Consider the following 47,674-nt stretch of genomic DNA (forward strand, 5'->3'; position numbering starts at 1 on the left):
ATGATGATGTTCGTCAGGTCGAACTGCGAGAGTCCCCGTTGCAATCCCATCGCAGCGGGAGAGGCCGTGACGGATATAATGGTTCCGCGCCGACGATCGACGCTTCGCTCTCTGAGTAACGTTCAAAGAAAGGCCGAACCCGTGTTCGGATGCGCCGACCGGGACTCGAACCCGGGTTTAGGCGTTGGCAACGCCTAGTGATAACCACTACACTATCGGCGCACGCCCGTGCTTTCGCACTGTGTGCCTTACAACATGAGTTTTTCAGGCTAATAAGCCTATCGAAGCGCGGCCCGGATCGGGCGGTGCCGCCCCTGCAGGTTCGCATGAACGGGCGGTGGTTCCGGGCTGCCGGTTGCCCTGCGGAGCCCCAATTGTGCCGTCCCGCGCACCTACCGGTCTCCGTGGTCGAGCGCCTTTCCGATGTTGCGGTTTGTGAGGATCCAGAGCCCCGGCGTCAGGACCAGGATGAAGACGGCCATGGCGTAGGCGACGAACTCGGCGGAGAAGAGCAGGAAGTTGAAGATGCCGTGAAGCGCCATCCCGAGGAGAAGTCCCTGGAGGATGATCGCCGGTCGCCGTTCAGCGGTCGTGAACTTTGCCCTGCCGAGGGCGTAGCCCCACACGGCGGCAAAGAGCGCGTGCCCGGGAACCGAGAAGATCGCGCGGACGGCTATCGTGCCGAGGGCGAGCGCCGGCGATGTCAGGTATGCCGTAAAGACATAGAGGACGTTCTCGAGCGTTGCGAGCCCGAGGGCGGCAGCGGCGGCGTAGACGATGCCGTCCATCGGCTCATTGAACTCGGGGTGTGGGTAGGCGAACCGGCGCACGACCCAGAACTTGCCGTACTCCTCGACGATGGGCGCGATGACGGCGCCCATGATCAGCGGGGATACGATGAAGAGGCCGAAGAGTCCCTCGACGAAAGCGATGGGGAACGTGACGAGGACGCCGAGGAAGAAGATCTTCACGATCAGCGCCGCCGGTTCGGGCTCGTATTTGTCCCTGCGGTAGAAGTACCACGCCCAGAACACCCCCGGCGCCAGCGCCAGAGCAAGGATTACCAGCGGTTCGACGACCATTGCTTGATCGGGTTTCATGGTTTACGAGAGGAAGAGTCTTTCCGTCACGATGACGCGGAGTGGTGCCTCCTTGCGAGGGGGCCACCACCGTATCGGGCATCATCGCGGATAGATCGTCCCACCTCTCGCATCCGGTCTGTCACCTGTGCCCGGCGACTATCCAGCCTGCCGGGCCCCGTTCAAAAAAAGAGGTTATTCGGGGAGGAGATGGTATCCCGGGGCGAGCCCTTCGAGGACCAGCAGCCCATAGTACCGGAAGAACGTGACGAACGGCACCGCGATCAGGAGCGCGACCGGGACGGCGATGATGAGGTAGGGGATGAGGAGCGCGAGGAGCAGCACGATGTTCGCCTGAAGTGCGGCGAGGAGGACGATCCCGATGAGCACGAACGGTATCGCGATGATCAGCATCGCGAGGATGACCAGGACTGCCTGGACGATCCCGGCGACGAGGCCGAGCACGAACCTGGTGACGATGTAGACGACGGTCTGCCAGACGTTCTCTGAGATCATCCCGAAAAGCCGGCGCCATCCCTCGATGACCCCGCAGTCCTCGTGGATCATGATCGGGACGACGAAGTCGTGGGTCAGGAGGAAGATGATGCCGAAGAGGAGGGCTGTGACCAGGACGAACGGGATGAACAGGAGGATGAATGCAACACCAACACCAGCACCACCGCCACTCGACCCCCCGAGCCCTACGAGCATGAGGATGAACGCTATCATAGCAAATACCAGGATCAGCGTGAGGCCGGCCTGGAAGAGGAAGAGCCGGAGACCTTTTCCGAGCCGTTCTCCAAAGAAGGGCCTGATATGGATATCACCCGTCCGGAGCATGTCGACGAAGACGAACTGCATCACCGTGCCGACGATCCACCAGACGAGAGCGATCGCAAGAACGATGAGGATGAGGGCCACGACGATCGTCGCGATCCCGGGGAGGGACTCCACGACGCCGGGCGAGAGGTCGCCTTCGTTGAAGTCGTATCCGGAGGTGTTCGGGAAACTCACGCCCCCTCCCACGAAGAGCGCAATCAGGGCCAGACGGAGCCAGACGCCCCACCTGATCGGCCAGAGCAGGCTTTTGGTGCGCTGAAAGGCACCGTCCAGTCTGTTGAATGCATACATATCTTCAGCCATATCAATCAGATAGATGAACTCCGTCTCATTAATACCTTGTTTTGGCAGGCGAATCCCGGTGATCCGGCCGCGCGTCGTATGCTCGCGGGTATCTGAGGGAACCTGTTTTTCAACACCTTAATCTAGTCCGTTCACCACACTATAGAACGAATGATCCCTCTCATGCTTGACCTGACGGGCCGGAGGGTGCTCATATTCGGCGGAGGCGACGTTGGTGCCCGGAAGGCTGCGCATTTCTCGCATGAGGCAGAGGTGACGGTCTTCAGCCGTTCGTTCTCGCCGAACCTCGATGGTCTCACGATACGGCGGCAGGAGGGCGATCTCTCGGCGCTCTCGGATGAGGCACTCCGGGATCTCCTTTCGGGCGCGTTCCTCGCGGTGGCCGCAACGCCCGACCCGGAACTCAACGACCGTATCGGAAGATTGTGCGCTGAGGCCGGCGTCCTCTTCAACAACGCCGCAGGTGTTCCCGGGGACGTCATCATCCCGTCGGTCGTCAGGGGCAACCGCTTCCTCGTCGCGGTCAGCACCTATGGGAGGAGCCCCGCCGTCTCACGGTACCTCCGCATGAGGCTTGAAGCGGATTACGCAGACCTTGACCGGATGATCAAACTGCAGGAAGAGATCCGTCCGATGCTCCGGGAGACCGAACCGGTGCAGGCAGAGCGGTCCCGCATCCTCTGGGCGATCCTCTCCGACGGCGAGATCCGGGTAGCGCTCACCGCCGACTACGCCCGGGCACGTGCAATGGCCATCGAGAGGTACCTGCATGCCTGAGCCGCTCGCCATCCCCCTCGCGCTCGCGGGCGTCAGCCACCACACCGCGGATATCGCCACGCTCGAGGCGTTCCGGTTCCCCGACGAAGCGGCGTTCCTCCGCGAGGCACGGGAGCGGTTCCGGGGCGCGCTCCTCCTCCAGACCTGCAACCGTGTCGAGGTCCTGGTGCAGGGCGACGCGCGGAGCCTTGAAGCGTTCCTTCGGGAGATAGGCAGGCATGGGTTTACGGTCATCGAGGGAGAGGCCGTGCCCCGCCACCTCCTGGAACTGGCCGCGGGCATCGACTCCCTGATCGTCGGCGAGGACCAGATCCTCGGCCAGCTCAAGCGGGCGCTCGAGACCGCAGAAGAAGCGGGGGCCGCGAGCAGCGTCGTCTCCCTCTGCGTCAACAAGGCGGTGCACGTGGGGGTCAGGGTCCGGCGCCAGACGCAGATCAACCGGGGCGCGGTCTCTGTCGGTTCTGCGGCAGTGACGCTTGCAGAGAACCTCCTCGGCACCCTGCACGACCGGCACATCTTGGTCGTCGGGAGCGGGGAGATGGGGATCCTGGTGACGCAGGCACTCGCCGCGAAAGGCCTCACGGCCATCTACGTCGCGAACAGGACCTACGAGCATGCAGTGATGCTTGCAGATAAGATCGGGGGGCGGGCGGTCAACTTCAAGGACCTCTACCGCTACATCGCGCTCTCAGATGTCGTCATCTCCTGCACCGCTGCGCCGCACCCGGTCATCCGGGAGGAGGATATCCGGACGGTGATGGAGGAGCGGCTCTGGCCGCTCGATCCGCACCCCCGCCACCTGATCCTCATCGACATCGCCCAGCCCCGCGACGTCGAGGAGGAGGTGCGATCGATCGAAGGCGTGCATCTCTTCACCATCGACGACCTCAGGCATGTCAACGACGCGGCCATGGACTCGCGGAGGGGCGAGGCCGACCGCGCACGGGGGATCATCGACGAGGAAACAGACCATTTCGTCCGGCTCCTCCGCCGGACGGCGGCCGACGAGACGCTCGCTCTCCTCTACACCTGGGCTGAGTCGATCCGGGCGCGTGAGCGCGACCGGGCGCTCGCCCGCCTGGGGGGGACGGATGGCCGCACGAGGGAGGTCGTCGACGATCTGACGCGGGCGCTCACGAAGAAACTCCTCGCGGATGCGACCGCGTCCATCCGGGCGTGTGCGGAGTGCGGCGATATGACGAGAGCAGAGGCCCTGATCAGGGCGATTACCCGGGGAGAACCATGTTTCCAGACCGAAGAATGAGACGGATGCGGCGGCGGATCGTCCAGCCGCTCCTCCGCGAGACAGAACTTCGAAAGACCGACCTCATCGCGCCGGTCTTCGTGGATGAATCGATCAGCGCACCGCTTCCGATAGCCTCGATGCCGGGGCAGTTCCGCCACCTGGTGGACGGTGTCGCCGACTACTGCGAGCGTCTCTCCGACGCCGGCGTCCGTGCGGTCCTCCTCTTCGGGGTCCCGGCCACAAAGGACGGCGAGGCGACCGAATCCTATGCGGCGGACGGCGTCGTCCAGCGGGCGGTTCAGAAGATCAAGGAGCGATTGCCGCAGATGGTGGTCGTGACCGACGTCTGCGCCTGTGAGTACACCGACCACGGCCACTGCGGGATCGTCGGAGAGACCGCCGACGGTCTCGACCTCTTGAACGACCCCTCGCTCGAACTGATGGCGCAGATAGCCGTCTCCCATGCAGAGAGCGGCGCCGACATCGTTGCGCCGTCATGCATGCTCGACGGGATGGTGCGGGCGATCCGGCAGGCTCTCGACGCCGCCGGATACCAGGACGTTCTGATCATGTCCTACTCCTCGAAGTTCGCGAGCGCCCTCTACGGACCGTTCCGCGACGCGGCGGACTCGGGATTCTCGTTCGGGGACCGGACGACCTACCAGATCTGCCCGGGCAACGCCCGCGAGGCGGTGATGGAGTCGGAACTCGATGCGGCCGAAGGGGCGGATATCCTGATGGTCAAACCGGCCGGGATCTACCTCGACATCCTCGCGGCCGTCGCGGCGCTCGGCCTGCCGGTCGCGGCCTACCAGGTCAGCGGCGAGTACGCGATGATCAAGGCCGCCGCAGAACGCGGATGGCTCGACGAGCGGGCGGTCGCCATCGAGAGCCTCACCGCCATCAAACGGGCCGGGGCCGACCTGATCATCACCTACTTTGCAGAAGACGCGGCGAGGTGGCTCGATGAAGAGCAGTGACCTCTTCGCTCGCGCGAAAGCCCTGATGCCGGGCGGTGTCAGCAGCCCGGTGCGGGCGATCAAGCCCTACCCGTTCTACGTTGAGCGTGCCGCGGGTTCGCACCTTACGACCGTCGACGGCGCAGACCTGATCGACTGCTGCCTCGGCTACGGCCCCCTCATCCTCGGCCACGCGCACCCGGACGTCCGTGAGGCGATCGAGCGCCAGCTCGAGAAGGGCTGGCTCTACGGGACGCCGACGCCGCTCGAACTCGACCTTGCGGGGATGATCACCGGCGACCACCCCGGGGTCGATATGGTGCGGTTCGTCTCGTCGGGCTCCGAGGCGACGATGGCCGCGATCCGGCTCGCCCGCGGCTACACGGGTAAGCAGGACATCGTCAAGGTCGAGGGCGGGTTCCACGGCGCCCACGACGCGGTCCTGGTCAAGGCCGGGTCCGGGGCGACGACCCTCGGGGTTCCCGACTCCGCGGGCGTCCTCGCGGATCTGGTTGCGCACACCCGACAGGTCCCCTACAACGACCCGGAGGCGCTGGAAACCCTCCTCGCCGAGAACGACGACGTCGCCGCGTTCATCCTCGAACCGATCATGGGAAACATCGGCCCCATCCTCCCCGATGACGGCTACCTCGCCGATGTCCGGGAGATCACCGCCGCCCATGACGTTCTCCTCATCCTCGACGAGGTGATCACCGGCTACCGGGTCGGGATCGGCGGTGCGGAAGTGCTCTACGGGATAAAGCCTGATCTCGCCACGTTCGGCAAGATCATCGGCGGCGGTCTCCCTATCGGGGCGTTCGGGGGCCGGCGCGAGATCATGGAACTTGTCGCCCCCGCAGGCCCGGTCTACCAGGCCGGAACCTTCAGCGGCAACCCGGCGAGCCTCGCGGCGGGGTACGCGGCGCTTCGCTACCTCCACGAGCACCCGGAGGTCTACCGGCGGCTCGACGAGGCCACGCGGGCGATCGGGGAGGTCGCCGCGGATGCGGGCAGGGGGACGTTCGTCAGGATGGGCTCGCTCTTCAAACACTTCTTCCGCAGCGAGCCGCCGCGGGACTACCGCGAGGTCAAGGAGTGCGACACGGAGGCGTTCTCGCGGTTCTGGAAGGCGATGCTTGAAGCCGGAGTCTTCCTCCCGCCGTCGCAGTTCGAGACGAACTTCCTCTCCGCCGCACACACGGAATCGGATATCAACCAGATAACAGACGCATACGGATCATGTCTCTTCGCATAGGCACACGGGGAAGCGCTCTCGCGCTTGCACAGACAGATAAGGTGGTCGGCATCCTCGCCGACCGGGGGATCGAGGCGGAGGTCGTCACGATCGCGACCGAGGGCGATACCGCGACCGGAGTCCCGCTCCACGCCATCGGTGGGCAGGGAGTCTTTGTCCGGGCGCTCGACGACGCCATCCTCCGCGGCGAGATTGACGCTGCGGTGCACAGCATGAAGGACATCCCCGCAGCCCGCCCGGCAGGACTCACCTGCTCTGCGGTGCTCGAACGGGACTCGCCCGCCGACTTCCTCGCGCACGAGTGCCCCCTCGAAGCGGTCTCTGTCATCGGGTCGTCGAGCACCCGGCGCCGGGCCCAGCTCCTCCGCGACGCCCCGGCGCTTGAGGTGAAGCAACTGCGCGGGAACGTCGATACCCGCATCCGGAAACTCCGCGAGGGGCAGTACGACGCCATCGTCCTCGCGGAGGCGGGCCTCGAGCGCCTCGGGATCACGCTCCCGGGAGAACCCCTCCCCACCGACCGGTTCGTCCCGTCCCCGAACCAGGGGACCGTCGCGGTGGTCTGCCGGGACGATCCGGCCGTCGCCGACGCCTTCGCGCCGCTCGACCATGCGCCGACCCGCTTCGACGTCGAGATCGAGCGTGCCGTCATGGAAGAGGTCGGCGGCGGGTGCTTCACCCCGCAGGGGATCTACTGCCGGAACGGGGACCTGATCGCCGAGGTGCTCGCGCTCGACGGTTCCCGGTGGGAGCGGATCGAGCGGCGCGTCACGACCGTCGGCGAAGCCCGGGAGTGGGGGCGGGCACTGCGCGTGCAGGCGGCCGGACTGATCCGGGAGGCGTATGCGACACTGGGGATAAAACCATGACTGGAAAAGCGTATCTTGTGGGCTCCGGCCCGGGGGGGCTCGGCCTCCTGACGATGAGGGCCCGCGAGGTGATCGACAGTGCGGACGTGGTCCTCTATGACCAGCTCCCGGGCGAGGAGATCCTCGCGACCCTCCCGGAGAACGCCGAACGGATCGACTGCGGGAAGTACGGCGGGAGCCACACCATGGAGCAGGACGAGATCGAGGCGCTGATGGTCGAGCGGGTGAAGGCGGGGAAGATCGTCGTGCGCCTGAAAGGCGGTGACCCCTTCCTCTTCGGCCGCGGCGGGGAGGAGGTCGAGACGCTCCGGGAACACGGCATCAGGGTCGAGGTGGTGCCGGGCGTCACGAGCGCTATCGCCGTCCCGGAGATGGTCGGGATCCCGGTCACCCACCGGCGGTACGCGTCGCAGGCGACGTTCATCACCGGCCACGAAGACCCGACGAAGCCCGAGTCCGCCCTCGACTGGGAGGTCCTCGCGCGGCTGAAGGGAACCCTCGTCATCCTTATGGGCGTGAAGAACCTCCCGGCCATCGCGGCGGCCCTCACGGCAAACGGCAAAGACCCCGCAACCCCGGTCGCGATCATCGAGCGGGGGATGCGGCCCGACCAGCGCGTGACGGTCGGGACGCTTGCGGATATCGCCGATAAAGCCCGGGCCGCAGGTGTCCGGCCCCCGGCGGTGATCGTCATCGGCGGGGTGGTGGAGTTGTATGATGGGGGCGAGAGGTGAAGGGACGACGGTTTCCCTCACCTGTGTTGGTGCGGTTCCTTCCGCTCCCACTTTAGCACCGAATAGCCCCGTTACGACGAACTGACAATTGAATGAGGAAAAGGCCGATACACTGGACCGTGGGAGTATCGCCATGGGGGAGGGGCTGACGGGGAGGGGGTTCCCCCTCCCCTGTCTCAAAAGCAAATTTTTGTCGCTTCGGCTAACCATGCTCGCATTTTTGTTAGACCCCCACCCCGCCCGCGCTTCGCGCTCCTCCCCCGCCCTCTTGGGGGCGGGGGCAGTCATGGCGATACCCCCACGAAAACCGCGTCTGGAGCCTGTTTGATCGAAAAATATGCGCATCTAAAGGGTGCGTAACGTAAGCGTTCGCACACGTGACGAACCACCTGCCTCACAATGCAGGTCAATCTCCCTGGCGCACCACCTCCCCGCCCAACCGGAATCCTCTTCTCCCCCTGCGCGTGTACTCTCCTACGAGGATTACCATGCGGAGTGAGACGGTAAAGAAAGGCTACCAGCGTGCCCCGAACCGGGCGCTGCTCAGGTCGCTCGGCGTCACCGACCGGGAGATGGACCAGCCCTTCATCGGGATAGCAAACGCGTACAACACGGTCGTTCCCGGCCACCTCCACCTCCGGTCAATCTCGCAGAAGGTGCAGGAGGGTGTCGCGGCTGCGGGCGGCGTGGCGTTCGAGTTCGGGACGATCGGGATCTGCGACGGGATCGCGATGGGCCACGAGGGGATGCGCTACTCCCTTCCATCGCGGGAGAACATCGCCGACGCCGTCGAACTGATGGTCGAGGCACACCGGTTCGACGGCCTGGTCTGCGTCGGGACCTGCGACAAGATCGTCCCCGGGATGCTGATGGCGGCGGTGCGGTGCAACATACCGACGATCGTCGTCACCGGCGGCCCGATGCTCCCCGGCTACGCGGCGGGCCGCGAACTCTCGCTCATTGACGTCTTCGAGGGCGTGGGCCGCGTCGCCGCCGGAACGATGAGCGAGGAGGAACTCGGGGCGCTCGAGTGCGCGGCGATGCCCGGCTGCGGGAGCTGCCAGGGGCTGTATACCGCAAACACCATGGCGTGCGTGACCGAGGCACTCGGCCTCTCCCTCCCGGGAACCGCCGCCATCCCCGCGGTCGACGCCGCAAAGCTCCGCATAGCCCGTGAGAGTGGGGAGCGGGCGGTCGGCCTCGTCCGGGAGGGTATCCGCCCGCGGGATATCGTCACCGAGACAGGCCTCAAAAACGCCGTCCGGGTGGACATGGCGCTCGGCGGGTCGTCGAACACGGTGCTTCACCTGATGGCCGTCGCACGGGAGGCGGGCGTCCCCCTCGACCTTGAGACGTTCAACACCGTCGCCGAGGCGACCCCCCACATCTGCCACATGCAGCCCGGGGGGCCGCACTCGATGCTCGCCCTCCACCGGGCGGGAGGGATCCCCGCGGTCCTCGCGATGCTCGAACGCTACCTCGACGACGCCCCGACGGTCTCGGGCCGCTCGATCCTTGAGATCGCGAAAAGCGCCCGGGTCGCTGACCCGGAGGTGATCCGGACGGCCGACGCCCCGGTCAGCCCGGGTGGCGGCCTCAAGATTCTCCGGGGAACGCTTGCCCCCGACGGCGCCGTCGTCAAGTGCGCCGCCGTCCCGGAGGCGATGTGGCGGCACCGGGGCCCGGCACGGGTCTTCGACGGAGAAGCGGCCGCGATGGAGGCGATCATTCACCGCGAGATCAAGGAAGGCGACGTCGTCGTGATCCGCTACGAGGGGCCGCGGGGAGGACCCGGGATGCCCGAGATGCTCTCGCCGACCTCGGCGCTGATGGGGCTCGGCTACGCCCGGGTCGCCCTGGTGACCGACGGCCGGTTCTCGGGCGGCACCCGGGGCCCCTGCATCGGACACATCGCGCCCGAGGCCGCGGTCGGCGGGCCGATCGCCCTCGTGGAGGACGGCGACGAGATCGCGATCGATCTCTACGAAAAGCGCCTCGACCTCGCTGTAGAGAGAGCGATCCTCGAAGAGCGGCGGAAGGCCTGGAAGCCGCCGCAAAAACGGCTTACCGGCGTGCTCGCCCGCTACGCGCAGACCGTTGAGCAGGCGAACCTCGGCGCCGTCCAGAGGTGACCTCGTCTCCGGGAGAGGGAGCGCATACTCTCCGCCGGGATCGCGGCGCCCGCTGGAGGGCACCTTTTTAACAAACCTGTTCGGTTAAACGGATTTACCCGGACATGATGGCGCACTCGCTGCTCCGCGCCTCGCTCCTTGCACCGGCGCCCGGGGCTGCTCCGGTTCCCCTGCCCCCATCCAGGGGCTGGATGGCCGTTTTTCTCCCGCTTTGCTGCTGCAATTTTTCCAGAGATTCCAAAGAACTATATTTTTTAAACCCCTGGACATAACTCTCCTTTCGGGCGTACCCATCCGGGCGCCCATATCATCACATTATTCACGGAGCACACGAATGATTGACAGATTTCTTGAGGGTAACAAAAACTTCCTGGAAGATGATTTTAAAAAGAATCCCGATCATTATGGCCCGCTTGCCTCAGATCAACACCCGGTGGTCCTCTGGATCGGGTGCTCAGACTCACGAGTAGACCCTGAACGCATCACGGGTTCCAGGGCCGGCGAGATCTTCGTCCAGCGCAACATCGGCAACATTGTCCCGGTTCACGACTGGAACTTCGCGACCGTGCTCGAGTACGCGGTCAACCACCTCAGAGTCGGGGATATCGTCATCTGCGGGCACTCCGACTGCGGCGCCATAAAGGGGCTCGGCAAGGAGAGTGAGGATGCGTACATTCCGCTCTGGCTCAACAACGCAAAAGGGGCGAAGCGCCGCGTTGAGTGCCGGATGCAGGTGCCGCAAACCCCTGAAGAAGAGAAGATCTGGCAGAGGCTCGTCGAGATCGAGAACGTTGGCCTGCAACTCGAGCACCTCCGCACCTACCCGCCGGTCATGGCCGCAGAAAAAGAGGGACGGGTCCGGCTTCACGGCCTTTACTTCGACCTTGCGACTGGCGAACTGAAGAAGATATTTTAAAACTCTTCCAGTGCATAATCAATCTCTTCTTTTATCAGGTCGAGCGAGACCCTCCCGATCGACGTAAGCCGCCCGTTGACCAGGATGATCGGGATAGGGGGATGGCGCTCCTCGACGATCTCTCGCACGTAGTCGGGCATCCCTTCGTCGATCAGCGTCAGCTTCACCTCGACGGTATCCCCGTACAGGTCGAGGAGCTCGTCGCGCAGCGCGCTGATGGCATCTATCAGGTTGTTCGACGGGTAGCAGGTCTCAAGGCCGCAGGATCTCGTCTCGTCGCAGGGAAACGGGCCGCACTCGGACTCCTCGAGCCCGACAATCTCAACTGTCACTTCAGCCATGTATCATCGGTGGGGGACGGATGCTATATTACCCTTCGTTTCGGGGCTCGAGGAGCGCGGAGAGCGCCGCCCGGACGCTATATTCAACCCCGGCGATCGTCTCCACGTCTCTCGCCCGGTCGAGATCGCCGATCAGCACCGGGTCGGCGGGGCGAATGCCCAGGTTCTCCATGAACATCCCCACCACCCTTGTTGTGCAGACAAACGGATCGGCCCCGCGCCGTCCCGCGACGGCGACGAGCAGGCCCCGGGCGTGCAGTTCCTTCCCCAGGATCTTCTCCCGGGCATGAAGCCACTGGCAGCGATCTATCGCCGCCTTGAGGGGTGCCGGGACGGTGCCGGTGTAGACGGGGGTGCAGACGACGACTATGGAAGCGGCCTCAAGCGCCCGGATGATCGGGGGCATATCGTCCTCGACCGGGCAGTAGCCCTGGTCGTAGCAGACGTAGCAGCCGATGCACGGCCGGATATCCATCTCCTGCAGGGAGAAGATCCGGGACGTGAGGCCGGCCCGCACAGCCTCGTCGTCGCACCACGACGCGATCTTCGCGGAGTTCCCGAACCGGCGCGGGCTCCCCTGCAGGATGACGACGTCGGCCGTGCCGGTGCCCGGGAGCGGGCGGGTGAAGACCCTTGGATGGGTGTAGAGATGGGGGCGGGACGCCACGTCGTGCGCGAGCCGGGCGAAGACAATCTCCGCCGCCTTCCTGGTATCGAAGAGGGATCTCTCGGGTGCACTCTCGTAGGTGTTGATAGCGTAGGTGTAGACCGTCTCGGTGCCGCGGAGAACCTCGACGGTATACCGGATCATGCCAGGGTAGATATCTCCCAGGTCGTCGAGGATGAGCCTGAGCGTGAATGTCCCCTCAGGCGTCTTGACCGTCTGGAGCTTCTCTGCCGCGCTCTCGCTCATCGTATGCCATCTCACGCCCGGCCGTCTTCAATATTTCGGGTCGGTGCAGCCCCGCCGTACGACAGGGAGGATCTCACGCGCCCGGAGCGGGAGAATCAGGCACTCCGGGCCGAGCTCAACCCTGTGCAGCGGCAGGTTGCGATGATGAGCGCGATGCAGGCCAGCATCGCGGACGATCTTGAGGCGCTACAGGAAATAGGGGATAAGCGGTTCAGGGCAACCCCGGCTGAGTCGGGGAAGAATCAGTCTCTCATTTTTAGAGCCCGCACGAGAAGCGGATGTGCGCGCCGACGAAGGCATAACCCTACTCACCTTTTGCTCGAATGACCCGGCAAACGTGCCGGGAGGGTGATCTGGCGACCAACCGGATCGGCAGGCGCGTGCCTGTCGTCAGGTGAAGGCGCAACCCTCTTCCCTTCCCGGGCCAGCAGAGTTGGAAATATCCCTGTATAAGCCCTCAAATCGTGAAGGCGCGTCCTATCCATTTTCAGCCGCCGAATCGCCATTATCTCCCTGCCACAATTATATTAAGGAATCTGATCCACATGATGTGGTAATTCATGAAGGCGGTTCTGGGTCTTGAAGACGGAACATCTGTTGTAGGGGATGGTTTTGGCGTTGAAGGGACATGTTCCGGCGAACTCGTCTTCACGACGCAGATGACCGGTTACATGGAGGCATTGACCGACCCGAGTTATGCCGGGCAGGTCCTGATGTTTACGTACCCCCTCATCGGGAATTATGGTGTAGACCCTCAGAATTTTGAGAGTCCGAAGGTTCACGCGCAGGGCTGCGTCGCGCGCGAGATCGCACCCGTGCCTGTGGCACGACCCTCGGTTGCAGAATATTTTGAAGAGAACGGCCTTCTCGGGATATCGGGCGTCGATACCCGCAGCCTGACGATAAAGACCCGGACGCTCGGCACGCTCAGGGCGTCGCTCATCGTCGGCAGCGACGACGGAGATGAGGCGGTCATGCGCGCCCGCTCAGCACGTCCGATCAGCGACATCGACCTCATCGGGAGCGTCTCCTCTCCCGAGCCCTACCGGATCGCCGGCTCCGGCAAACGGATCGCCGTCATCGATCTCGGGGTGAAGCGGCACATTCTTGAGAGCCTCGGCCGCCGGGGCGCGGACATCCACGTCTTCCCGCACACCGCCGCACCCGACGAGGTGATGGCGGCAAAGCCTGACGCCCTCTTCATCACGAACGGCCCCGGCGACCCAAGGAGGGCAACGGATGCCATCCGGTGTGTCCGCGACCTCGCCGGCGAGATGCCGGTCATCGGGATCTGCATGGGCATCCAGGTGGCTGCTCTCGCGCTCGGTGCCGGGATCTACAAGATGAAGTTCGGGCATAGGGGGGCGAATCAGCCGGTCCGCCACCGGGACGGGAGCATCTACATCACGACGCAGAACCACGGGTTCGCGGTGGACGAAGAGACTCTGCACGAAGGATGCACGGTCTCGTACCGGAACGTGAATGACGGCACCATCGAAGGGTTTGAGAACCGCGATCTTGCCATCACCTGCGTCCAGTTCCACCCGGAGGCGCACAGCGGCCCCCGGGATACGGAGATGCGCTTCTTTGACCGCGTATACAGGGAGATCCCATAATGCCGAAGAAATCTCACATCAAGAAAGTTCTCCTCATCGGCTCCGGCCCCATCCAGATCGGGCAGGCGGCCGAGTTCGACTTCTCGGGGTCGCAGGCCTGTCGCTCGCTCCGCGAGGAGGGCGTCGAGGTCGTCCTCGTGAACTCGAACCCCGCGACGATCCAGACCGACCCCGATACCGCGGACGTCATCTATATCGAGCCCCTGAAGGCCGACCTCATCGCGAAGATAATTGCAAAAGAGAAGCCCGACGGGATCCTGAGCGGGATGGGCGGCCAGACCGGCCTCAACATGACCGCGGAACTCGCAGAGATGGGTGCGCTCGAGGGCGTGGAGATCCTCGGGACACCGCTTGAGGCAATCTACCAGGGCGAAGACCGCGAACAGTTCCGCGACCTGATGAACGCCATCGGCGAGCCCGTTCCCCGGAGTATGATCCTCGGGCAGATGAGCCAGATCGACGAGGCGATCCGTGAAGTCGGCCTCCCGGCGATCATCCGGCCGGCGTATACCCTCGGCGGCTCCGGCGGCGGCGTGGCGCATACGGCTGAAGAGATGCGGCGGATATGCGAGCTCGGGCTCGCCCGCTCCCGGATTCACCAGGTTCTCGTGGAGGAGAGCGTCGCCGGGTGGAAGGAGATCGAGTTCGAGGTGATGCGGGACGCGGCCGATACCTGCATCATCGTCTGCGGCATGGAGAACGTCGACCCGATGGGCGTCCACACCGGCGAGAGTGTCGTCGTTGCGCCCATCCTCACCCTGCGGGACGATGAGTACCAGACGCTCCGGACCGCCGCGATAAAGATCATCCGGGCACTCGACGTCCAGGGCGGGTGCAACGTCCAGTTCGCCTTCAAGGACGGCGACTACCGGATCATCGAGGTGAACCCCCGGGTCTCGCGGTCCTCGGCGCTCGCGTCCAAGGCGACCGGCTACCCGATCGCCCGGGTCGCGGCAAAGATCGCGATCGGGTTCCGGCTCGACGAGATCATGAACTCCGTGACCGGCGTCACCCCGGCATCCTTCGAGCCGGCCATCGATTATGTCGTGGTGAAGGTGCCCCGGTGGCCGTTCGATAAGTTCAAGTCGGCGGACAGGACGCTCACGACGGCGATGAAGAGCACCGGCGAGGTGATGGCGATCGGCCGGACGGTCGAGGAGGCGTTCAAGAAGGCGCTCCGGTCGCTTGATGCCGATATGCAGCGCCACACGAATCCAAGCGAGATCCGGATGATCCTGACGGCCCCGACGGACGAGCGGTTCGGGTGCCTCTTCGATGCCTTCCGCGCGGGGTTCACGGTCGAAGAGGTTGCCGGCCTCACGTCGATCACGCCGTTCTTTTTAGAGAAGATCAAGAACGTCGTTGATCTCGAGCAAAAGCTCGAGACCAACTTTGAACCGGGGGACGTCAGGGTCGCCCGGCGCTCCGGTTTCTCGGAAGAGGACCTCCTGGCGATGACGGGAAAGACCGCCGCCGAGATCGAGGCCCTCGGAGGAACGCCGACCTACAAGATGGTGGACACCTGTGCCGCCGAGTTCCCGGCGACGACACCCTACTTCTACTCCACCTGGGAGGAGGGGTGCGAACTGACCCGGAACGACGCAAAGAAGGTGCTGATCCTCGGTTCCGGGCCGATCCGGATCGGCCAGGGAATCGAGTTCGACTATTGCACCGTCCACGCGGTGATGGCGCTCCGCGAAGAAGAGGGGATCGAGGTCCATATCATCAACAACAACCCGGAGACGGTCTCGACCGATGCCGACACCTCCGACCGGCTCTTCTTTGAACCGATGCAACTCGAGGACGTCGTGAACATCCTCAAGAAGGACGATTATTACGGCGTCATGGTCCAGTTCGGCGGCCAGAATTCGGTGAACCTGGCCATGCCCCTGGAGGCGGAGATCAAGCGCCTCGGTCTTGCGACGAAGATCCTGGGCACGTCGCCAGACGCCATGGACGCGGCGGAAGACCGCGACCGGTTCAGCAGACTTCTCACGCGGCTCGCTATTCCGAGCCCGGCGAACAGTTCCGCCTACTCGGAGGAGGAGGCGCGGAGGATGGCCGCCGAGATCGGCTACCCGGTGCTGGTCAGGCCGTCCTACGTCCTCGGCGGGCGGGCGATGGAACTCGTCCACGACGAGACCGAACTCGAGAGTTACATCAAGGAGGCCGTCCGGGTGAGTAAGAAGCATCCGGTTCTGATCGACTCCTTCCTCCAGGACGCCGTCGAGATCGACGTAGATGCCGTCTGTGACGGGACGGATGTCCTGATCGGCGGCATCATGGAGCACATCGAGTGGGCCGGCGTCCACTCCGGCGACTCGGCCTGCGTCATCCCATCGCAGTCCCTCTCGCCCTCGGTGATCGCGCGGGTGCGGGAGTACACGAAGAAGATCGCTCTCGGCCTCGGGGTCGTCGGGCTGATCAACATCCAGTACGCCGTCCGAAACGACGTGGTCTACGTGCTTGAGGCGAACCCGCGTGCGAGCCGGACGGTGCCTTTCGTCGCGAAGGCGACGGGCATCGCGCTTGCGAAGATCGCGGCGAAGGTGATGGTGGGGAGGAAACTCGCCGATATGGGCGTCACCGAACCCGAGATCGAACACGTCGCGGTCAAAGAGGTGCTCCTGCCCTTCAACAAACTCCCCGGCGTCGATACCGTGCTCGGGCCGGAGATGAAGAGCACCGGCGAGGTGATGGGGATCGATTACGACTTCGGCCGCGCCTACTACAAGGCGAGCACCGCCGCAGACAACACCCTCCCGACCACCGGAAATGTCTTCATATCGGTGACGGACGAGCAGAAGGAGGAGATCCTCCCGATAGCAAGAAAACTCCGGAAACTCGGCCTTTCGCTCTACGGGACGAGCGGGACGGTCGAGTTCCTCACCCAGAACGGCGTCGAGGTGAACCTTGTGCGCAAGGTCCAGGAAGGCTCCCCGAACGTCATCGATGCGATGCGCTCAGGAAGCATCCGGCTGATCATCAATACCCCGGCGGACAAGGCGTCCCGGCAGGACCACATCCAGATCATGCGGGCCGCCGTCGATTACGGCATCCCCTATATCACCACGCTCCAGGCGGCCCGGGCCGCCGCGATGGCGATCGACGCCATCCAGCGCGAGGAGATCACCCTCGAGCCGCTCGGCCATTACCACGGGCTGGTGTGATCCGGGATCTTACCACCCTTTCTTTTTCTTCCAGTGTTCTCATCTAGTTCGGCTCACGCGAAATGCGATGGTTCGTAAGAACCGGAGCTCGAGCCCCGAAGGTGCGAAGGACGACGGTTTGTAAAACTGGAGTGCGAGTTGGGCTACTATCCACTAGTCTTCGCGTTTTTCGCGGCTTCGCGTGAGCTGGTTGTAGGCAGAATGATGCGATCTCACGCGAAGAACGCGAAGCCGCGAAGTGCGACATTCCACAGAGACGTCGTTCTGAATGGTGCTCAAGCTCGCTACGCTCGCTCTTCGCGTGAGACTGCATCGGTTCCCGGCGCTGAAAACACCCCTGTCAGAGGTCACACTGCCTGCGGTTAGCAACGCAGCATCAGGCGGTTGCGTGAGAACCTTCTGCAAAAAAAGAGGGGGTTATGCCTTCCCGAGCCAGACATCGACCTTGTCGCGGTTGGCATCGACCCACTTCTGCGCGGCCTCCTCTTCAGGCATGCCGCCTGCGATATCGGTCATGACCGAAGCGATATCATCGCCGGTCCACTCGAACCGCTCAAGGATGCCGTGGGCCTCCGGGTCGTCGGTCGCGAGGTCCTGGCGTGCGAGGGTCACGATATCCTCGGCCCCGCCGTAGACGCCCTTTTCGTCGTCGAGGAACTTGAGGTCGTAGCGGCCGAACTTCCAGTGCGGTGACCACCCGGTCACGGCAACCCACTCCTCATCGTTGATGGAGGAGCCGAGTTCAGCGGCCATGCCGGCGCTGCTGCTGGTGACCAGGTTGTAGTTGAGGCCGTATTCATCGATGGCCTGCTCGGTCCGGGCCACGACGCCTGCACCGGGCTCGATGCCGACGATCCTGCCGCCGAACCGGTCAGTGAAACCGTTCATCTCCTCGATCGAGTCGATGGTCACGTAGGTGGGGACAACAAGTCCGATACGCGCCGCTCCGGGAATGTTTGCCCTGACGTGATCGATCTGATCGCCGTACTGCTCCCAGTAACTCTCATGCGTGTGCGGGAGCCATCCGGTCGTTGTGAAATCGACGTCTCCGCGGGCAAGCGCCTGGAAGAGCGGTCCTGCGTCGACTGCGATCATGTCGACGTCGTATCCTGCTTCTTCAAAGACCAGTTTCATGACGTTGCTGCTCGCGATAGCACAGTCCCAGGTGACGTAGCCGATGCTGACCTCTTTCTTGGGCTCGGTTGCTTCCGTGCCGGTGCAGCCGGCGGAGATGAGACAGAGGACCAGGATACCTGCCAGTACGAGTGTGCTTCTCATTTTATGAACCATATAATCACCTTATCAAATTTTCGCCGCTTTTTGGCGGCTACATGGTGTTCAGAGCCCGGCAGTGTGGGGTTCCGGGTTCTCACGGATGGATCCGGACGACGTATGCGCCGATAAGCCGGAGATTGAGCAGAGGCGGCAGTATGTGCCGCTCCTGGCGTGTTTGCACCCCTGGGCAAAAAGGCCAGATATTTGACCGCTTCAACATATAGGCCTAACCATATTTAGGTTTTTCGTGCCCTGATCGGCGAACGGAGCCTTTTTGAAACCCGAATTAAACGAGCGTATGGCGATAGAACACTCTTTCCTCTGCCGGATATCCAGTGTCCCTTCGGCCGATATGGCTGTGAGTGCCGGAGGATGAGCCGGCCACTCGTTCCCCTCAAAAATAGTATTGAGATGGGTCACCGGGTCTCATGCTGTGGCACAAGGTTCTGGGTGATCCGGTCGAGGATGATCGCGATGATCACGATGGCAAGCCCCGCCTCGAAACCCATGCCGATATCCACCCGCTGGATGCCCACGAGCACCTGGTACCCAAGCCCCCCTGCTCCGATCATCGATGCGATGACGGTCATCGAGAGGGCGAGCATGATACACTGGTTCACCCCCGCCATGATGGTGGGGAGCGCGACCGGGAGCTGCACCTTGAAGAGTTTCTGCCGGGGCGTTGAGCCGAAAGCGTCCGCGACCTCGACAAGCTCGGTCGGCACCTGCCGGATCCCGAGGTTCGTGAGGCGGAGCGCCGGCGGCATTGCAAAGACGACCGTCGCGATGATGCCCGGCACGTTCCCGAGGCCGAAGAAGATCACGGCGGGAATGAGGTAGACGAACGAGGGCATCGTCTGCATGAAGTCGAGGAACGGCCGGAGCGCGGTGTTGAGTGCATCGCTTCCTGCGGCCGCGATACCGAGCGGGATCGATATCGCGAGCGCGACTACCGTCGAGGCGAGGACGAGCGCCAGGGTGAGCATCGCGAGGTTCCAGAGCTGGAGGTTCCAGATCAGCAACAGGCCGAGCACGGTGAGTGCCGCCAGTTTGATGTCGCGCCGGGTGACGAACCAGACCAGAACGGTCGTGAGGAGGATCAGGACGAGTGGCGGCACGAGAGTTAGAAGGTTCTGCAACCCGCCGATGAGGAACCCGAGTCCTTCGCTGATGCCGTCAAGCAGCCAGCCGAAGTACTCGTCGATCCAGCGGACGAGCATTTCGACAGCCTCCCCCACGGGGAGTTTAGGCAGTTGCATTGAAATCCTCCCCCTTTCGTGCCAGAGCGGCGAGGATGGCACCCCGGAATACCAGTCCCCGGAGCCTGCTCTCGTCATCAACCACTGCCACAGGATAGGGACTCCCGGCGATCAGCGATATGATATCGGTGAGTGGTGTATCGAGCGCCACGGTCGGGATCTCGGTGGTGATGATCTCCTCAAGCCCCCTGCCCGCTCGTACAGCCTTCAGGGTATCCTCGAGCGTAACAAGGCCCTTGAGGCGGCGCTCACGGTCGACCACGAATACGCTCCCGATATCGTGCTCCTCCATGAGGTGCAGGGCAACCCTCGGGCCCCCGGTGCACCGGGCGACCGGTTCGGGGCGGCGCATCACGTCGCTTGCCGAGTACACCCTTGTCAGGTCGACGTCGGCGACGAACTTCTCGACGTAGGCGTTCTCCGGATTGGTCAGGATCTCCTCCGGCGTACCGACCTGCACGATCGCGCCGTCCTTCATCAGGGCGATCCGATCCCCGAGTTTCAGGGCCTCATCGAGGTCGTGGGTGACGAAGATGATCGTCTTTTCCAGCCGCTGCTGGAGATCCAGCAGTTCATCCTGCATATCCCTCCTGATGAGGGGGTCAAGAGCGCTGAACGCTTCGTCCATCAGGAGAACGTCCGGGTCGCTCGTGAGCGCCCGGGCAAGCCCGACCCGCTGCTTCATGCCGCCGGAGAGTTCGCCGGGCATGCTCGCCCCGTAGCCGCCGAGCCCCACCATCTGGAGCACCTCTTCGGCTTTTTTGTGTCGTTCTTCCACCGGGACACCCTGGATCTCGAGCCCAAAGGCAACGTTGTCGAGAACCGTTCGGTGGGGAAGAAGAGCGAAACTCTGGAAGATCATCCCGAGTTTGCGCCGCCGGATCATCCGGAGTTCTTCCTGGTCCATGCCGACGATCTCCTTGCCGTCGATCCGTATCTCGCCCTTGGTCGGTTTGATGAGCCGGTTGATGCAGCGCAGCAGCGTCGATTTCCCGCTCCCGGACAGCCCCATCAGCACGAACGTCTCGCCCGGCATGACATCGAACGAGACGTTGGTGAGGGCCAGCGTCGAGCCGGTCTCCTCAAGGATCTCCTGTTTCGAACGGCCTTTCCTGTGGAGTTCCAGTGCCTTCTCCGGGTTCTGCCCGAATACCTTGGTCAGGTTCCTGACCCTGATTATTGGTTGTAACGGTGTTGTATCCTCTATGGGTCTCTTCTCAAAAATGACGGAACCCTCCAGCTTCACGTTTTCTCAGTCATCAGCCTTATAATTTCGGTTTTCACGAAATGGGCAAAAATCCGTTCGATTTTTGTTTTTACGTCACTCTGCAGCGTTTTCTGTAGTACCCCTCAGTCGAGACGCTAATCTGGGATTTTATCCGCATTTTTCTGCTAAATCCTCTTATTACGCCCGCTCTTCCGGAATCCCGGTATCCCGTTCTCCGGCCCCCGGGGTGACCCGGCCGCGCAGATGGGTCTCGGGGTTACCAACTCGCCCTGGTAGCGTCCCCGGGACCTCTGCGCCCAATCCCCCTGCACCCGGAAAAAAAGAGTGAATGGATGGGATTCCTGCCGGTGCGCCCGTCCATACCACTTCTTTTATTGGGTCAAAGGTCATAACAATGTAGATTACTCCAGTCTGCCGTCAGACAAGGAACCAGGAACGCGGAGATCAATTACCATGGAAAAGGGAAAAGTCGTCCTAGCATTTTCGGGAGGTCTCGACACCTCCATCTGTATTCCCCTCCTGCGGGAACACTACGGGTTCGACGAGATCGTCACCGTTGCCGTCGACGTGGGCCAGCCCGAAGCGGATATCACCCGGGCAACCGAGAAGGGCCAGAAGCTTGCGGACAAACACTACACCATCGACGCCAGGGAGAAGTTCGTAACGGACTACGTCTTCCCCTCGATCAAGGCGAACGGGTCTTACGAGGGCTACCCGATGGGCACGGCGCTTGCCCGCCCGCTGATCGCCGAAGAGATCGTGAAGGTCGCACAGAAGGAAGGCGCCTCGAAGATCGCACATGGGTGCACCGGGAGAGGAAACGACCAGCTCCGGTTCGACTTCATCTTCAGGTCCGCCGGGTACGATATCATTGCGCCGATGCGGGAGATGAACCTGACCCGCGAGTGGGAGATCTGCTACGCACAGGAACACAACGTCCCGGTGACCGTGGCAAAGGACAAGCCCTACAGCATCGACGAGAACTTCTGGAGCCGGAGCATCGAAGGCGGCAACCTCGAAGACCCGGCGTTCCACCCGCCGGAGGAGATCTATGCCTGGACGGTATCGCCGAAGGACGCCCCTGACGCGATGGAGGAAGTCCGGATCGAGTTCGAGCAGGGCGTCCCGGTCGCTCTCAACGGGAAGAGACTCCCCGGCATCGCCCTGATCGAGGAACTGAACCTGATCGCGGGAAGGAACGGTGTCGGCCGAAACGACATGATCGAGGATAGGGTCCTTGGCCTGAAGGCCCGTGAGAACTACGAGCACCCGGCCGCAACCGTCCTCCTTGCCGCGCACCGCGACCTCGAGCACCTCGTCCTGACCCGTTCGGAACTTGCGTTCAAGCACATCGTCGACGACAAGTGGTCAGAACTTGCCTATATGGGGCTCGTGCACGAACCGCTCTTCTACGCGCTCAATGCGTTCATCGACAAGACCCAGGAGCGGGCGAGCGGCTTCGTGGACGTCGGCCTGTATAAGGGCAGCCTCCGGGTGCTCGGCCGGAGTTCGGACCTCGCACTCTACTCGGACGACCTGGTCTCCTTCGACTCAACGACGATCGACCAGAACCACGCCGTCGGATTCTCGAACTACTTCGGGCTGCAGGCGCGGCTCTTCCAGAACCTCAAGAAACGTTGAAGGGGTGCCTACAGCACCTTCTTCCCGGCTTCTTTTCCCGGCGTGCACTCGAAGACGTCGGTGATCGTGATGACGATGAGCGATTTCGCCGGATACTTGTGGCTCTTCGTCCTCACTTTGTCGCGGAACTTCTCGTAATCGGGGCCGGACGTCTTGATCTCGGTATCGCCCTTCACCTGGAAGCAGCGCTTGGTCTCCTGGTCGTAGAAGTAGAGCGCCGTGATGGGGTTCTCTTTGAGGTTTTCAAGCGTCTTTACCATGTAATTGTCCATGATCCAGATGGTGTCGTCACCGACGAGTTCTATCGACGCCATCGGCGCCACGTTCGGAACACCTTCCTTTGACGCGGTGGCCATCGGCATGACTTTTGTCTTTGTGAATATCTCCTTAATCTCACCTGAAAGCGCAACCATACGGTTCACCTCTCCTCCGGGCGAAACGGGCGCGGCGAAGCGCCGTAGCCTCTCCGGTAATGTGGTAATCCGTGTTATCGATATATAAGCGCTCTGCCGGAACCGGGGATATCGGTCGTCCGGCGCTGATCTGTTGTGACGGCAGGGCGCGCCGGGCGGCTTCTCCTGCTCTTCCTCCTGCACGGCAACGGCGGCGCCTCTCCAGGCTCATGGCTCCGGGCCGGGCCGTCGGGCACCCTCCGGTTCAGCAGATACCGCAGGAGAACCCGGCGTGAAGCCCCCGGAACCGGAAGAAGAGTCACCGGGTGATTTCCTCCCTACCGGGGCCGCTGAAGCCGTATGGAATCATGGAAAGGTATAAAGTCGGAGACGGGAAAACGACTAGTATGTGTGCCCGCTTTCTGGAGCGCTTTTTCAAACCTACACCACATATCGTCGAAAGCCCCCCTCCGCCGTCGCTCTCCCACGGGCCGGGCAACGGAGTTCCCGAGTACCGGGTAAAGCCCTACTTCATCGTGGCGTCTGTTGAGATGGGCAACACCACGACCAAATGCATCCTGACCGGCACGAACCTTGAGACGGGCAGGTCTTACATCATCAACAAGACCGTGACGATGAGCCGCGACGTCCGCCCTCCGAAACCGGGCGAAACGGTATTCGGGGCGACCCTGGACGGCACGGAACTGACGCGGGAGTCGGTTACGGAACTGGTGCGCGACACCCTGATCCAGTCTCACAAGGACGTTCACCTGAGCATCAAGGACGATCTCGACTTCGTCGTCCGGAGCACCGGCGTCGTCGCGGCGATGGACTCCCCCGACCAGGTCGGGGACTTCATCATCGCCCTTGCAAACGGCTGTCTTGAGGCCGGCGTCCCCCCGCGGAAGATGACCCCGCCGATGTCGATCGAGAACCTCCCGCCGAAACTCCGGCAGTTCTCGTTTGCCGATCGCCTGGTCTTCGTCGGTGCGGTGGCCGGCGTCGTGCCGCCGGTCGGGTGCACCGGCGTCGAGATGGTGGCGAACGAGATGGAAGGAGAGCTCGCGATGGCGGGGATCAAGGAGGGCGCCAAGTGGACAGAGGTCGACTTCCGCAACCCCTGTATATCCATCGACTTCGGGACGACGCTCGACGGCCGGATCACGAGCGACGTCGCCAAAGATGACCCGAACCCGTTCGCCCAGACGATCGGGAACTTCTGCGGGCTTGCAGGTGCGATCCCGGACGCGATCGTCCGGGGCACCGGGCTTGTGAAGGATCGGACGGGAACCGCGCTCGATCTCTTCGGCGACCACAGCATCAGTGGCGCATTCGGGGGCCGGAAACGTTCCGTCGTCAACGAGTATGTCGATCGGTGTCACGAGCATATCGATATCCGTATCGTCCCCCCCGACCGGACGCGGTTCGGGCGGGTTCCGGTCTGTGCCGACGTTGCCGATAAGTCGGGCGTCGCCCTCATCGGGTGCGACTCGGGCGTCAACGGGAGTGAGATGCCGGCCCTTGCCGATATCGGGCGGGAGATCCACGAGAAGCACGGCATGGGCATGCTGACCGAGGTCGTCGACCGGGTCTGCGCGAAGATGGCGCTCCGGCTCATCGACGTCGCCATCGAGAGAGGGCTGGTCCCGCCGAACTCATCGATCGGGTTCACCGGGCGTGCGGCGATATCGGGGAGGAAGCCCGAGTATATCCTCGAAGGCATCACCGAACGGAACCTCTACGACGCACCGAACGATCACCTGGTCTTCGTGGACGACGGCCTTGCCCGGGGAGCGGCACTGATGGGCAGGTGCATGAACTCGCTCGGGAAACCGAAGGCCCCGATCGGCGGCGTGCGGGGAGGGCCATGTATTATGTCCCGCCGGATCAAAATAGGAAAGTAGGACTGGTAACCAATGGCTGAAGAAGAACTGTTCGACCTGCTCGTTCCCCCCGGTGTACCGCGGAAGATGATCTACGACGTTGCCGAGAAGTACGACGTTGAGGTGGTGCGCCGACAGCGAAAGATGTCGTTCGCGAACATGGATGGGGACATGCGGGAACTGATCGCGTTCCGCGGCAAACGAGAGGTCGTCGAAGAGGTGCAGGAGTACCTTTTCGCACGTCTCAACGAGTTCGTCGCGGAATAACTACATTTTTTTTTTGTTTGCGCGCCGGGGATTGCCGGGGCGAGGTATGAGTGCTGCTCGGGAAGACCGGGCGGCGGTTGGAGGAGTGTTTGTCATACCGGGACTCTTCTCAGGAGTTTCGGGACTTTCCTGGTGGCAAAGTCTCGTCCAGGGATTTTTAGTAGTTCCATTTCTGACGCATCGTTGCGGTCCGAAACCAGGTAACGTCTCAAATTCGAACATATGCCTCGACTGTGAGAAGTCCCAGGGCACTGGACCGTGAGGACATCGCCACTGGGGGAGGGGCTGACGGGGAGGGGGGTGCAGCCCCCCTCCCCTGTCTCTACCGCACAAAAAGACACTTGTAACCCCCACCCCACCCGCGCTTCGCGCTCCTCCCCCGCCCCTCGGGGCGGGGGCAGTGCGTGGCGATATCCCCACGAAATCCGTGCATAGGGGTAAGCGGTCTCCCAAGAACGAGATGTGAGTATGACTGGCCGAAGGTGCAACGTTCCTGAGCGCGACGGACAATGTCGGGAGTTTGAGAAATGGTTAGGCTTCGAGCAGGAGTGTGAGCACCCTTAGGTGCGCAGTTCCCTGGAGAGTTGCGTATGGGAGTAGGCAACACTCCAATACGAATAGAACCCTGAAAAATCCCTGGACGGGCTCCCTCCGCCATGACCTCCTGTCGGAGAGAGCCCACAACCGTTCTCACCCGTTGAACCCTGGGTGGAACGGTGGTTGCAAAGAAGTTTTAATCCCCCGCTGGCATCCCGCCCGCGATCAGCCGCACGAGGAGCGCCTTCTGCGCGTGGAGCCGGTTCTCGGCCTGGTCCCAGACGATGCTCTGCGGCCCTTCTATCACCTTGTCGGTGATCTCCTCGCCGCGGTGGGCGGGGAGGCAGTGCATCACGAGAGCGTCGGGGGATGCCTGTGCAACGAGGCGGGAGTCCATCGTGTAACTCTTGAGCGCCTGCAGCCGTTCGGAGCGCTCCTTTTCGTCGCCCATGGAGACCCAGATGTCGGTGTAGAGGACGTCCGCGTCCCTGACCGCTTTGTTCGGGTCGGTGACGACGGTGACCTTCCCTCCCATCGCCCGTGCCTGGTCGACGATCTCGTCCTTCGGCCGATAGCGCTGGGGGGAGGCAACCGCGATCTCCATCCCGGTCAGGGCGGAGGAGAGGATCCACGAGTTGCAGACGTTGTTGCCGTCCCCGACCCACGCGAATTTCAGGCCGTGGAGATCGCCGAACCGCTCGCTCAGGGTCATGATGTCGGCCAGCACCTGGCAGGGATGCTCGTGGTCGGATAGCCCGTTGACGACCGGAACATCCGCGTATCGGGCGAACTCCTCGACGGTGGCGTGACTGTAAGCGCGGATCATCACCGCATCGACGTAACGGGCAAGTGCCCGCGCCGTGTCCCGGATCTCCTCGCCCCGTCCGAGCTGCATATCCTGGGGGTTTAAGAAGAGCGCGTGGCCGCCGAGATCGGACATCCCCACCTCGAACGAGACCCGGGTGCGGGTGGACGCCTTCTCGAAGATCATCCCAAGACTCCTGCCTCTCAGGTATTCGTGTGCGGTTCCCGCAGATTTCAGCCGTTTCAGGCGCACTGCGTCGGTGACGATGCTTTCGAGTTCGCATTCGTCGATATCAAGGATCGAGAGAAAGTCCTTCTTCATGCAATCTCCCTCATGTGACGGCACCGTTTTTCGAGAACTTCGGGAGTGCCGATGTCCCTGCGGTAAAAGACGCTCCCCGATACGGATGATGCCGCCTTCTCGGCTATCGCTTCGGCCTCTGCGAGCGTATCGCCCCTCCCGACGAACGCAAGCGCCCGCGATGTCAGGGTATGGAGCGTCCCGCCCCGCTCCTCGACGCTTGCGTAATACAGCAGGGCGTCGCCATAGTCGCCGAGGGTGAGCGGTTCGTTCGCCTTCGGCGCCTCCGGGTAGCCCTCGGGGACAAGGTACTTGCAGACCGTCGCTTTCTTCGCGAACCGGACGTGCGAGGGCGAAAGATCGCCCTCGATGACATGACCGACGATCGCGGTGAGATCGGAGTCCAGGAGCGAAAGGACGTTCATGGCCTCGGGGTCGCCGAAGCGGGCGTTGAACTCGATGACTTTCGGGCCTTCGCAGGTGTTCATGAACTGCCCGTAGAGGACCCCCCGGTAGGGAGTCCCCTCGGCCCGCATCGCCGCGACCGTCTCTTCCATGATCCGAAGGGCTTTCTCGTAGTCCTTTTTGGAGACGAAGGGGAGCATGTGATCCTCCAGGGAGTAGGAGCCCATGCCGCCGGTGTTCGGCCCCACGTCCCCTTCGTATGCGCGCTTGTGGTCCTGCACGAGCGGCATGGGCACCAGGTGCTCGCCGTCGACGAACGCCTGAAGGGTGAACTCCTCCCCGATAAGCCGCTCTTCCAGGACGACGTCCCCCCCGATCTCCCGGGCGTAATCGACCGCCCCCGCCACATCGACGTGTTCGCCCATGACCCGTACGCCCTTCCCGCCGGTGAGCCCGATCGGTTTGACCACGAGGTCGCCGTCGTAGGACTCGATGAACCGGCGTGCCTCCTCCGGGTCGTGGCAGACCTGGTACTCCGGGCATCCCGGGATCCCGTGCCGCTCCATCAGCCGGCGGCAGAACGCCTTGTCCGTCTCTATCCGGGCCGCGGCGCGCGTCGGCCCGAGAGACGGTATCCCCGCCGCCTCGAGGCGGTCGACGATACCTGCCTCAAGGGGCGCCTCCGGCCCGATGACCGCAGCATCGACTCCGCAACTGGCGGCGAATGGTAGTATCCTCTCGATATTGGTCTCGTTTTCAAGGAGCACTCGATCCGCAATCCGGGCGATCCCCGGATTCTTGCGTGCCATGACAGAAAAGATCTTCGTGTCACTGTTGCAGGAAAGCGCCCTGGTGATCGCATGCTCCCTGCCACCACCGCCTACAACGAGTACTTTCATAGCCATCATATATGCCCGCCCTTAAAAAATGTTTATCTGTCCAATAGTTCGCCGACTCGCACCAGTGCAAGAAGAGTGGCACCTTTTTCTGCAAACGCCTCGCGAGCGCCCGCCTCCCGGTCGACGACGGTCACGACCCGGTCGACGTGCGCGCCCGCGGCACGGAGGGCCTCAAGACCGTAGAGGGCGCTACCCCCGGATGTGGTCACATCCTCGACCAGCAGCACGTTCTTCCCGGCAACATCGCCGATGATCGTTCCGGCTTTGCCGTGCCCCTTCTCCTCCTTCCTGATGATGGCGTACGGCCGGCCGCTCGCGAGCGAGACGGCGACGGCGATCGGGACGGCGCCGACCGCCACTCCGGCCACCATATCGAATTCCCACCTCTCAGCGATGGCTTTGCCGATCTCCCTGAGGATGGCGGGGTCGGTTGTCGCAGCTTTTATATCGATGTAGTAAGAACTCCGGGATCCCGAGGCGAGGACAAACTCCCCGAACTCGATGGCTCCGCATTCAAGCAACAGTGTCGCGATTGGGTTCACCATGGTACCTCTTTAACTCCTATACAGTAACCGATAATGTTCGCCACCCGGTGCAGGAGGGGCGTCATGACGAGGATCCAGACTGCAATGGGCAGGGTGATGTTGGACAACCACTGGGGGTCGAAGATCAGGATCAGCAGGAAGGAACCGACGACCAGATCGTACTGGTCGGCAAGGAACCAGGATTCTCCCCGTTCCTTACCCAGCCTCCGTTTCAGGAAACTCTTGGCGAGATCGCCGAGGAGCGCGCCGGTTGCAAGGAGGGTGATGGAGAGGAACGTCTGCTGGGGGAGGGCACCCAGGCTGAACGCGGCGGCTGCCCAGATCTCGATGAGACCTACCAGCACCCCCGAGAGGACGCCGCCGAAGAACCCCCGGTACGTCTTTCCGTCGCCGAAGATCCTTCTTCCGTCGGAGAACGTCCGCCCGAGATCGATGGGTCTCCCGCCGCCGAAGAGTGCGGCCGCTGAGTTCGGCACATATGCCGGAAGCATGATCCAGAGTGCTGCAAGCCCGGAGAAGGTCCAGAGTCCGATGTTCGATTCAATGAAGGTCAATACCTGATACAATCAGTAGATATAAAGATTAAAGTGTCGAAATATGAGATACGAATGAATACGTGGGCACGGTGAAAGAATGCTGATAAAAAGGACGAAGAGCCTCTGCCCCACATGTGGTCGCGTGCTCGATGCCGATATCGTGGAGGAAGGGGGGAAGGTATGGCTGGTTCGCACCTGCCCGGAACACGGCGCTTACCGGGGCCTTTACTGGTCGGACGTGGATATGTACCGGAGGTTCGATGCCTACGAGCGGCTAGGGGAAGGGATCTCGAACCATCAGACGACTGCATCTCCGGCAGGGTGCCCGAATGACTGCGGCGCCTGTGAGAACCACCGGTCGACGACGTTGCTTGCAAACATCGACCTGACGAACCGGTGCAACCTCAACTGCGACTTCTGCTTTGCGAACGCCCGGGCATGCGGTTACGTCTACGAACCGACCTTCGACCAGATTGTCGGGATGCTCTCCATGCTGCGCGAGGAGAAGCCTGTTCCCACTCCTGCCGTCCAGTTCTCAGGCGGCGAACCGACGATGCGCGACGATCTGCCTGAGATCATCCGGAAGGCAAAAGAGCTCGGGATGTCCCAGGTGCAGGTCGCAACGAACGGTATCCGGCTCGCGCAGGATCCCGACTATGCTGCGCAGCTCAAGGAGGCAGGGCTCTCCACCGTCTACCTCCACTTTGACGGGGTAAGCCGCGAGACGAACTCGAAACTTGCGAGCGACCGGCGGGCAATAGAGAACTGTGCGGCGATCGGTCTCGGGGTGGTGCTGGTGCCTACGGTCATCAAGGGCAGAAACGACCACGAAGTTGGTGCCATCATCAAGTACGCTGCCGAGCACATCAGGGTCATCCGCGGCGTCAACTTCCAGCCGGTGGCGTTCACCGGGGCGGCAAGCGAGGATGATGTGAAGAAAGAGCGGATCACCATCCCGGAACTTGCAGAGCGGATCGAGGAGCAGACGGACAGCGTGATCAAGAAAGACGACTTCTACCCCGTGCCCTGTGTCGTCCCGATCTCGGAGCTCGTCGAGGCTTACACAGGGAAACCCCAGATCACGTTCACCACGCATCAGCACTGCGGCGCGGCGACCTACGTCTTCGTCACCGACGACGGGATGGTTCCGGTCAACAGGATGGTGGATGTCGACGCCTTCTTCGAATCGATCGAGAAGATGGCGGCGAAACTCGCGAAAGGCGGGTCGATCAATAAGTATATGACCCTTGTCGAAGGGGTCAAGGACCTCTACGTCTCCACGCGGAAGGCGGAGCAGAAGAACACCGGCGAGTTCATGAAACTGATCGGAAAGGCCCTTGTGATGCAGAACTTCGAGGCCCTGCGTGAGTTCCACTGGAACGCCCTCTTCATCGGCACGATGCACTTCATGGATACCTACAATTACGATCTTGACCGGGTGCAGAGGTGCTGCATCCACTACGCGACCCCCGACGGCCGCGTCATCCCGTTCTGCACCTACAACAGCGGCCCTGTCTACCGGGAAAAGGTCTGGAAAGCCTTCGCGCAACCCGGGACGGACGAGTAACCGCCTGCCCACGCGGAGCCGGAGGAGGGCGTCGCCCTCCGCCGCCCCTTCCCCCAATGATGAGACTCCCACAGTCCAGTGTCCGGGGAGTGCCCGGAGAAGAACCATGCACGGCTTTCCGGGAGGTATCGCCACGCACTGCCCCCGCCCCCTTGGGGCGGGGGAGGAGGCCGAAGGCCGGGTGGGGTGGGGGCTAGCGGTGTCCTCGAATCTGGTAGAGACAGGGGAGGGGGGCTGCTTCCCCTCCCCGTGAGCCGCCTCCCCCGATGGCGATATCCCCCACGGTCCAGTGTACGGGGAGCACCCGGAGAAGAACCATGCACGGCTGCCCACGGGGTATCGCCATGACTGCCCCCGCCCCCTTGGGGGCGGGGGAGGAGGCCGAAGGCCGGGCGGGGTGGGGGTTACAGATATACCGAAGTGTTGGGTGATACCGGGAGAAACCATATGCGATAGAGACAGGGGAGGGGGGCGTGCCCCCCTCCCCGCGGGCCGCCACCCCCAGTGGCGATACCCTCACGGTCCACTGCACCGGGGAGATACCGGAAATGTGATGTATGCGCCCCCAAGCATGTTTTTCCCACCGGCTATCGCCATGGCCGCCCCTTCCAGCGTGGGCGGGGGGTTGGGCGAGGTGGGAGTTACGAGGGGGGTTGGGCGGATTTCGCCCCAACGAGGCGGGGGGCAAGCCCGGTAAAGGGGGGTCATCTTCATTCATACAGCATGGATACCCCATCACCCGGCCTCGTGCAAGCGTCAGGGGAACGGCAGTTCGTACTCCGCCTCGCCCCGCAGAATGAGGGCGGCGATGGCGAGGTCCTGGATGGCAAGCCCGGTGGAGTCGAAGATCGTGACGGCGTCCGGGGACGACCGCCCCCTCTTCCCGATGACGACCTCGCCGAGGGTTCCCGCGATCCGGGCAGGGTCGAAGCGCCCGGTGCTGATCGGGACGTTGATCTCGCCCGAGTGGGCCGCCTGGCCGGGGTCGTCGACGAAGACCTCGGCTCTTTCGAGTATCGCGGGATCCAGTTCCTGCTTCCCCGGGGCATCTGCGCCGATCGCGTTGATGTGCGTCCCTTCACGGATCCAGTCCGCCATCACGATCGGTCTCGTCGACGGCGTCGTCGTGGTCAGCACGTCGCAGTCGCAGGCGCGCTCGATCGAGACGCACCGGGCGTTGTAGTCGGAGTAACGCGCTGCAAACGCCTCTGCACTCTTCTCTGTCCTGCTCCAGACCCGGATCTCATCGATCGCGAGCGAGGCGGCCGTCGCCTCGACCTGCGCCTCCGCCTGCCGCCCGACCCCCACGATCCCGAGGGTGATGGGGTGGCGAGGCGCGAGATACTTCGCCGCAATCGCGCCCGCTGATCCAGTGCGCAGCGCAGTGAGTTCGGTGGCGTTGATGATCGCCGTCGGAATACCTGTCTTGATATCGATGATGATGGTGAGCGCCATGACGGTGGGAAGGCCCCTTGCGCGGTTATGCGGGTGGACGTTAACGATCTTTACCCCGGCGATTCCCTGGGCCGGGAGGTAGGCCGGCATCGTCCGGAAATCCCCGTTCTCGACGAGCGTCACGTAGACCTTCGGCGGCATCTGGACGCCGCCCCTCCCGTGCTCGGCAAAGGCCGCTTCGATCGCCGGATTCACCTCGGCATACGGCAGGTGTCCGGCATGAACCGGGTAATACTTCATGAAGCGACCGCCCCGCGAGGCCGGGGCTCCCGTGAGGGTCGCCTCGCCGTTCTCCTCGATCGAATGAAGAGTTGCATAGGACTACTCCGGCGGGCGGAGATATCAACTGTTTGGTGCGTTCATGCGCGCTTTGGGAGATCTGCGCGATAAAATTGGGCGCGTGCGGGTTCTCCCGTAAATAGGGGCCTTCACACACCTTCGATACGGTTCACCGGGGAGTGCCGGAACCGGCCCCCCCTCTCATTCAGGGGTATCCTGCATCCCCCGTATCGAGAGCCGGATCAGGCCGAGGTTGGCGTCCGGCTTTGTAAGGATGCAGAGGGAGAGATCCCCGTAGGGTGCGATGATGAGTTTTCCCGTCGGTGTCTCGAGGATCACCTGGGAGAGGTCGCCCATCTCCATATCGCCGGTGATGCGGGTCCCGGCACGGAGCAGGTCTTCGGAGACCGCGGCCACCTGCTCGAAGTCCGCGGAGCCGAGCGACTGGAGGGCAAACCCCTCGTGAAAGACCGAGACGGCAACGACGCCCGGCTGCCGTGCGATCTGGTCGAGGCTGCTTGTGTCTACCGATCCTATCCGGGAGGATGGTTTTGTACCCTCCTCGGTGACCAGGCACCCGGCCTCACGGGAGGCTTCCCGGGCCACCTCGGTCTCCCCGGCGGTGTAGGCGATGAGTTCGGACTCGAGCGACGATCGGTCAAACAGGTACCTGTAGGCTTCGTCTCCGCTGAGCAGCAGACCTTTGCTGCGGTTCTCGAACGCAGATGCATAGGGTTTTCCGGCCTGAATCAGGACAAAACCGGTGCCTCCGGTCTCGCTGACGCGCACCGCTCCGGTGAAGTTGGGGCTGATCGAAGCAAGGGCCGAGAGAGGCCCCTGCAATCGTCCGAGTGAGATGCCGTCGGGTAGCATCGTCTCACAGAGCAGCAGTTATCCGGTCCCTGTTCTTCTTCAGCTCGTAACGGATTCTCCCGACGTTAACGTTCGCGTTCGCCACGATGGCGATCAGCTCGTCTTCCGAGAGCGGGGAGAGCAGGATCGGTCCATTCTCCAGTTCGATGAGCATCTGGCTCATCTCACCCTTCCCGAGTTCGTCGCTCATGGCCTCAGACGTACCCATGCCTGTCGACGCCATGGCGCCCAGGGCCTCGACGTCGATGTCTCCGGCAACGACGCTCTCGATCACAAAGCCATCCCGCCCCGCCACGACTGCGGCGGTAACCCCGTCAAGTTTCAGGAATTCTCCCAGGATCTGTTTAAGCATGTTCTATCTCCTCACGTTCTTCGAACACATTCGATCTTGAGGGGCATCCTCCCGATTGCGTGCGTTGCGCACGAGATGCAGGGATCATACGCCCGGATGATCATCTCGATGCGGTTTGCTGCCCCTTCGGTCAACGCTCCGTTCTCCACTACCCGGCGTGCCATATCCTCCACGCCGCGATCCATCCCGTAGTTGTTCTGGCAGGTCGCCACGATCAGGTTGCACCGCTCGATGATGCCCTTCTCGTCGACGGTATAATCATGGATCAGGGTGCCCCGGGGCGCCTCGATGATCCCGACACCCCGGCGGTTCACGACCGCTCCTACCGGCGTTCGGATATCCGAGCCGGTGATGCCCGGGTCGGAGAGCAACTGGACGGCCCGCTCGCACGAGGCGAGGAACTCGATGTAGCGCGCCAGGTTGTATGCGAGCGTGGCCTGGGTGAGGGTGCCGAACCGCTCGCGGTACTCCGCGAGAGCGGCGTCCGCGTGCTCCGTGCCCATCTTCTGCACGATGTTGAGCCGGGCAAGCGGCCCGACGCGATAATAGTTCCCGCCTTTGAACCGGGCGAACTTCAGGTACGACCAGTCCTCCGAGTACTCCTCGATGAAGTTCGTATAGTCCTGACCCGAGAACGAACCGAGGTTGTTTCCGTCCGGGCCGAGCATCGTGGCAGGCCCTTCACAGGTCGAGTAGACCCCGTTGTTGGCCATGCCGAGGAACCCGGTCTTTACAGCCCCGAACTCCATATCGACGCCGTCGAGGAGACCGCGAGCGATATCCCATCCCTCACGAGCGATCCCGAGCGTTTCGTTTGCCATGGTGAGCAGTTCGGTTCTCTTCCCTTCCGTGAGCGGCGCCGACATCCCGCCGGGCAGCGCGTTCGACGGATGGATGGGTTTGCCGCCGACCGCTTCCGTCAGGCGCTGGCCGAACTTCCTGGCCGCGATCGCCTTCTTCGCGAGATCCGGCGAGTGGCGGGCGAGCCCGATGACGTTCCTCTCCGCCGCCGGTGCGTCGTGTCCCAGGATAAAGTCCGGAGCCGCGAGCATAAAGAAGTGGAGGGCATGGGAGTGGATGAACTGCCCGATGCTCAAGAGTTCCCGGAGCTTCTTCCCGGTCGCGGGCGGTTCGACACCGTAGATCTGGTCGGTCGCCTTCGCCGAGGCAAGGTGGTGCGCCGAGGGGCATATCCCGCATATGCGCGGCGTTATCCGGGGTGCTTCCTCGATTGAAGCGCCGATAAGAAACTTCTCGAACCCTCTCAGTTCCACGACCTGGAAGTGGGCCGAGTCGACCTCGCCCTGGTCGTTGAGGTAGATCCTGACGCCGGCATGTCCCTCGATCCGGGTCACCGGACTGATCGTGATCTCTTTCATCCGCTCCTCTCCTTTATCAGATCCCGGATCTTTGAGTTCTCTTTGTCTTCCATGATCAGGCTCCCGATGGTGAAGGCATACATCGTGTGTGCGACGTCGTAGAACTCCTTCTCCACCTCTTTCTGCGGCTTATCGGTGAGATCTGAGACTCTTCGCACCATCATGCCGTAGATGTCCCGGCAGGGCTCGCGAAGGATATCGAGCGAAGGACCGTTGCACCCGTGGCACGGGACGTTGTTTTTCGGGCACGACGCGCCGCATCTCCCGAAGGTGACGCTCCCGAGGCAGAGGTAGCCCTGCCCGAGCAGGCAGTGTTCGCGGTCGGGAATACCCTCGTGCCGGCGCTTGAGCGTCCAGTTCTCGACCTGCCCCATCTTCCTGTCGCATTCCGAGCAGACGGACTTGCGCGAGAGTTCGAGGGTGTTTCCTGCGACCATTGCCGGGAGGAGTTCTTTCAGGAACGCCTCCTTCGGCGGGCAGCCCGTGACGTAATAATCGATCTTCACGAGATCGCCCACCGCGAACGCCCGGTAGAGGAACGGCGGCACATCTGTCGGGATAACCCCGTCGGGCTTCGTCGTCTCCGCCTCCCGGTAGACGCAGGAGAAGATGTCCTCGTTCGAGCTCAGCATCGAGAGACCAGACACGCCCCCGTAGCAGGCGCAGGTTCCGAGTGCGACAAGCGTCTTCGACCGTTTCCGGATCTTCTCCAGGCGCTCGCGGTTCTCCTCGTTTCGGACGGCTCCGGTCACGAACGCGATGTCGATGTCCTCGGGTGGCTCCTTGACGTCCATGATCACCGGCGAGTAGACGATCTCCGCTTCGGCGACGACGTCGAGCAGCATCTCGTGGAGGTCAAGCACCGCGATCGTGCATCCCGAACATCCTGCCAGTTCTTCAATAGCAATCTTCATCGTCCTCGCCTCATTTCAGGATCAGTTTCTTCAGGCAGGCGTTCGGGCCGGTATGCACGATCTCCAGTTTGGCTTTCCTGCCGGTGATCTCCTCGACCGCGCCGACGACGTACCCGAAGAGTGTCTGGCAGAGCGGGCCGCCCTGGTCGAGACCGTTGCGCCGGAGCGTCTGGCGGACGATGCAGTCGTGGAAGACGAGGTAGATGAACGTCTCGCCGTTCTCCTCGATGATGAACTTCTCCTTGTCCTCAGGCTTCCAGACCTCGAACGAGTACTGGCCCCGGAGCAGGTCGGAGAGTTCATGGAGTGCTCCCTCCACGTCCTCGCGCTTCTGGAAGTACTGGGCGACCTCGTGGCCGAACTTCTTCCCGGCACGGTAGGTGACGGCGTTTGCCCCGCGACCGGCGATCTCCTCAAGCGACCTGATAACAAGGCCGTTGAGTTTCATCAAGCCGTGAAGCGTCTGTTCCAGATCTTTCGGCTTCGGGGAACAGTCGAGGGGAATGTCCTCGGCCCGGTAGACGAGATCGGAGTGAAAAGCCTCGTGCATCTCGTCGATGTATCCAGCGCTCATCAGATCACCTTCCGAAGCATTTCGCAGACCTTGATGTCGATGTAGTGTCTCCGGGCACCGTAGATGCCCCGGTGCTCGAGTGCCTGAGCCGGGCAGATCTCGTGGCAGGAAAGGCATCCCATGCAGTTGTTCGGCCTGACTGCGACACTCACGTTCTCCTGGAGTTCGTACACATGCATCGGGCAGTCCTTGACACAGAGACCGCACCCTACGCACGCGTCCTTATCCACATGTATCTCCATTGCGAGCCTCAAGGAGTTGTTAACACTTCCTGCTATTAAAAGTATATAGTTTGTTCGTTCAAAGAAACTCTCAAATGATGGCGATTTCTGATTTCGTGGCGTTTAATTCCATATTGGGGTTGAACCTGGCGTTTTATGCATCGTGCAGGAAATAATCGTGCCGATCGCCGCGGCCAGTAAGTACGTTTATTTCCTGACGTCTCGTGCAGGCAGAACCGTTATGGGGACGACCCTGCGCTACTCGCCGAGCGAACCCGAATAAAAAAATTGTTGATGAACGCGATACCCTTTGAAGACTGCAGGTATCACGCTTTTGCCCGGAAGAGGGCGCGGGCAAGCCGGTCGACGAAGCTCTCCCTGGGCTGCTCTGTCGCTTCCTCGGTATACTCGATACCGGCTATGTCGGCGGAAAGGCGCCTGAAGGCACGGGACGCGCCGGACGAGGGATACCTCACCACGATCGGCGCCCTACCCGCGGATGCGCGCCGGACGTTCGGGTCCTCCGGTATGATCCCGAGCACCCTGACCCCGAGGAGTTTCTCCATCTGTGCGCTGTTGAAATCGCTCCCGGCGTCCGCGACCCGGTTGATGATCGCCCCTTCGACATGCCCGCCGACGGTCTCGGTCAGGATCTTTGTCTTGAGTGCGTCGACGATCGAGGAGATCTCGGGGTTGACGACGAGGATCACACCATCGGCAATCGTCAGCGGGATGACGCCGTCTTTACTGATCCCTGCAGGAGCATCCAGGATCAGGACGTCAAACTCGCTCACGAGGTCGGTCATGATGTCCTTGAGGCGGTCGGGGTTCGATTGCTGGAAGCCCTGCAGCGAGAGCCCGCACGGGACGACCTTCACGCCGAACGGCCCGTCGTAGATGGCGTCCCGGACGCGCGCTTTGCCGGCCAGCACTTCGTGCAGGGTCACCGGCAGGTTTTCAAGCCCGAGAACAAGCCCGAGGTTCGCCATTCCGACGTCGGCATCCAGGATGCATGTCTTCTTTCCGTATTGGGCAAGCATCGGGCCCAGGTTTGCTGTGACCGTCGTTTTGCCGGTACCGCCCTTACCGGACGCAATCGTGTATACTTTTACCATGGTGATCACTCGCTGTTTTGATCTCTTCGGTCTTACACCCAGTGCTGCAGGGTTTCCCGGATATCCTGCTCGAGTGCGTTCGTCTGTTCGCTGGAGAGCTGCTCCGGTGGGTGGGCGATGCCGACCACGGTCTCTCCGCGATAGGAGACGCCGAGGAGTTCCACTCCTTCCTCTTCGTGCAACCTTCCCTGCGAGTAGAGGTGGCTGTATCGCGCGGCCTCGCCCTCGCTGCCGGGCCTCGTCGATCCGATCAAAAGACCGTCTGCGGTTGCCAGTGTCAGGGATGCAAGGCAGTATCTCTTGCTGATCGCATCGAGCGTCTCCTCAAGGCTGCCCATCTTCGCGGGCTCGATCGGCTTTTCTGGAGGCGCACAAACGGGTTCGGAAAGATCCGGGGCTTCCTCCGGCGTTATGGGAGTCGGTGGGAAACCCTGCCGGTTGATTGCCCGGGAGATCTCTGCAAGGTAGTACGTGATGCCGGTGAAACCGGCTACCGTTATTATCGTGAGAAGGATGAGGAAAAACTGGGTAATGCCTGTTGAATCCATTCTGTTACCAGCTCCTGAAGGTTAGGTCTCTTTGTCCTTGATGAGGTGGTCGAGATGGATCTTCTTGAGCATGTCCTTGCAGTTCAGTTTGAAACTGCCGACCAGCTGTTCGACGTCCATCTCTTCCATGTTCTGGACGAGCTCATTGATCTCGTCACCCCCCGATTGAGGCGCCTCGGCCTTCGACTGTGCGGGTTTCACTCCCGGCATGGGGATATGATGCACCTCTGCGGCCGGCTCTGGGCGACGCCTGGATGAAGAGACTGCACCGGCACGCTTCGGTGCGGTGGGTGGCGCCGCTCTTCCTGGAGCACCTTTCCCTGCCGACGGTCGACCGGATCTTCCGGACGTCTCTATCACAAACAGGGGGTTGAACTCCAGGGCGAGCCGTACCTGTTCAGGCGTCAGAAGGTTCAGTTCTGCCGCCACCTCGTTCTCTTCGCCATCTAACACCGTGTCCAGTGCGTGCTGCTTCTTTATGCCCCCATATTCGGCAAGCACAACCTCACCGTCATTCAGCACCAGGGTAGCGGTCTCACTACCCAGAACAATCGTGCAGATCCCGGTGAATCGTTCTGCGAGGATCTCATTTATCAGGGCACGGGTTGTCGTGGATTTGATCAGACGATGGAACCGGCCGCGTGGCAGTTGCATTCAGAGAGTTTTAGCTCAGTGGTATAAGATAAATCTTGTTATTTATTCCCCTCGTAAGAGGCGCCGATATGTAATATTCCAGGTAGTATGGCGATGTCTATCTAGGATCTGCTCTCCTGATCACCTGTCCACTCCCTGAGGATGGTGAGGATCGTCTGCTCGGCAACCCGGATCCCCTCTTCAACCTCCGGGTCGATATCCTTGCTGAACGCCTGGATCTCGCCTACTTCAATCCCGACGGTCACGATATCCCGGGCATATCCGAGTTCCCGGGCGATCGTCACCACCTCGCCGATCCCGATGTCGTGGAGCGCGTATGCCGGAAGGTCCCACGACGGCGGGGCATCGAACACGATGACCTCCCCGATGCGGTCGCCGACACCCACCATCGCATCGACGATCACCACTTTCTCGTAGCCCTCCATCAGCGGGATCAGGCCAAAACCGCCGGTGCCGCCGTCGATGGCGTCCACCCCGGGCAATTTTCCGTCAAATCGGTGCATCGCCGAGATTCCCGCCCCGTCGTTCCCCATGAAGGGGTTTCCGCACCCGATGATGCATATCCGGTTCTTCTGCATGCTCTCGTCCCTACCGGTTATATCCGTCGAGGTACAAAATGGTACTGAAAACTCCCCGACCGTGAACGACCTTTGCGGGAGCGGGATGTGAGGCGCATGATCTACATCGTACCAAAACCGACCGATACGCCGGACGACAACTCGACCGGCACTGTTATGCGGGAACTGGAGAGAGCCGACGCCCGATACGGGGTTCTCGATCTCGGTGACGTCAACCCCCTCGATTCCGGGCTTGAGAACGAACTGATATGGGTCTGCGGTATCCGGCAGGACGGGCACCAGTTCGAGACGTTGAACGTCCTCTCGCTCAATAACCGGGTGATCAACACACCTGCAAGCATCGTTGCCTGCGCATCCAAGGTGATGACGACGGCACTCCTCCTCGAAAACAATGTGAGGACGCCGGATACGGCCTACACTCAGTCCGAGCGGCAGGCGCGGGAGTTCCTTCTGCGGCACAAAAAGATCGTCTATAAGCCGCTCTACGGGTATGACGGAAACGGCATCCGGCTCGTGACGGAGCCCGGGGAACTCGGGCCGGGGCCCTGGTACCTGCAGGAATACGTGAAGAACGACCGGGACTTCCGCGTCTTCGTCCTCGGGGGCGAGGCCGTCGGCGCGATAGCCCGCATCTCCGATACCCTGACGCACAACATCCATCAGGGCGGGATCGGGATGCCGGTCGCGATCGACGAGGAGATGCGCGCCGTCGCCGAGGCGGCGGCGGCGGCGATCGGGACCGACTACTGCGGGGTCGATCTCCTCCTCGATCGCGAGGGTTATACCGTCCTCGAGGTGAACGGAACGCCGAACTGGCACTGTATGGCGGCACCCATCCCGAACCTGCTCGCTCGATACCTCATCGAGCGCGAGCGCGAGATGCGTGCCTGAAGGAGAGGGAGCCTTTGGTCCCGGTACCGTATCGGGGGTACGGTGCGCGGATACGGGATCACTGGAGATACTCTATCTCTTTCAAGGTCTTCTCGGCGAGTTCCTTCATCCGGGCGGAGATCCGGCCCGACGACGAGAACTCCACGTCCTTCATGGCGTTCGCAATCTCTGTCCCCAGGACGAATATTGCGTATTTATGTTCCATTTTGCTCTTATGCACCTGAGAAGGCTCTATCTTCAATGCGTAATATTGCGAAAATTTCAGGTCCGGGTTCTGCAACTCAAAAAAGTCTTTAATCTCGGTAAGAATCCCATGTAAGGCTATCAACTCTTCCTTGTGCATATTCTCTCCCAGAGATAAAAATGGTGAATATAAATATATATAAATTTGCACCGGGGATAACCGTCACCCTATCTTAATGAGTCTGATGGAGAGCGGGCGCTTTATTATACCTTTAAAGTCCCGGGCAGCCACGAACTCGAAGTCTCTCCCCCCAAACTGATCGAGGAGTTTCTGGTCGATGATACGATCGACGACAACCCCCTCGATGTCGCCGTTCAGGTTCTGGAGTGCGCCCTCGACGTCGGTTGCGTTGGATTCCAGGAGGACGGTGTAGTCCGGTGAGAGGAACCGCGCAATCTTCTTGTCCCGGACGTCGGCCATATGCTCCCCGAGCGTCGAGGGGGGCTTCTGACCCCATTCCCGGAGCGACGGCTGCTCGTCCTCTTCCACATCGGCCGGAGCCCGAATCCCGGTGCGGGCCGCCTGCCCGGGCCGCTCGATCTTCTCCTCGGCGGGGGGCTGGTCGATGACCCCCACCGCAGGCACTTTGTTCCGGAGTGCCTTGACAATCTCCTTGCGGCTCATCTCCTCGACGCTCTTCCCCCGGGGACTGTAGGCCACGAAGTCGATCTCGGCGACCTGGAGGAGTTCGCGAAGGATCAGTTCTCCGCCCCGGTCGCCGTCGAGCAGGGTCGTCGCGGTCTTCTCCTTACAGAGTTCGATGATGATGCGCGGGATGTTGGTTCCTTCGACCGCAACGGCGTTCTTGATCCCGTAGCGGAGCAGGTTGATGACGTCTGCCCGCCCTTCGACGAGGATGATGGCGTCGGAGTCCATGGCGTTCGGCCCCGCGTGCACCCTCTCTTCGCCGAGGTACTCGAGTTTCTCGATCCGGATCGTCTCCCTGACCTCGTCGAGGATATCGTCGCTGTTGATGGAGCCTTCGTCGAAGTCCTCAAGGAGGAGTTCTTTGGCGCGCTCGATGATCCTGCGCCGCTTGGTCACCCTGATGTCCTCGATGCGGTCGACCTTCACGTGCGCCGTGCACGGGCCGACCCGATCGATCGTTTCGAGTGACGAGGCGAGGAGCGCGGTCTCCGCCCGGTCAAGTGAAGACGAGACGATTATCTCGCCTTTAGTCTCTCCTCGTTTCGTGGTGATCTGAACATCGATCCGGCCGACGCGGCCGGTTCTCTGTAAATCGCGCAGGTCGAGGTCTTCGCCGAGCAGCCCTTCGGTCTGGCCGAAGATGGCGCCCACTACGTCGGGTTTATCTACCACCCCCTCGATCTGCAGGATAAGATGAATAAGATACTTTGTGGTATCCGGTGAATACATGGAGTCTGGCCTCCTTCTGTATGGGTAAGTCTGATGCCGTATCCGCACGGATTCTGGCCTGCGCGGACGTACGGTTAATCATATATCTAGAGTGCAATTACTTAAATAAGATGGCGGGTTCGGCGCAAGATTTTTGTAAAGATGAACCTAAACCCATGGCCCCAAAAGAGAGCATTCGGGCATACCCTGCTCTATCGCCTGTTCACGACAAAGACCGCCCTGCCATGGGTATCCCGCTTTTCCCGTCCGCATCTGCTCAGGTCCCGGAGGCGTTCAGGCGCGTAAGCGCATGAGAGCGCGATATCCCGGCGATTGCCACGGTCTTTGAGGAAGATGTGTGTCCGGTGATGATCTCCACGTCGGCGCGGGGCACGCCGAACGTCTTCGCGAGGAGGTCGGTTATCGCGCGGTTCGCTTTTCCGCCGACGGCAGGGGCCGCTATCTGGCACTTGATGCTCCGCCGCCACTCGTTGTAGCCGGCAGGAAACACGGAGCGTTTTGCGCCCGCCGTGACGTCGAGCGTGACAGTCACCCCGTGCGGGGTCTCGGCGACGGCGTCGGCATAGAGTTCCATGAGAAAAGTCCTCGTGAAGGATGTCGCCCGACACTAACGATCGGTGTTCACAGGTGGCTTCTGCCGTTCCTCACCCGATCGAACCCATATGCCGGGCGTGCCTGTCGCGCACCTGGGTTGTCCCGCGGATCATGTCCGGGCGTCTCGCCAGATGATCACCCGGGGACCTATAAGGTGCGCTTTATCGGCTCTCTATTATTTCTTCTGTGAGGGTAAATATCCTTTCCCGGGGTACCACGCCCCATGGGTCTCCCGGAGATCGCCGTGGACGTAGGCCCGCGTTCCCCCGACGATCACCTCTTCGGGGAAGACCGCGTCGAGCCCCTCGAACGGCGACCAGTCGCACTTTGCGTGGAGGTGCGCGGCATCGATCCGGGTGATCTCGTCCGGATAGAGGGCGTAGTCCGCCCGGTCGCCCGGCTCGAATCCCGCGCGCGGGATGCCGAGGATGGCTGCAGGTCTCCACGACGTCTTCTCGATCACCGAGGCGAGGGTGATCCGTCCTCTCCGCACCGCCGCCATCAGGAGCGGCACCATCGTCTCGACCCCCGGGATGCCGGAGGGCGCGGTCTCGAAGGGCATCCTCTTCTCGTGGAGCGTGTGCGGGGCGTGATCGGAGGCGACGACGTCTATCCTCTCCCAGCACGACCAGAGTTCGCGCCGGGTCTCCTCGTCCCGGAGGGGGGGATTCACCCGGGCTCCGGTCTCGTCCGGGTCGAAGGCCTCGCGCGAGAGGAAGAGGTGGTGCGGCGTCACCTCCACCGTGCCGCGTGCGGCCCTGACCGAGGCGGCGGTGCTGAGGTGGCAGAAGTGGAGCCGCAGCCCTGCCGGGGCGAGGCCGGCAACCTTCTGCACGGCCCGTGCCTCCCCCTCGCCGGACCGGGCGCGGTCGTGGTCGGCGAGCGTCGCCGGTGCCCGGCCGCTGACCTCCTCGGCGTGGACGGTCGCGACCCCCCCGAGGGCATGGATGCGGTCAAACATCCCCCTGAGCGTCTCCGCATCGAGCCCCTCGCCGTAACTCGACGGAGCGGCGAAGGTCTCCCCGAACGCCATCGCGCCGGCATCCCACATCCCCTCGAGATCCGCCCCGGGCACGACGCCCCCGTTCACCGCGAACCCGCACACGGCCTCTTCCCTCGCCTCGCGGACACGAGCCCGGAGGAGTTCGGGCGTGGTCAGGGGAGGGACGGTGTTCGGCTGGTCGACGACGACCGTCACCCCGCCGGCGACCGCGCTCGTCGTCCCCGTCCGCCAGTCTTCCTTCTCTCTCTGCGCCCCTCCCCGCATGTGGACGTGCATATCGACCGCACCGGGGAGGCAGGTGTACCCGGTGCAGTCGATCGTCTCGCCGGCACGCGCCGGTGCGCCGACGTGCCGGACGATACCGTCGGCGACGACGATATCGGCGCGCCTCCCCGTAGGGAGCGTCACGTTCCGGAGCACCAGGTCGGCGGTCATCGGCGGCACGCTTCCAGGTCGGCCCGGGTCACGTAGTAAACCCCGACCATGTACGCAGGGTGGTAGCGCGTCTTCGATTCCCGGAGCCCGGCGACACCCATATCGCATTCCCGATTGACGTAGGGGTAGCGGTCCTGGAGCGCTGCCGCCGTCTCGGTCGTGATCACCTTGTAGATGTTTCTGTAGGTCTCGGGAAGGGCTTTCTCGAAGTGAACGACCGCCATCGACTCATTGACCGGCCCGACGATTGATATCGCCCCGATGGTGCCGCCGATCCTGATGATACATCCCTCGAGCCCGGTGGCGAAGAAGTTGTTCACGGCAAAGAGGATGGCTTCTTTTTCGTAAGCGAGAAGGGGTTCGGAGTCGCAGTCCCGCCACTCGCACCAGACGACCAGGAACTCCCAGACCTCCTCGATGTTCTCCTCCGTGATCCCCTCGACGGTATACGCGTATTCCCGCCCGAACCGGTTGACCTGGCGGCGGATGGTGGCATAGTTCTTTCCGGCGAGTTTGGCCAGATCTTCTGTCCGGTAGATGTAGTCGAAGAAGTCCCGATTCTCGTGGAGTGGGAGGCCCGGGTAGGTCTCCCGGAACCACTCCTCGTTTGCCGGGTCGAGAACCCGCAACGGTATATCGCTCCCCTCCCGGAGGGCGAGGTCGATGACGTCTTCGAGGAGTTCCGGGTTTCTCGGGCCGATCGGCATCCGGAACGCCGTCACGCCGTCGATGGTGCTCGAGAGGACGATCGAACCTTCGACCTCTGCGAAACGGTAGTCCGCGTAGTGGTTCCAGCAGACCATGTTCGCGAACGTGTTGTCGCTGTGCACCTGGGGGTACTGCCGGTAGTGCCGCGAGAAGAGATCATGCTCGTTCAGGCTCACGGGTTTGAAGTCGGCAAATCTCAGCATCTCTCACCTGTCCTGTGGATTCCAGCGCATGGGTGTATGCTCTTCCATCTTCCGAAAACCGAGCGCGGTGTAGAACGGCTCCGTCCCGGGTTCGGCGACGAGGGCGATCCAGGCGACACCTTCAGCCGTACAGTAATCGAGCAGTGCAGATAAGATCATCGTTCCGATGCCCCGGCCGCGGTATCCGGGGAGGACAACCAGGTCCTGGACGTAGCCGTCCGAGACCCCGTCCGATATCACCCTGCCCATGCCGACCGCTCTGCCGGTCGCCCGGTCGATGGCGACGGCGAAGGCAAAACTCCCTGCGATGAGAGCGGCGAGATTGGCAGGGTCCCATCGCTCGTCCCACCAGCCGCCCGCCCGGTAGAGGTCGGCGATCGTCTCCACGTCCCAGACGTTCACCAGGCGCACCTCGATCCCCGCCTCCTCCGTCATCGTTTCATGCCTCTCTATATCGCGCGTATATGGGCCCGGGTTAAAAATGGGTATGGTTGCCGGCTAGCAGACACGCGGGACCGGGTCGCCGACCGGCGGTTCGATGAACCGTTCCCCGCCGATGGCGGTGCGCATGACCACGTTCGAGCCTTCGACGACCTCGCCGACGATCGCCGCGTCGCGCCCGTAGGGATGCGAACGGAGCGCCGCGAGGACGGCCTTTGCATCAGTGGGCGCGACCCCCATCACGACCTTGCCCTCGTTCGCCACCTCGAGGGGGTCGAGGCCGAGCATCCCGGCGGCGCTCCGGACGCTCGCCCGGAAGGGGAGCGCCTCCTCCTCGATGACGACGCCGACGCCGCTCTTCCTCGCCATCTCGTTGATGGCGTTCGCAAACCCGCCCCGGGTCGGGTCTTTCATGGCGTGGATATCCCCGGCCGCGAGCGCTCGCTCGACGAGTTTCCAGAGGGGGGCGACGTCGGAGTGGATCTGGCCGCCGAAGTCGAACCCCTCGCGGTGGGCCATGATGGCGATGCCGTGGTCGCCGATGGTGCCGCTGACGATGACCTTATCCCCGACCTCCAGGCCGTTGTCCCGCACCACCCGCTCGGCGACGCCGATGCCGGCGGTGTTGACGATGATGGTGTCGAGAGCGCTCCGCTCCAGCACCTTGGTGTCCCCCGTGACGAGGCTTGCCCCGCACTCGCCGAGCGCTGCGTCCATCGACGCCACGATCCGCTCGAGGTCAGCGACCTCGAACCCCTCGGGGATGACCATGCCGCACGAGAGCGCGATCGGCCGCCCGCCCATCATCGCGAGGTCGTTGATCGTTCCGCAGACGGCGATCCGCCCGATGTCCCCGCCGGGGAAGAAGATCGGCGAGACTACGTGGTTGTCGGTCGTAAAAACGATGTTCTGGCCGTTCAGGGGGATGACCGCGCCGTCGTCCAGCGATTCGAGCCCGATTCCGCCGGCGTTGTTGTGCTCGAGGTTGGTGATGACGCGCAGGAGCTCGCCCATCACCTCGCCGCCGGCACCGTGCATGAGGTTGACTTTCATTCTTCGTCCACTTCTATCTCGATGTTGGTGACTACAATTTCCATTCCTGTAACGATTTCAGGGAGTTTTCCGCACCCGGGGCAGACGAACCGCTCGTCCCCCTCGTAGCCGCAGGAGCAGCGGGTGCGGGCCTCGACGTTGCGACACGAGAGTTGTGCCCCCGAGAAGAGCGGGTCGTCCTCGATGATGACGTTGAAGAGGAACTCCACCTGTTCAGGGTTCACCATCGCCAGTTTGCCGACATCCACAGAGACGCATTTCACTTCTTTTGCGTTGTTCTCGATCGCCGCCCGGCGGGCGGTCGTGTAGATGTCATAGGCGATGCTGTACTCGTGCATTACTCCTCCATCGCGGCGTAGACCTGTCTGAAGATCTCGCGGGTCTCAAGCCCCTCCTCTCTGCTGAGGCGCTGGATGGCAAACCCGACGTGGACGAGGACGAACTCCCCGACCTTCACGTCGACAAGGTCGAGCCTGACCTCCTGCTGCAGGTCGCCGAAGTCGACGACGCCGATGTTGCCCTCTTTTATCTCGAGTACCTCAGCGGGCATTGCAATACACATTGACCTCTCTTCCTCATCTGTTGTTGTGTCCGAATGTCAAAAAAGATTGACCATGCTGCACGGAGGAGCCCGGGAGCAGCCGCATCGACCGGCGCGGTTCTTGCTTCCCCGTATTCAGGTACCTATAGGTCGGTCCGGGCGGGTAAAAAGGTATGTCTATTGCTGGTTCCGGCCGCTGGAGGGGTGGAGGGCGGGGGCGGCCGTGGTGCGCCGGCCCCGGTGCTGCCGGCCCGCGCCTTCAGGGTTTGTGCGCGGGAGCGTAATGTTATGGGAGTACCGTATCTATCCCTGCCTGTCCCTGTGCAGTGGACGGTGGTGGCCTACCGCCCGCCGGTGCTCGAGATCCTGAATCAAAACTTTTCGGTTTTCTCAGAGGTCATCCCAAAAAGATCTCCGAACCTTCGGTATACCCTAACCGGAGCCCTTAATTCCCAGGTATTCGCCATCTGAGCCACATCCTGAGCCAGGGGGATGAAACGGCTTCCCATTGGGTATCGCCACACGGGGGAGGGTCCGGGAGGGGGTGTCCCCC

At 62.5% G+C, this 47,674-nt stretch carries 49 protein-coding genes and 1 tRNA gene (1 of these 50 running past the window's edge); 16 read left to right on the top strand and 34 right to left on the bottom strand.

Going from position 1 to position 47,674, the window contains the following annotated elements; translation table 11 throughout:
• The 4 genes from FKB36_RS10550 to FKB36_RS10565 form a co-directional block, all read right to left on the bottom strand.
• Positions 1 to 50, bottom strand: partial view of an APC family permease gene (locus FKB36_RS10550; protein WP_261598030.1) — the beginning only. The gene continues 1,375 nt to the left of window position 1, outside the view; the window shows 50 of its 1,425 coding nt (coding positions 1-50); its start codon is at positions 48 to 50; its stop codon lies beyond the left edge, outside the window.
• Positions 51 to 150: 100 nt separating this feature from the next.
• Positions 151 to 222, bottom strand: a tRNA-Gly gene (locus tag FKB36_RS10555).
• Between the two features lie 170 nt (positions 223 to 392).
• Positions 393 to 1,100, bottom strand: a complete 708-nt coding sequence (locus FKB36_RS10560) for a PrsW family intramembrane metalloprotease (protein WP_261598031.1) — start codon at positions 1,098 to 1,100, stop codon at positions 393 to 395.
• Between the two features lie 174 nt (positions 1,101 to 1,274).
• On the bottom strand, positions 1,275 to 2,222 hold the full coding sequence (locus tag FKB36_RS10565; RefSeq protein ID WP_261598032.1) for a DUF7544 domain-containing protein: 948 nt from the start codon (positions 2,220 to 2,222) through the stop codon (positions 1,275 to 1,277).
• A 162-nt stretch (positions 2,223 to 2,384) separates the two neighbouring features.
• Here FKB36_RS10565 and FKB36_RS10570 point away from each other — a divergent pair, with 162 nt between their 5' ends.
• From FKB36_RS10570 to FKB36_RS10605, 8 genes are all read left to right on the top strand, one after another.
• Complete coding sequence (locus tag FKB36_RS10570) at positions 2,385 to 2,999, top strand: precorrin-2 dehydrogenase/sirohydrochlorin ferrochelatase family protein (RefSeq protein WP_261598033.1); 615 nt, start codon at positions 2,385 to 2,387, stop codon at positions 2,997 to 2,999.
• Positions 2,992 to 4,263, top strand: coding sequence for a glutamyl-tRNA reductase (gene hemA / locus FKB36_RS10575; protein ID WP_261598034.1), 1,272 nt, complete (start codon positions 2,992 to 2,994; stop codon positions 4,261 to 4,263). The genes FKB36_RS10570 and hemA overlap by 8 nt, the downstream gene beginning before the upstream one ends.
• Positions 4,242 to 5,225, top strand: coding sequence for a porphobilinogen synthase (gene hemB, locus FKB36_RS10580; RefSeq protein ID WP_261598036.1), 984 nt, complete (start codon positions 4,242 to 4,244; stop codon positions 5,223 to 5,225). Before hemA ends, hemB begins: the two co-directional genes overlap by 22 nt.
• Positions 5,212 to 6,459 carry a glutamate-1-semialdehyde 2,1-aminomutase gene (hemL, locus tag FKB36_RS10585; RefSeq protein WP_261598037.1) on the top strand — a complete coding sequence of 416 codons (1,248 nt, stop codon included), beginning with the start codon at positions 5,212 to 5,214 and terminating at the stop codon, positions 6,457 to 6,459. Before hemB ends, hemL begins: the two co-directional genes overlap by 14 nt.
• Positions 6,444 to 7,328 carry a hydroxymethylbilane synthase gene (gene hemC, locus FKB36_RS10590; protein ID WP_261598038.1) on the top strand — a complete coding sequence of 295 codons (885 nt, stop codon included), beginning with the start codon at positions 6,444 to 6,446 and terminating at the stop codon, positions 7,326 to 7,328. Before hemL ends, hemC begins: the two co-directional genes overlap by 16 nt.
• Positions 7,325 to 8,062 (top strand): uroporphyrinogen-III C-methyltransferase, encoded by a 738-nt coding sequence (cobA, locus tag FKB36_RS10595; RefSeq protein ID WP_261598039.1) that lies wholly within the window; start codon positions 7,325 to 7,327, stop codon positions 8,060 to 8,062. Before hemC ends, cobA begins: the two co-directional genes overlap by 4 nt.
• 488 nt (positions 8,063 to 8,550) lie before the next feature.
• Complete coding sequence (ilvD, locus tag FKB36_RS10600; protein WP_261598040.1) at positions 8,551 to 10,194, top strand: dihydroxy-acid dehydratase; 1,644 nt, start codon at positions 8,551 to 8,553, stop codon at positions 10,192 to 10,194.
• A 334-nt stretch (positions 10,195 to 10,528) separates the two neighbouring features.
• The gene (locus FKB36_RS10605; RefSeq protein ID WP_261598041.1) at positions 10,529 to 11,110 is read left to right on the top strand and encodes a carbonic anhydrase; all 582 of its coding nucleotides are present in this window, start codon (positions 10,529 to 10,531) and stop codon (positions 11,108 to 11,110) included.
• On the opposite strand, the gene FKB36_RS10610 is transcribed toward FKB36_RS10605, so the two are convergent.
• Both FKB36_RS10610 and FKB36_RS10615 read right to left on the bottom strand, forming a co-directional pair.
• Complete coding sequence (locus FKB36_RS10610; protein ID WP_261598042.1) at positions 11,107 to 11,451, bottom strand: hypothetical protein; 345 nt, start codon at positions 11,449 to 11,451, stop codon at positions 11,107 to 11,109. The two genes, FKB36_RS10605 and FKB36_RS10610, sit on opposite strands and share 4 nt — an antisense overlap.
• 28 nt (positions 11,452 to 11,479) lie before the next feature.
• Positions 11,480 to 12,364: a flavodoxin family protein gene (locus tag FKB36_RS10615; RefSeq protein WP_261598043.1), complete on the bottom strand. Its 885-nt coding sequence runs from the start codon at positions 12,362 to 12,364 to the stop codon at positions 11,480 to 11,482.
• Positions 12,365 to 12,924: 560 nt separating this feature from the next.
• Here FKB36_RS10615 and carA point away from each other — a divergent pair.
• Both carA and carB read left to right on the top strand, forming a co-directional pair.
• Complete coding sequence (gene carA, locus FKB36_RS10620; protein WP_261598044.1) at positions 12,925 to 13,980, top strand: glutamine-hydrolyzing carbamoyl-phosphate synthase small subunit; 1,056 nt, start codon at positions 12,925 to 12,927, stop codon at positions 13,978 to 13,980.
• Complete coding sequence (carB, locus tag FKB36_RS10625; RefSeq protein WP_261598045.1) at positions 13,980 to 17,150, top strand: carbamoyl-phosphate synthase large subunit; 3,171 nt, start codon at positions 13,980 to 13,982, stop codon at positions 17,148 to 17,150. The genes carA and carB overlap by 1 nt, the downstream gene beginning before the upstream one ends.
• A gap of 417 nt (positions 17,151 to 17,567) precedes the next feature.
• Here carB and FKB36_RS10630 read toward each other — a convergent pair whose 3' ends face one another.
• The 3 genes from FKB36_RS10630 to FKB36_RS10640 form a co-directional block, all read right to left on the bottom strand.
• Positions 17,568 to 18,428 carry a glycine betaine ABC transporter substrate-binding protein gene (locus FKB36_RS10630; RefSeq protein WP_261598046.1) on the bottom strand — a complete coding sequence of 287 codons (861 nt, stop codon included), beginning with the start codon at positions 18,426 to 18,428 and terminating at the stop codon, positions 17,568 to 17,570.
• Positions 18,429 to 18,841: 413 nt separating this feature from the next.
• Entirely contained in the window at positions 18,842 to 19,684 is an 843-nt protein-coding gene (locus FKB36_RS10635; protein ID WP_261598047.1) for an ABC transporter permease, read from the bottom strand.
• The gene (locus FKB36_RS10640; protein ID WP_261598048.1) at positions 19,671 to 20,930 is read right to left on the bottom strand and encodes a quaternary amine ABC transporter ATP-binding protein; all 1,260 of its coding nucleotides are present in this window, start codon (positions 20,928 to 20,930) and stop codon (positions 19,671 to 19,673) included. Before FKB36_RS10640 ends, FKB36_RS10635 begins: the two co-directional genes overlap by 14 nt.
• Positions 20,931 to 21,365: 435 nt before the next feature.
• Between FKB36_RS10640 and FKB36_RS10645 the strand changes: the two genes are divergently transcribed.
• The gene (locus FKB36_RS10645; RefSeq protein ID WP_261598049.1) at positions 21,366 to 22,553 is read left to right on the top strand and encodes an argininosuccinate synthase; all 1,188 of its coding nucleotides are present in this window, start codon (positions 21,366 to 21,368) and stop codon (positions 22,551 to 22,553) included.
• 8 nt (positions 22,554 to 22,561) lie between these two features.
• Here FKB36_RS10645 and FKB36_RS10650 read toward each other — a convergent pair whose 3' ends face one another.
• A complete protein-coding gene (locus FKB36_RS10650; protein ID WP_261598050.1) occupies positions 22,562 to 22,966 on the bottom strand; it encodes a pyridoxamine 5'-phosphate oxidase family protein in 405 nt (134 codons plus the stop codon).
• A 135-nt stretch (positions 22,967 to 23,101) separates the two neighbouring features.
• Here FKB36_RS10650 and FKB36_RS10655 point away from each other — a divergent pair, with 135 nt between their 5' ends.
• From FKB36_RS10655 to FKB36_RS10665, 3 genes are all read left to right on the top strand, one after another.
• Positions 23,102 to 23,275 carry a hypothetical protein gene (locus tag FKB36_RS10655; RefSeq protein WP_261598051.1) on the top strand — a complete coding sequence of 58 codons (174 nt, stop codon included), beginning with the start codon at positions 23,102 to 23,104 and terminating at the stop codon, positions 23,273 to 23,275.
• A gap of 77 nt (positions 23,276 to 23,352) precedes the next feature.
• Entirely contained in the window at positions 23,353 to 24,849 is a 1,497-nt protein-coding gene (locus tag FKB36_RS10660) for a methanogenesis marker 14 protein (RefSeq protein WP_261598052.1), read from the top strand.
• Between the two features lie 12 nt (positions 24,850 to 24,861).
• A complete protein-coding gene (locus tag FKB36_RS10665) occupies positions 24,862 to 25,095 on the top strand; it encodes a hypothetical protein (protein ID WP_261598053.1) in 234 nt (77 codons plus the stop codon).
• A gap of 733 nt (positions 25,096 to 25,828) precedes the next feature.
• Here FKB36_RS10665 and argF read toward each other — a convergent pair.
• From argF to FKB36_RS10685, 4 genes are read right to left on the bottom strand one after another with little or no spacing between them, the layout of a single operon-like run.
• The gene (argF, locus tag FKB36_RS10670) at positions 25,829 to 26,758 is read right to left on the bottom strand and encodes an ornithine carbamoyltransferase (RefSeq protein WP_261598054.1); all 930 of its coding nucleotides are present in this window, start codon (positions 26,756 to 26,758) and stop codon (positions 25,829 to 25,831) included.
• A complete protein-coding gene (gene purD, locus FKB36_RS10675) occupies positions 26,755 to 28,047 on the bottom strand; it encodes a phosphoribosylamine--glycine ligase (protein ID WP_261598080.1) in 1,293 nt (430 codons plus the stop codon). The genes argF and purD overlap by 4 nt, the downstream gene beginning before the upstream one ends.
• Before the next feature lie 26 nt (positions 28,048 to 28,073).
• Positions 28,074 to 28,586, bottom strand: coding sequence for an orotate phosphoribosyltransferase (gene pyrE / locus FKB36_RS10680; protein ID WP_261598055.1), 513 nt, complete (start codon positions 28,584 to 28,586; stop codon positions 28,074 to 28,076).
• Positions 28,580 to 29,077, bottom strand: a complete 498-nt coding sequence (locus FKB36_RS10685; RefSeq protein WP_261598081.1) for a CDP-2,3-bis-(O-geranylgeranyl)-sn-glycerol synthase — start codon at positions 29,075 to 29,077, stop codon at positions 28,580 to 28,582. Before FKB36_RS10685 ends, pyrE begins: the two co-directional genes overlap by 7 nt.
• A gap of 142 nt (positions 29,078 to 29,219) precedes the next feature.
• On the opposite strand from FKB36_RS10685, the gene tes reads away from it, so the two are divergent.
• Positions 29,220 to 30,689: a tetraether lipid synthase Tes gene (gene tes / locus FKB36_RS10690; protein ID WP_261598056.1), complete on the top strand. Its 1,470-nt coding sequence runs from the start codon at positions 29,220 to 29,222 to the stop codon at positions 30,687 to 30,689.
• A gap of 756 nt (positions 30,690 to 31,445) precedes the next feature.
• Here the strand turns inward: tes and FKB36_RS10695 are convergent.
• The 11 genes from FKB36_RS10695 to FKB36_RS10745 form a co-directional block, all read right to left on the bottom strand.
• Positions 31,446 to 32,384 (bottom strand): ornithine cyclodeaminase family protein, encoded by a 939-nt coding sequence (locus tag FKB36_RS10695; protein WP_261598057.1) that lies wholly within the window; start codon positions 32,382 to 32,384, stop codon positions 31,446 to 31,448.
• A 240-nt stretch (positions 32,385 to 32,624) separates the two neighbouring features.
• The gene (locus tag FKB36_RS10700; protein ID WP_261598058.1) at positions 32,625 to 33,296 is read right to left on the bottom strand and encodes a roadblock/LC7 domain-containing protein; all 672 of its coding nucleotides are present in this window, start codon (positions 33,294 to 33,296) and stop codon (positions 32,625 to 32,627) included.
• 4 nt (positions 33,297 to 33,300) lie between these two features.
• Entirely contained in the window at positions 33,301 to 33,648 is a 348-nt protein-coding gene (locus tag FKB36_RS10705) for a roadblock/LC7 domain-containing protein (protein ID WP_261598059.1), read from the bottom strand.
• Between the two features lie 11 nt (positions 33,649 to 33,659).
• Positions 33,660 to 35,027 (bottom strand): Ni/Fe hydrogenase subunit alpha, encoded by a 1,368-nt coding sequence (locus FKB36_RS10710; protein ID WP_261598060.1) that lies wholly within the window; start codon positions 35,025 to 35,027, stop codon positions 33,660 to 33,662.
• The gene (locus FKB36_RS10715; protein ID WP_261598061.1) at positions 35,024 to 35,941 is read right to left on the bottom strand and encodes an NADH-quinone oxidoreductase subunit B family protein; all 918 of its coding nucleotides are present in this window, start codon (positions 35,939 to 35,941) and stop codon (positions 35,024 to 35,026) included. The genes FKB36_RS10710 and FKB36_RS10715 overlap by 4 nt, the downstream gene beginning before the upstream one ends.
• A gap of 10 nt (positions 35,942 to 35,951) precedes the next feature.
• Positions 35,952 to 36,515, bottom strand: coding sequence for an L-2-amino-thiazoline-4-carboxylic acid hydrolase (locus FKB36_RS10720; protein WP_261598062.1), 564 nt, complete (start codon positions 36,513 to 36,515; stop codon positions 35,952 to 35,954).
• The gene (locus FKB36_RS10725) at positions 36,515 to 36,757 is read right to left on the bottom strand and encodes a 4Fe-4S dicluster domain-containing protein (protein WP_390895711.1); all 243 of its coding nucleotides are present in this window, start codon (positions 36,755 to 36,757) and stop codon (positions 36,515 to 36,517) included. The genes FKB36_RS10720 and FKB36_RS10725 overlap by 1 nt, the downstream gene beginning before the upstream one ends.
• Before the next feature lie 305 nt (positions 36,758 to 37,062).
• Positions 37,063 to 37,851 (bottom strand): cell division ATPase MinD, encoded by a 789-nt coding sequence (gene minD, locus FKB36_RS10730; RefSeq protein WP_261598064.1) that lies wholly within the window; start codon positions 37,849 to 37,851, stop codon positions 37,063 to 37,065.
• 32 nt (positions 37,852 to 37,883) lie between these two features.
• On the bottom strand, positions 37,884 to 38,399 hold the full coding sequence (locus FKB36_RS10735) for a hypothetical protein (RefSeq protein ID WP_261598065.1): 516 nt from the start codon (positions 38,397 to 38,399) through the stop codon (positions 37,884 to 37,886).
• A 21-nt stretch (positions 38,400 to 38,420) separates the two neighbouring features.
• Positions 38,421 to 39,053: a hypothetical protein gene (locus FKB36_RS10740; RefSeq protein WP_261598066.1), complete on the bottom strand. Its 633-nt coding sequence runs from the start codon at positions 39,051 to 39,053 to the stop codon at positions 38,421 to 38,423.
• 101 nt (positions 39,054 to 39,154) lie between these two features.
• On the bottom strand, positions 39,155 to 39,631 hold the full coding sequence (locus tag FKB36_RS10745; protein ID WP_261598067.1) for a hydrogenase maturation protease: 477 nt from the start codon (positions 39,629 to 39,631) through the stop codon (positions 39,155 to 39,157).
• A 96-nt stretch (positions 39,632 to 39,727) separates the two neighbouring features.
• Here FKB36_RS10745 and FKB36_RS10750 point away from each other — a divergent pair, with 96 nt between their 5' ends.
• The gene (locus tag FKB36_RS10750; protein ID WP_261598068.1) at positions 39,728 to 40,522 is read left to right on the top strand and encodes an ATP-grasp domain-containing protein; all 795 of its coding nucleotides are present in this window, start codon (positions 39,728 to 39,730) and stop codon (positions 40,520 to 40,522) included.
• A gap of 58 nt (positions 40,523 to 40,580) precedes the next feature.
• Here FKB36_RS10750 and FKB36_RS10755 read toward each other — a convergent pair whose 3' ends face one another.
• The 9 genes from FKB36_RS10755 to FKB36_RS10795 form a co-directional block, all read right to left on the bottom strand.
• Positions 40,581 to 40,865, bottom strand: a complete 285-nt coding sequence (locus tag FKB36_RS10755; RefSeq protein ID WP_074369554.1) for a UPF0058 family protein — start codon at positions 40,863 to 40,865, stop codon at positions 40,581 to 40,583.
• 63 nt (positions 40,866 to 40,928) lie between these two features.
• Positions 40,929 to 42,143, bottom strand: coding sequence for a DNA primase DnaG (gene dnaG / locus FKB36_RS10760; RefSeq protein ID WP_261598069.1), 1,215 nt, complete (start codon positions 42,141 to 42,143; stop codon positions 40,929 to 40,931).
• A 256-nt stretch (positions 42,144 to 42,399) separates the two neighbouring features.
• Positions 42,400 to 42,717 (bottom strand): DUF167 domain-containing protein, encoded by a 318-nt coding sequence (locus FKB36_RS10765; protein WP_261598070.1) that lies wholly within the window; start codon positions 42,715 to 42,717, stop codon positions 42,400 to 42,402.
• A 195-nt stretch (positions 42,718 to 42,912) separates the two neighbouring features.
• Complete coding sequence (gene pyrC / locus FKB36_RS10770) at positions 42,913 to 44,175, bottom strand: dihydroorotase (RefSeq protein ID WP_261598071.1); 1,263 nt, start codon at positions 44,173 to 44,175, stop codon at positions 42,913 to 42,915.
• Complete coding sequence (locus FKB36_RS10775; RefSeq protein ID WP_261598072.1) at positions 44,172 to 45,086, bottom strand: DUF2156 domain-containing protein; 915 nt, start codon at positions 45,084 to 45,086, stop codon at positions 44,172 to 44,174. The genes pyrC and FKB36_RS10775 overlap by 4 nt, the downstream gene beginning before the upstream one ends.
• 3 nt (positions 45,087 to 45,089) lie before the next feature.
• Positions 45,090 to 45,521, bottom strand: a complete 432-nt coding sequence (locus FKB36_RS10780; protein WP_261598073.1) for a GNAT family N-acetyltransferase — start codon at positions 45,519 to 45,521, stop codon at positions 45,090 to 45,092.
• 63 nt (positions 45,522 to 45,584) lie between these two features.
• Positions 45,585 to 46,580, bottom strand: a complete 996-nt coding sequence (gene hypE, locus FKB36_RS10785) for a hydrogenase expression/formation protein HypE (protein ID WP_261598074.1) — start codon at positions 46,578 to 46,580, stop codon at positions 45,585 to 45,587.
• Positions 46,577 to 46,918 (bottom strand): hydrogenase maturation nickel metallochaperone HypA/HybF, encoded by a 342-nt coding sequence (locus tag FKB36_RS10790; RefSeq protein WP_261598075.1) that lies wholly within the window; start codon positions 46,916 to 46,918, stop codon positions 46,577 to 46,579. Before FKB36_RS10790 ends, hypE begins: the two co-directional genes overlap by 4 nt.
• Positions 46,918 to 47,142, bottom strand: a complete 225-nt coding sequence (locus tag FKB36_RS10795; protein ID WP_074369561.1) for a HypC/HybG/HupF family hydrogenase formation chaperone — start codon at positions 47,140 to 47,142, stop codon at positions 46,918 to 46,920. Before FKB36_RS10795 ends, FKB36_RS10790 begins: the two co-directional genes overlap by 1 nt.
• Positions 47,143 to 47,674 lie beyond the last annotated feature (532 nt).

The organism is Methanoculleus formosensis (genome assembly GCF_025384765.1).
Classification (GTDB): Archaea; Halobacteriota; Methanomicrobia; order Methanomicrobiales; family Methanoculleaceae; genus Methanoculleus; species Methanoculleus formosensis.

Excerpts from the sequence above, each read along its gene's own strand:
- hemC (WP_261598038.1), top strand. The coding sequence starts at position 6,444 with ATGTCTCTTCGCATAGGCACACGGGGAAGCGCTCTCGCGCTTGCACAG.
- ilvD (WP_261598040.1), top strand. The coding sequence starts at position 8,551 with ATGCGGAGTGAGACGGTAAAGAAAGGCTACCAGCGTGCCCCGAACCGG.
- hemA (WP_261598034.1), top strand. The coding sequence starts at position 2,992 with ATGCCTGAGCCGCTCGCCATCCCCCTCGCGCTCGCGGGCGTCAGCCAC.
- FKB36_RS10755 (WP_074369554.1), bottom strand. The coding sequence starts at position 40,865 with ATGCACAAGGAAGAGTTGATAGCCTTACATGGGATTCTTACCGAGATT.
- pyrC (WP_261598071.1), bottom strand. The coding sequence starts at position 44,175 with ATGACCGCCGACCTGGTGCTCCGGAACGTGACGCTCCCTACGGGGAGG.
- FKB36_RS10570 (WP_261598033.1), top strand. The coding sequence starts at position 2,385 with ATGCTTGACCTGACGGGCCGGAGGGTGCTCATATTCGGCGGAGGCGAC.
- FKB36_RS10745 (WP_261598067.1), bottom strand. The coding sequence starts at position 39,631 with ATGCAGAAGAACCGGATATGCATCATCGGGTGCGGAAACCCCTTCATG.
- hemB (WP_261598036.1), top strand. The coding sequence starts at position 4,242 with ATGTTTCCAGACCGAAGAATGAGACGGATGCGGCGGCGGATCGTCCAG.
- argF (WP_261598054.1), bottom strand. The coding sequence starts at position 26,758 with ATGAAGAAGGACTTTCTCTCGATCCTTGATATCGACGAATGCGAACTC.
- FKB36_RS10660 (WP_261598052.1), top strand. The coding sequence starts at position 23,353 with ATGTGTGCCCGCTTTCTGGAGCGCTTTTTCAAACCTACACCACATATC.
- minD (WP_261598064.1), bottom strand. The coding sequence starts at position 37,851 with ATGGTAAAAGTATACACGATTGCGTCCGGTAAGGGCGGTACCGGCAAA.
- FKB36_RS10695 (WP_261598057.1), bottom strand. The coding sequence starts at position 32,384 with ATGAAGTATTACCCGGTTCATGCCGGACACCTGCCGTATGCCGAGGTG.
- FKB36_RS10650 (WP_261598050.1), bottom strand. The coding sequence starts at position 22,966 with ATGGTTGCGCTTTCAGGTGAGATTAAGGAGATATTCACAAAGACAAAA.
- hypE (WP_261598074.1), bottom strand. The coding sequence starts at position 46,580 with ATGAAAGTCAACCTCATGCACGGTGCCGGCGGCGAGGTGATGGGCGAG.
- FKB36_RS10710 (WP_261598060.1), bottom strand. The coding sequence starts at position 35,027 with ATGAAAGAGATCACGATCAGTCCGGTGACCCGGATCGAGGGACATGCC.
- FKB36_RS10795 (WP_074369561.1), bottom strand. The coding sequence starts at position 47,142 with ATGTGTATTGCAATGCCCGCTGAGGTACTCGAGATAAAAGAGGGCAAC.
- FKB36_RS10750 (WP_261598068.1), top strand. The coding sequence starts at position 39,728 with ATGATCTACATCGTACCAAAACCGACCGATACGCCGGACGACAACTCG.
- FKB36_RS10700 (WP_261598058.1), bottom strand. The coding sequence starts at position 33,296 with ATGCTACCCGACGGCATCTCACTCGGACGATTGCAGGGGCCTCTCTCG.
- FKB36_RS10715 (WP_261598061.1), bottom strand. The coding sequence starts at position 35,941 with ATGAAGATTGCTATTGAAGAACTGGCAGGATGTTCGGGATGCACGATC.
- FKB36_RS10775 (WP_261598072.1), bottom strand. The coding sequence starts at position 45,086 with ATGCTGAGATTTGCCGACTTCAAACCCGTGAGCCTGAACGAGCATGAT.
- FKB36_RS10665 (WP_261598053.1), top strand. The coding sequence starts at position 24,862 with ATGGCTGAAGAAGAACTGTTCGACCTGCTCGTTCCCCCCGGTGTACCG.
- FKB36_RS10615 (WP_261598043.1), bottom strand. The coding sequence starts at position 12,364 with ATGAGCGAGAGCGCGGCAGAGAAGCTCCAGACGGTCAAGACGCCTGAG.
- FKB36_RS10790 (WP_261598075.1), bottom strand. The coding sequence starts at position 46,918 with ATGCACGAGTACAGCATCGCCTATGACATCTACACGACCGCCCGCCGG.
- FKB36_RS10605 (WP_261598041.1), top strand. The coding sequence starts at position 10,529 with ATGATTGACAGATTTCTTGAGGGTAACAAAAACTTCCTGGAAGATGAT.
- FKB36_RS10735 (WP_261598065.1), bottom strand. The coding sequence starts at position 38,399 with ATGGATTCAACAGGCATTACCCAGTTTTTCCTCATCCTTCTCACGATA.
- carB (WP_261598045.1), top strand. The coding sequence starts at position 13,980 with ATGCCGAAGAAATCTCACATCAAGAAAGTTCTCCTCATCGGCTCCGGC.
- FKB36_RS10725 (WP_390895711.1), bottom strand. The coding sequence starts at position 36,757 with ATGGAGATACATGTGGATAAGGACGCGTGCGTAGGGTGCGGTCTCTGT.
- FKB36_RS10565 (WP_261598032.1), bottom strand. The coding sequence starts at position 2,222 with ATGGCTGAAGATATGTATGCATTCAACAGACTGGACGGTGCCTTTCAG.
- dnaG (WP_261598069.1), bottom strand. The coding sequence starts at position 42,143 with ATGTATTCACCGGATACCACAAAGTATCTTATTCATCTTATCCTGCAG.
- FKB36_RS10610 (WP_261598042.1), bottom strand. The coding sequence starts at position 11,451 with ATGGCTGAAGTGACAGTTGAGATTGTCGGGCTCGAGGAGTCCGAGTGC.
- FKB36_RS10765 (WP_261598070.1), bottom strand. The coding sequence starts at position 42,717 with ATGGAACTCTATGCCGACGCCGTCGCCGAGACCCCGCACGGGGTGACT.
- purD (WP_261598080.1), bottom strand. The coding sequence starts at position 28,047 with ATGGCTATGAAAGTACTCGTTGTAGGCGGTGGTGGCAGGGAGCATGCG.
- pyrE (WP_261598055.1), bottom strand. The coding sequence starts at position 28,586 with ATGGTGAACCCAATCGCGACACTGTTGCTTGAATGCGGAGCCATCGAG.
- FKB36_RS10705 (WP_261598059.1), bottom strand. The coding sequence starts at position 33,648 with ATGCTTAAACAGATCCTGGGAGAATTCCTGAAACTTGACGGGGTTACC.
- FKB36_RS10685 (WP_261598081.1), bottom strand. The coding sequence starts at position 29,077 with ATGCTTCCGGCATATGTGCCGAACTCAGCGGCCGCACTCTTCGGCGGC.
- FKB36_RS10635 (WP_261598047.1), bottom strand. The coding sequence starts at position 19,684 with ATGCAACTGCCTAAACTCCCCGTGGGGGAGGCTGTCGAAATGCTCGTC.
- FKB36_RS10630 (WP_261598046.1), bottom strand. The coding sequence starts at position 18,428 with ATGAGAAGCACACTCGTACTGGCAGGTATCCTGGTCCTCTGTCTCATC.
- FKB36_RS10560 (WP_261598031.1), bottom strand. The coding sequence starts at position 1,100 with ATGAAACCCGATCAAGCAATGGTCGTCGAACCGCTGGTAATCCTTGCT.
- FKB36_RS10720 (WP_261598062.1), bottom strand. The coding sequence starts at position 36,515 with ATGAGCGCTGGATACATCGACGAGATGCACGAGGCTTTTCACTCCGAT.
- hemL (WP_261598037.1), top strand. The coding sequence starts at position 5,212 with ATGAAGAGCAGTGACCTCTTCGCTCGCGCGAAAGCCCTGATGCCGGGC.
- tes (WP_261598056.1), top strand. The coding sequence starts at position 29,220 with ATGCTGATAAAAAGGACGAAGAGCCTCTGCCCCACATGTGGTCGCGTG.
- FKB36_RS10780 (WP_261598073.1), bottom strand. The coding sequence starts at position 45,521 with ATGACGGAGGAGGCGGGGATCGAGGTGCGCCTGGTGAACGTCTGGGAC.
- FKB36_RS10740 (WP_261598066.1), bottom strand. The coding sequence starts at position 39,053 with ATGCAACTGCCACGCGGCCGGTTCCATCGTCTGATCAAATCCACGACA.
- FKB36_RS10645 (WP_261598049.1), top strand. The coding sequence starts at position 21,366 with ATGGAAAAGGGAAAAGTCGTCCTAGCATTTTCGGGAGGTCTCGACACC.
- cobA (WP_261598039.1), top strand. The coding sequence starts at position 7,325 with ATGACTGGAAAAGCGTATCTTGTGGGCTCCGGCCCGGGGGGGCTCGGC.
- carA (WP_261598044.1), top strand. The coding sequence starts at position 12,925 with ATGAAGGCGGTTCTGGGTCTTGAAGACGGAACATCTGTTGTAGGGGAT.